Origin of the sequence: Microvirga sp. M2 (assembly GCF_047497095.1) — a bacterium.
In the GTDB taxonomy this organism is placed as follows: Bacteria; Pseudomonadota; Alphaproteobacteria; order Rhizobiales; family Beijerinckiaceae; genus Microvirga.
Genome location: NZ_CP134064.1, coordinates 1,745,226 through 1,802,896, shown reverse-complemented (window position 1 = coordinate 1,802,896; position 57,671 = coordinate 1,745,226). Strand labels below are relative to the sequence as shown.

Here is a 57,671-nt window from a genome sequence, read left to right as displayed (position 1 = left end):
GCCCTCGGGGCTGTTCCAGCATGATCGGCAGGCCGTTGATCGTGGTCCCCTGGCTGACTGCCTCGTCGCGGGCCGCCGTTACGGGGCGGCCCTGGTTGTTCGGCCCATCGCCCGAGATGTCGACGACCCGGCGGGTCGAATCGAAACCGCTTTCACGCAGCAGGCCGAGGCTGAAATCGATGGCCCCGGAGATGGACGTATACCCCGCCCGGTGAATCGGGATCCGTGCCAGACGCTCGGCGAATCCGAGCGCATCCTCGGGCTGCTCGATCACGGTCCAGGGGACGAGGATCTGTTGCTCCTCCATCCCTGACCACTCCACATAGGTCACGGCAATGCGCCCCAGAAGGCCCTGGCGGATCGCGCGCTGCACGTCGGGGGAGCGGAAGGCTTCGACATAGCCCTGCCGCTGCAGGTCCTGCTCGTCGGGCTCCATGGACTGGGAAATGTCGACCGCCAATACGAGGGCGAGATCGATCCTGGGTTCACCCTCGGCGCCCCATGCTTCCGAAATCGACAGGGTGGCCGCCAGGGCAACCATGAGTCCGCGCATGATGCCGATCATCCTAGGCTCCCATTCAGGCGTTCGAGGCTATGGTTTCTGTAAGGGCAGCAGGAAAATGGGACGATTGTTGGTTGCCCGCCGAGATAGGGGGAGGACGTAGCGACACGGCGGCTCCGATGGGAGACGTGGCAACCGCCGCCGGGACTTGAAAAAGGCGGGTCCGGCAACAGGAATGCATGGTCCGCTGCCGGAGGCAGCCCTCGATAGGATCCGTGAAGGGCTACTGGAGTGTCGGCGTCCGCTCCTCCTTATGCCGGCCCGATAAGGAACCGTCGCAGACCCGCCGCTCTCCCCCATTCCATGGTGACTTTATCCAACGATCCCGCAAATCGAGAAAGTCCGCGCCGCTTGGCGCGATCAAGATCCGGACGTGATCCTCACCCGTCACCTTGGGACTTTGCAATCTGCTGTCGGGTCAGGGATTGCCGGTGTACCGGTCTTTCCTTGCAATCCTGGCCGAGGATTATGTATTCACGGGATGTGGAGGCAGCCCATGAATGAGACCCTCACCACGAGCCTCGCCTCCGTGCAGCCGGGGGATTGGCCCTGCGGCCCGGGCGAGATGTCCGGGCGCATCCGGACGCACGACTGGGCGGCAACGCCGCTCGGACCGCTGGACACGTGGCCGCAGAGCCTGAAGAGCGCCGTCGACCTGATCCTCTCCAACGGCTTCCCCATGATCATCCTCTGGGGGCCACGGCTCATCCAGATCTACAACGAGGGCTACGCCCAAATCATGGGCCTCAAGCATCCGGCCGGATTGGGCCAGCCCACCCGCGAGTGCTGGCCAGAGGTCTGGCACATCAACGAGCCGATCTACGAGCGCGTCCGGGCCGGCGAGACGGTCACCTTCGACGATGCCCTTTATCCGTTGATCCGCAGCGGTGTTCTCGAGGATGTCCGGCTCACCTTGTCCTACAGCCCGTTGCGGGACGAGAGCGGCGGCATTGCCGGCATTCTCGTAACAATGTTCGAAACCACGGCGCGGCATGTCGCCCAGCGCCAGCGCGATGAGGCCGCGTTGGCCCTGCGAATGAGCGAGGAGCGGCTGCAGCGGGTGCTGGAGACCGAGGCCGTGGGGGTCCTGTTCTTCACCCACGAGGGCACGCTCATCGATGCCAACGAGGTCTTCCTGAGGATGACCGGATGGTCGCGGGAGGAGGTCGAGAGCGGCCGTCTCGACTGGCGCAGGTTGACCCCGCCCGAGTGGAGGGCCGCGAGCGAGGCGCAGATGGACGCGCTCCGGAGGACCGGTCGCCTCGGACCCTATGAGAAGGAGTACCTGTGCAAGGACGGCAGCCGCTGCTGGATGCTTTTTGCCGGCCGCGACCTGGGCGACGGCACCATCGTCGAGTTCGCCGTGGATATCAGCGCCCGGAAGGAGGCCGAGGAGGCCGAGCAGCGGCTCGGTGCAATCATCGAGTCGTCGGACGACGCCATCATCAGCAAGAATCTCGACGGTATCATCACGAGCTGGAATCGGGGGGCGGAGCGGCTTTACGGCTATCGGGCCGACGAGGTGATCGGCCGATCCGTGACGATTCTGATCCCCGAGGACCGGCAGGACGAGGAGCCCGGCATTCTCGATCGCATCGGCCGGGGCGAGCGCGTCGATCATTACGAAACCGTTCGCCGACGCAAGGATGGAAGTCTGGCCGACATTTCAATGACGGTGTCACCGGTCAGGAACCGTTATGGCCGGATCGTCGGCGCCTCGAAGATCGCCCGCGACATCACCGAGCGCAAGCGGCTCGAGGAGCAGCTCCTTCTGGTCAACCGCGAGCTTCATCACCGGGTCAAGAACACCCTGGCGACCGTTCAGGCGGTGATTGCCTCGACGGCACGGCGGGCGCAGACCATCGTCGAATTCTAGCAGGCCGTGACGGAGCGGATCGCGTCGCTGGCGAGAACGCACACGCTGCTCATCGAACGCGGGCATGGCGGTGCCTCGATCCGGGACATCCTGAACGCCGAGCTGGCGCCTTATGACAACGGCACCCACCAGCGCCTGAGGCTCGCCGGACCAGACGTCCGGCTGTCCACCGAGGTCGCGGTCGCTCTCGGCATGGCGGTGCATGAGCTGACCACCAACGCCGCGAAGTACGGCGCGTTCTCACTGCCCGGCGGTCGCATCGAGGTGACGTGGAGCCTAGAGGTGCAGCCCAACGGGCGCAGGCTGACCTTGGACTGGCAGGAGCAGGGCGGCCCGGCTGTCGAGGAGCCGACGCGGCAGGGCTTTGGCTCGGTGCTGCTGCAACGGGCCCTCGGACGGCAGTTGGGCGGCGAGGTCGAGACGATTTTCGCGCCGGACGGGCTTAGGGTCCGGATCACCGCAGCGCTACCGTCGCAGTAGTCCGGCGAGTTCCTCCGTTCCCAGGACGGCCTGCGTTCCCAGGACGGCCTGCGTTCCCAGGACGGCCTGAGCTTGGCTTTGCCAAGCCGGCCAGACGGTGTCGGGTATCGAGGGCGGCCGGTTCCGACCGCGCATTTCTATCCTATGGTGTGGGATGAGGTGCGCCGATTCCCGCCAGCCATCTGGATTTTGCCGGAGTGCATCATGTTCCGTCAGAGCCTATCCGATCGTATAGCCCCGTGCCTGATGGCGCTCCTGCTCTGTGTGCCGCAAGGGGCATGGGCCCAGCACGCGAACGAACCGGCCGCCATTGATGTTTGGCCCGGAATGCCGCCTTTGATCGACCCGGACAATCTCTACGCCGGAGCCGCGAGCAGCCGGCTGAACCCGGCCGCGGCATCGGCCCTGCCAAGGGTCTACGTGCCCAACGTGAAGTCCGGCAATGTCGACGTAATCGATCCCGAGACCCTAAAGGTCGTGAACCGTTTCAAGGCGGGGCGAAGCCCCCAGCACGTGGTACCGTCCTGGGATCTCAAAACTTTATGGGTGACCAACAGCGCGGATCGCCGACACGGGCAGGGCAGTCTCCTGCCGATCGATCCTGTCACGGCTCAGCCCGGCCGCCCGATTCCGGTGCCCGATGCCTACAACATGTACTTCATGCCTGACGGCCGCTCGGCCATCGTTGTCGCCGAGGCCTATCGGCGGCTGGAATTTCGCGATCCGAGGACGATGGCGCTGCAGCACAGCCTGCCGGTTCCGCAATGCGCCGGCATCAATCATGCCGATTTCTCGATTGACGGGCGCTACGCGATCTTCACCTGCGAGTTCGGCGGCAGCCTCGTCAAGATCGACCTCGTCAAGGGTGTGGTGGCCGGCTCCTTGAAGCTCTCGAAGGGCGGCATGCCCCAGGACATCCGAATTTCGCCTGACGGCAAGGTCTTCTACGTGGCCGACATGCGAGCCGACGGCGTGTTCCTGGTGGATGGCGGATCCCTCACCGAAATCGGGTTTATCCCCACGGGCCCCGGCACGCACGGTCTCTATCCGAGCCGGGACGGCACGAAGCTCTACGTGGCGAACCGGGGCTCGCACAGGACCGATGGACCGCCCCGTGGGCCGGGCAGCGTTTCGGTGATCGACTTCGCGTCCCGCAGGGTCGAGACCAATTGGCCGGTCCCCGGCGGTGGCAGCCCGGATATGGGCAATGTCAGTGCGGACGGCACGCGGCTCTGGCTATCCGGCCGCTACGATGGCGTGGTCTACGCGATCGACACCTCAACCGGCGAGATGAGGACCGTTCCGGTCGGTAAGAGCCCGCACGGCCTCACCGTCTGGCCGCAGCCCGGCCGCTATTCGCTCGGGCATACGGGAAACATGCGCTAAGGGGTATCCTGCAAGCGGGAAGTGCTGTCCCGTCCTTGTCGGCAACGCCTTCCGTGCCGGGATAAATCAGTGACTTGAGTTGTCCGAAATCCGCCTCCAGCAGCCATTGGCGTCGGGACGCTCCATTGCCGCGATGTTCCCGGTTCCCGCGCAGGGCGAGATTATCGCGTCGAACGGTGCCGTCGCGCTCACCGGGACAGTCGAGAGAGAAGCGGCGATGTGAGGATCCATCATTCTCGATGCTGTCAGTCTCTGTCCTTGAGCCTCTTTTCACGCAAAGCCGGTACCCACTTTTGCGTTCGATGCTCCAGCGTCCAAACGAAGGAACAATCCGACCCTTCCTAATTTGCCTTTAAGTCATCGCACTTACAGTGAGCGTCACGGAGGGGAACCGAACGATTCAAGGAGACCGGCTATGCCTTATCTGAGCCGAAAAGTTCTTCCCGTTACGGCCGCAATCGTCTTGAGCGCTACACCAATGGCCCATGCGGCGCCCCTTCATGTGAACCATCACGTGATGCGCCCACCGATCGATCATCGCATGGAATTTCCTGGAAGGAGGATCAATGGTGGGCCGGAGCTCTGGCCTTCATGTCTCCAAGGCCCGCCTGCGTGCACGGCAGCCGGTTACCCGAACCTGAGCTATGCCCGCAGGATCCACGAGGCTCCATTCTAGGGCGAATGCCTCGCGAGCGCCGGATGCTCCGGGTCGGCGCTGTCTACGCGCCGCTTCGAGGTCATTGAATGAACCGAGATGCAGGAAGAGGGATCGTCGTCGATGTCCTGCCTGACTCTGGATCGGGCCTCTCCCGGGGCTCGTTGTCCCTGAGGGCTGGCATGCTGCCGTACTTTGGAATGGAGATTCAACGATGCTGAAGAATACGTCTCAACTGACGGTCATGAACATCGTCAACGGGCTCCTGGCCATTCTTCTCTTTATCTCACCTTGGATCCTTGGCTTTCGCGAGGTTCAGGCCGCATCCTGGAATGCTTGGGTTTGTGGGGTTCTCATTGCTGCGCTGGCAGTGGCCGCCCTAGGCGCACTGCAGGAGTGGGAGGAATGGGGGAGCGCAGTTGTCGGGCTGTGGACACTGATCGCGCCGTGGGCTCTCGGATTTACCGACGTGCGGAACGCAATGTGGGTCCATATAGGAGTTGGTATCGTCGTCGCGATCATTTCCATCGTCGAAGCCTGGCTTTTGCATGGGAATCTGCCAACTCGAGCCGCATAAGACCGCTCCATGTCGGAGATCCACACGACATCGATAGCGACGCCCACCCGCCGAGACTTTCTGTTCGTGGCAACAGGGGCGGCAGCCGCCGTCGGGACAGCGGCAACAGTCTGGCCGTTTATCTCGTCATTGGCACCTGACGCCTCAACCATTGCAGCCGGCGCGCCCGTCGACGTTGATCTGGCACCCATTGCGATCGGACAGATCGTCAAAGTATTCTGGCGTGGGAAGTTGATCTTCGTGCGTCGTCGCACCGAAAGCGAGATTGCAGAAGCACGCGCGACGCCGCTGTCGGAACTCATCGATCCACAGACCGATCAGGAACGGGTCAAACCCGGTCATGCGGAATGGCTCATCGTATTCGGAAACTGCACGCACCTTGGCTGTGTTCCGCTCGGCCACCAGGGACCATACGATGGCTGGTTCTGTCCGTGCCACGGATCTTTATACGACACTTCCGGCCGCGTCCGGCGCGGCCCCGCTCCGCTCAACCTGCCGATCCCGCCCTATGAATTCCTTTCAGACACCAAGATCCAGATCGGGCAGAATGCGTCAGGTTGAGCAATCCACGATTGTCGATATGAAAGCGTCATGGGCTCGGGCGGGGCTCGGGCGAAGGTCTGATCCCAATTTCGGGCATTGCCCGGACATGATCAGGTCGCTGCGCCAGAATGCCGCCCATCTGGTCCACGTGCGCCCGTGAGACTGGCAAGCAGAACGGCGATCACACCGGTCACGAAAACTCCGTCGAACGTTCCCGCGCCACCGATCGACACGATCGGTGCACCGAGACCTTGGACCTTATCCAGGTTGAGAAGATCCGCGCCGATCAGAGCGCCTAAGCTGCCGCCGATATAGGCAAGCGGGGCCGCATGGCGGCGCGACAGCAACAGTGCGATGATCGCGCTGGAAAGCGCCGGTACGAAGACGGGTAGTGCAATCCCCAGTCCGCGAACGGGCTGCGCGAGCGTGTGACAGACACCTGCGACACCCACGACGCAAATCGCGCCGAGCCACCAGATGCGGTTTCTTGAAGCAAGATAGATGGACGTCAGACCTGGGATCAGCGCGCCCCCGACGTTCACTGCTATGATGGTGCCCGGCCAGTCGACCACGATCGGGACAACGTATTTCATGCCAAAGAAGTCGATCACCTGACCGGACACGACCTGCTGTTCAGGCAGGTGCACGATGGGCAAATTGACATAACTCCCCAGCAGGGATCCCAGAAGCAATAGCCAGGCGGCGCCCGGATGAAGTCCCATCCGTCGGTACGCGAATTGCAGAGCACCGATCTGAACAAGAACGAAAACGAGTGACAGAAGCCCAAAGAGCGAGAGAAAGAATGGGCCGGAGAGGGGTAAATAGTTTGTCTGGCCGATGTGCATCCTACAAGTCTCGTCATACGATACTGTCAAAGATAGTCATGAAGGGCGACAATGTGGCTTTTCACTTCGTGATAGGATCGGCGAACACTGCTGATCAGTCGTTTTACTGAGGCTTGAGTGAAAAATGCGGCACTTCGTTTGAGACTATTTGCGTTTCGTAGCAGACAACCGAACGAGGTCCTCGATCGCATCGTTTCCCCATAAAGGGATCTTAAGTCCTCTGCCGAGCCGGTCCGTGCCGGCCGGAGACATAGCGTTGCGACCTAGTGTCCCGAACTCAGCCACCAAACGCTTTGCGACAGTAATTCGCAACCTCCCGAAGAGGCGACCGCGTTAATCTGCATGAGCGTGACCTCGTCTCGAAAATCCCAGGCTGAGACCGATAGCGTGGCAGCGTCGCTTCTTCCCACAAGCCACGCTGATGGACTGGAAGTCAATGACAGGATTGCGAGTCAACTCCTCTACGAGGTCGAGATCCAGTCCGAATGGATGATTGCCTGGCTTCGGCTGACCGTTGCGCTTCTGCTCGCCTCGTTCCTGGTCGCCAGCTATGTCGCTTTGGGGATCGGTGCAGGCATTCGCGCGCTTCGGCCTCCAGTGCCTTCGCTTTTCATGATCGGCGGCTTCTCCCTGACCTCGCTCGCGGCCCTCACGCTGATCCGGATACAGCGTTACCGTCCGACAATGGGTTGGGCTTTTGCTTCCCTGGATGTCGCCATCACGATCGCGGCGATTGCCGAAGGGGTTCTCCGTAACCGGCTCAGCGGCAATAATATCTTTCTCCTGGCCTCTGCTTGGGCTGCCCCGCTGGTCCTTGCTTTCAATGCCCTGCGCTATCGGCCGGCGATCGTAGCGGGCACGGCAGTATCCTTGATTCTGGGAAGCTTGGCGGTCGCGCTCTGGGCCGGGGTTTCGCTCTCGACCCCTCCTTTGTCGCCCGACTATGCACGTTTCGCGGATCTTCCCGCCAATGCAGTTCGCGCCAGCATCCTCATTCTTGTCGGGCTCTGCCTCACGCTCGTGGTTCAGAGAGAGCGCCGATTGCTCGTGCGCGCCCTGACGGAGCAGCGCGAACGGTCGATCCTGACGCGATTTCTGCCAACCGAAGTCGTTCCGGAACTCACCCGCCCTGAGTCACGTCTTCGTCGCGGCATAAGTCAGCAATGCGCCATCCTGTTCGTCGATCTACGTAATTCGACCCATTTGACCGAGCACATGCTGCCGGAACAGGTCGCGGATTTCCTGACTCGTTTCCGCCGTCGCATCACGCGGGTTGTCCTCGAGCATGGCGGTCTCATCGAAAAATTCGCTGGCGATGGAGCCCTGATCGTCTTCGGCGTGCCCGAGCCACAGCCGGACGACGCCTGCCGGGCACTTGCCTGTGCCAAGAGCCTGGTCAGCGCCATCGCCGAGTGGAACAGGAGCCGTCCTCCAGCGGCGCCGCTGACGGTCGCCATGGGGCTCCACACCGGAGAGTGCTTCTGTGGCGTCGTCGGCGAGGAGGCACGCCTTGAGTTCACCGTGCTCGGGGACGCGGTCAATGTTGCGGCTCGGCTCGAAAGCTTCGCCAAGCACCGCAATGAGATGCTCATCGCCTCCAAGCGAGTCCTGGCAGATGCTCATGAGCCCCTGGACCGGCACACATGGCAACATCTTGGCATCGAATGGCTTCGCGGGCATGAAGCCTCAATCGATGTATACGCATACAGATACGAGGAGCCCGGCAGAGACTGACGGAGAATATAACCGACAGCATCGGACGTGACATCGAACCCGCATCCGATGCCGTCAGTCCATGGTCTTGAAGTCCATGTCCCTGAGCATCTTTTCACGCACAACCGGCTCCCACTTTCGCGCTGATCACTTCGGCGTGCATGGTGGGCGACGTTTATCGCGATGGCTGGGTGGGACCCGTAGGATGCGCTCGTGCGTGGCCTCGGGTCGATCGACCCTTGGATGCGATGGATCGCTTGGTCGCGGGAGTTCCAGCGCGACGCTTGCCAGGGCTATCGCTCGGGGCCGCAGCTGAACGGTTCTTGCGGGTAGCGACCTTACGTCCGTTCTCCGCGTTCGCGGCCGCCTTTGAGGCATGTGCGTCGAGGAAAGCCCTGCAGGCAGAAAAGTCCGTCATGACATCCGGAGGACACTCCAACCCGTGTTCTTCGGTCAGCGCCCGTGCGTAGCGCACCATCGCTTCACTCGGAGGGCGAGGGCCGTTCCGAGATTGCTGCTCTCCCGCCTCGGACGATCGTGCCGGCGCATGCTGGTCGAGAAAGGCGCGGCAGACCGCACCATGACTCTTCAGACCCCGGGGCAGCTTCAATCCCTTGCGGGCCGCAAGGGACGTGGCAAAGGCAACCATAGCCTTGGTCGGCGACTTTCCGGCGGGGGCAGTCCTCGCTGTGACCATTCCCGGATCGACGGCGACGGCCTGGGACGTCGCGATGGCTTCGATCAGCTCCTGCACGCGGGCGCGCGTCCGCTCCTGATAGGATGCGGCTCGACGAATGGCCTCACCCCGGGTCGCTGCACGCCCGATCTCCGCCAAATCGGCCTCGAACATCGCTCGTCCGACCGGATCACCGTAGCTGGGAAAAACGCGGCGAACGGCGGCAATGAATGCAAGTCCGATGTCCGTTACCTGGATCGGAGGATCCTTGCCCTTCAGCAGATCGACATACTGGCTTTTCTGAAGCTTCGGCAGGATTGTGTCACGCGTCGCCGCTGTTCCGAGGCCCTTGGGCTCGTTCGGGTTGACCGGATTTTCCAGAGCCGTCCTGAGAGCAGGGTCTTCCACCTGATCGATGAGGCGGCCCATGACGACCGGCAGTTCGCCCCGGGTGATCCGGCGCGGCGGCTCGGTTTTGGCTGTCTCGATCCGGGCATCGGTCGCCCTTCCGGGCTCGTTGTCGCGGACCGGCGGCAGACGCCCGATGGTCGGCTCCTCGTCGGGCTTGGCTTTGCCGGGAACAGCCTCGGCCTCCTCGTCGGCCTCGGCCCCATAGACGGCGCGCCAGCCCGGTGACTTGATGACGCTGCCGCTGATCGAAAAGCGCTTGGGGCCAAGTGGTGTTGCGACCTGCACGGCGACTGTGGTGCGTGCATCGATACCGTCGGGCAGATGGGCTGCCAGGAAGCTCTTGGCCACCAGCTCCCAGAGGCGAAGATGATCTCCGCTGATGCTGCCGGACTGGGGTGCCTTGCGCAGCGGCACAATGGCGTGGTGCTCGCCGGGATCCTTGACGTAATGGCCCTTGTTGCCCTTGCGGAAGACGAGATTGCTTGCGGCTGGCACCAGGCTCGCAAGCTCGGACAAGACTCCGATGATGCTGTCGATGACCGCGCGGGCATCACCGGTCTGGCTCTCCGGCAGGTGCTCGGACTCGGTGCGGGGATAGGTCAGGTACCCCTGATCGTAGAGGTCCTGGGCGAGTTTGGCCGTATGTTGCGGATCCCAGCCGAACCGCTTGGCGCAGCGGCGGGCAAGAGTATCCTTGGAGAACAGGCGAGGGGGCGACCGGCGCACATCCTTCTGCTCGACCCCTAGCGGCCCCAACCAGGAGGCGGCTGCCTGCCGGATCGCCTCGGCGACCTGCTTGTCGAGGATTTTGTCCTTCGGCGCATGCCATAGGGTCATATCGGCGCCGGTCTCCGTCGTGACGCCCAGAGCGATCTTGAAATAGTCCTGTGGGACGAAGTCCCGGATGCGTTTCTCCAGGTCGGCCAGGATCGCAAGGGTCGGCGTCTGCACGCCGCCAAAGCGCCAGGGTTCCCGGAACGCAGGCGGGCGCAGCCGCAGGGAGATGGCGCGGGTGCCGTTGAGCCCCAGGTGATAGTCTTCATATTGGCGGCAGAGGGCCTCAAGGTAGGCGGCATAGTCCCGTTCGCCGGAATCCGGTTCCTTGGCCATGACCGCAAAGGCTCGCCGGATCGAGACTTCGTCGAGGGCGCCCAGTTTGAGGCGGTCCACGCGGCCTCTGTATCCGAGATGCTCAAGCACCTCCCAGGCGATCATCGAGCCTTCCCGGCCCGGATCGGTGGCGATGATCACCCGTTCCACGCCCTGAAGAGCCTGCTTGATCGCCTCGACCTTCGGCTTGTGCGACTGGCCCGAGCGGCCCGTGCCGTAGGTGACCGGAATGCGCTCGAGCATGATCGGGAGCGTGTCGAAACGCCATGACTTCCATTCACCCCGCACATTCCCGGGCTCCTCGGCCGCCAGGAGGTGCCCCTCGGCCGAGACGCAGATCGTACTGGGCGATTTGAAGAACCGCTGCAGTTGACGCATGGCCGAGGGCTTCTCGAAGAAGAACAGCGTGCGCGATGCCGAGTGAGCAGTCATGAGCCACGTGGCCTTGATTGGAACGAAGAGAGAACATTATCTCGAGAGCTGGAGCCGGTCAATGACCGCAGATGCCGTGGCGACATGGTCGCGGATCCCTTTCCAGACAAAGGCGACGCCGCCATATCAGTGCTCGGGCGGAGCTAGCGACCCACTGTACCTTGGGAAACCGAGGGAAAAACCGCTGCCGGGGGCTCTGATCCGCGGTGTTCTAGACTCCACTGCGGATCAACCCTTGACAAAGCCCATACGAGCGCGATGCCAGGAGAATGTTCCTGCATTCGAGTGACAGCGGGAGATTGTGGGTGTCGTTCGCCTGCTGCTCGCGCATCATATGCGCCAGGGTGCCCGCACCGGTCGAACGGCTCGAGTGGGAGCGGCGCGTCATCAACGGTTTAGCGATGGATGGCGGCGTGGAGGACGAAGACGCCGCGTTCAGTCACTGTCTCTTGCAGCTGTCGAAGGATCGAGGTCGTAAACCAAATATCAGGAGACGCAGGGCGCTATCACGGATCGATCAAGATGCTCGCCCTCGAACACGCCAACCTCTGCCTCTGACCCGACGTCACGGTTGCGCAAACGCCAAAACAATCCGTTTGCGGCGGAGCCCGATGAAACCTGCCGATCTTACGTTTCTTCGGCTCTCCCCGATCGAGATCGGGGAGAGCAAGGCTAAAGTCGCGAGATCTCAGACGACGAAGAAATCGTGGTAACTGAGTGTGGTCTTGTTGCTGATGATGGCAATCTTCACCTGCGCCGACGAGCCGGTGCCGTCCGGATCGTAGTAGAGCGAACCCGTCTTCTTGTCGTATATGATCCGGTCCTCCTTGTCCTGAGCCTTGGTGCCGACCACGAACATGTCCGAGTTGAACATCTTTGGGCTGGAGGCGGAACCCGATCCCAGCTTGGTGAAGTACTTGTTATCGAGCCAGATCGCGTCATCGGACGACTTGAAGTCAAGGATCTTGTCCACGTTCGTGCTCGCGTTCGGCTTGCTGTCGAACACGAACGTGTCCTTGCCCGCTCCGCCCTTCAGCACGTCGTTGCCTAACCCTCCGTAGAGTTTGTTGGCACCGGCATTGCCGGTGATCGTGTTGGCATAGTTGTTGCCGGTGAGGGAGATCGAAGACTTGCCCGTGGCGATGATCTTCTCGATCTCGTAACTCGATCCGCTGATGAAGCTCACGCTGGTGTAGACGGTGTCCGTCCCGCCTTTGGCAGTCTCCACCACCTTGTCGCCGGCGTTGTCGACGTAAAAGATGTCATTTCCCGCGCCTCCGTACATCGTGTCCGCACCGGCCCCACCGTCGATCACGTCGTTGCCGCCTTCACCTTTCAGCGTGTTCCGGCCGGCATTGCCTGTGATCTTGTTGGATATATTGCTGCCGGTCAGGCTGAGATTTGCCGTGCCGGCCGCTGCCGTGATGTTCTCCACATGCACATACGACATCAGCGAAAAATTCACGCTGGCCACGATGGTATCGGTTCCGTTTCCAGCGGTCTCGACAACTTTGTCGCCGCTCTCGGTAACGTAGTAGGTATCGTTGCCGGCTCCGCCATCCATGGTGTCGGCGCCGGCGCCGCCGAAAAGGGCATCGTCGCCGCTCAAACCCCAGAGATAGTTGTCGCCGGCATCGCCGATGAGCGTATCGTTGTAGGCTGAGCCCATGGCATTCTCGATGCTGTCGTAGACATCACCGGCCGCATGCCCCCCGGAACCCTGCTTGGTCGCGAGGTTCACGGTAACGCCGACATTCGACGTCTCGTAGGACACCGTGTCGGTACCGACCCCGCCATTCATCTGGTCGGTACCTTTCCCGCCGATGAGCTTGTCGTTGCCCGCAGCGCCGTTCAGGACATTGCCGTCGTAGTCAGTACCGGCATAGACGTCCCGGCCGGCAGTGCCGTTCACGGTGACGGCTGCCGTCCGCGGATCGACAATTGTCATCTTGATGTCGCTTTGACCCACGGTCGAGTCGACCCAGCTTACGGCGAGCCGGCCATCGGCCATCTCCATGATCCGGGGTTCGCCTTGCCCGCCTTTTCCGCTCAGGTTGAGGGTCTGAACATCACCGTTCGGGCTGGCGACCTTCAAGACGGTCCAATCGTACCAACCATTGCCTGACGTGTTGGGACCAGCGCCGGCATAGGCAACGGCAATCCGGCCGCCGCTCAGCGCCGTGACGCTCATGAAGTCGTTCTCGTTCCAGGCGCCGTCAGTGAGCATGACCGGCTGGGTGCCTGGAAGGACGTTCCCGTCCTGGTCATAGAAGCTGGCGTATAGGAACTTGCTGTTGACGATATGCCGGACGACGGCGAACTGACCGTTGAGATCCCCGCCAGCATTCTTCAGTCCCACCACCTCGGATACCGTGCCGGGCCCAGCCAACTTGGACAATCCTACGCTTGTCGGCTGAGCTTGGGAGGTGTCGATGATCTGGTACATCACGTTGTCGCCCTTCACATAAGAGACGACATACTTGTTCTGTCCGATCCGGGTGGTCTCCGGAGATCTCACGTTTGAGCCGCTATCGATGCTGTCGACAGCGGTGACCTTTGCGCCATTCGCATCCAGTACTGCGAAGACGACATTCGTCCCTTGCATGTAAGTGGCGACGTATCCGTTGTCGTGCGATGTCATCGACGAGTTCGAGACGCTGCTGGTCGAGAATGCCGATCCAACGGTGTGAACGGCCCCGCCGGTCAAGTTGCCATTGGCGTCGGGCGTGAACACGCGCGTCTTGAGGTCGTAATTGGGATGCGCGGCCGTGACATTCCATGTGACGGCGAACCCCCCGTCATTGCCGACGGCCTGGATGTCAAGGTAGTTCTGCGACGATGCCGCGCCAGCCTGGTCAACATAATAGACTGTGCCGGTGGTATCCCCCGAGCCGTCGAAGACCTTGAGCTTTAGGGCATTGCCCTCACGCCATCCGATGACATAGCCCCCGTTCGGCAGCGTGGCCAGCGCCGGACGGTATACGGAGTTTCCGCCATCCTCCCCCAACCGCACCGGTGTTTCGGTCTTCCAAATCGATAGTTTCACTCTTCTTCCTCCAAATATTCGACAGGTTGCTTTGAAGAAAAGTCACGAATACAGGCTCGGTGGTCCCAATCCTGTCTGTGACTTTAGGTAAAGGTTTAGTAAGTCGTAAGGGAAAGCGGTGTGATTTACCGCACGTGGCCAAGCTTATGTCCCGGGACGCTCACGGAAGTACATGCGCCCAGAAGTTGAATTATTTCCATGGGCGACATTTCGAGTTATCTCGGGGATGACGATAGAGATGCTAGACTCAACCTTGGCAGGTGGCGTCTAACAGCTTTGACTGTTATTACCTGTCGTTAGGGCAGTCTTGGCGTAGAACGAACTCGACATTGGACGGTGGCGAACTCCCGCCTCGAGCAAGTCCAGAGGCAGTTCCGACTGCGACGGTCGGTGCGCTTCGTCACATAGGAGGACAGTCCAGAAGGGCTAAGCGTACCTACGTGCGCCACTGGGAAATGCAACGGAATGACGATCAGGGTTGAAACCGGCAATCTTCCAACCCCGGCGGAGCAGTTTTCCTATTGGCGAGAAGTCGTCTGTGAGACGTGGTTCGGGCTGTGGGCCGAACGGCGCGACGCCAGTCCATTCGATGCCATGGTCACAATGCACAATGTGGGCGGCGTGCAGATGGCATTCGCACAACTCCCGGAGCACCAACTGGGCCGCAGTTCTCCTGGGGTCGCGCGCGCGCCGCAGGCCGCCTATTGTCTGCACCAGATTCACGAAGGCCGGGTGCGCGGTTGTTATCACGGCACCGAGTACGAAGCAGGGCCCGGCGATCTGCTGCTGTTCGACACGACAGAAACATGCGAAGGATTTACGATCGAAGCTCGTCTCAAAACGACCATCCTTCACCTTCCGCATGCTTTCCTGGTCTCGCATTTGGGCGCAGCCGTTCGGCCCCCCGTTCGGCTCGATGGGGGTGAGGGCGGCGGCGCCCTTCTTGCCGGCTATTTGACGTCATTGTCACATGCGGCTCCTACTCTGCCACCAGGAACAGCCGATAAGGCCAGCAGCGTCTTATGCGATCTCATCGCAGTCGCATTCAAATGCTCCTCTGTCGCGATGGAGAACGCCCAAAGCAGTATCCGGCAAGCGCGATTGGAGACGGCTCAAGCGTTCATGACAACCAATCTGGCGGATCCAGTGCTCGGTATCGGCAAGGTTGCTCGACATCTCGGCGTATCGGAACGCTATGTCCAAAAGCTTTTCGAGGGAACAGGACGGACATTCAGCGAGACACTTCTTGATGCGCGTCTGGAGGCCTGCGCACGGGCCCTCCACAGCCGCAAGGAGGAGCATCGGACCATTGCTGATCTCGCCTTCAAGTACGGCTTCAGTGATCTATCATGGTTCTACAGGCGCTATCGTGCCCGATGGGGGGAGACACCAGGCGACACCCGGGCCCGAGTGAGGAAGGGCGGGTGCGTGTCCCACCCGCGCCCTCCATGCACAAACCGACCTTAAAGACTGACCGCGAGGGCATGGCATCTCACAGCGCGGACGTGAAATCGAACTCACATCCGACGCTGTCAGTCTATGCTCTTGAGCATCCACCCGGACGACCCGCCCGCGCTGCCGCGGGATCGTCCGATGTGCGAGGATGCAGTCATCTATTATTTCCGTGCCAACGAGGTCATCTATAACGATGTACAAGTAACCAAGCGAACGACCTGGGATGCGCTAAGATGACCGACCTTCACCAGCAGATTGCCGATATCGAGGCTGAGATCGACATCCTGTCCGACGCGGCGCAGCAGTGTCGGAAGAGCATGGCCGTGGCGAAGGCGGCTATTGGACTAGGTGTCCTTCTGCTCGTGGCGGCTTCCCTGGGGCTAATCCGGTCAGATGCGATCATTCTCGTGCTCGGAATCACCGCTACGCTGGCCGGAATAGTTTTCTACGGATCGAGCCGAAGCAGCCTTCAGGAAATCGCCGTGAAAATTCGAGCCCATGAAGTGCGTCGAGCCGCAATGATCGACAGGATGGATCTTCGGACGGTGTCCGACGAAATCCGGCCTCATGCCGAATAACGATGGCCTTGCAAACCGTTTGGCGCCCACCCACGTCAAAAGGGTAGGAGACCGGCCATGCTGAAGCGACTATCCGCCCTTGCACTCCCGACGATCATCACATGGGGCATTATCCTGTCCGTCGGCGTGATGGCTTCAGGCCCAGCGCTTGCGAACAAGATCATCGGAAACGGATAAGCTCCAGCCGTTTTCGAGTTGGTGGCCTCGTGGGGCAGGGGGCGCGCTGTGCACCCGGGCATAGGCCGGTCAGCGGCGCCCCGAACGTTCTACCAAAACGATCTATAGAGAGATGGGCTGGAAGCGGAAGCTATTCCTCTCCCGCCGAACTCTGCGCATTGCGCCTGTCAGGAGCCTGTGGAATCGAATGACTTCCCAGACCCCCGCTCAGGCCCGCGCTCGTGCCGCCAATGTTCTGCGCCACTCCAGGGCAGCGTTGTTGCGCCAGGTAATGAAGGCCCGGAAAACATAACCCGCCATGATCAATCCCGTACCGGCCCGCCACCATCTCATTTCCCAATACGGGTCGAGATCCAGCCAGCTCATGAGATCGCGAAACGGCTCCTCAGCGAAGATGAGGAGGAGGTATGACGTGAAAAACACGGCACTTGCAGTCAGTCCTGCTGCAACGTATTTCATCTCGCCCTTATCCCTCTCCACGCCAGGACAACGTGGCTTACGTTGCAACGGCCGGACTATGATCGCCTCGGCATGGTTAACGAACCCTTGCGCGGGGCGCAATTTGCTTCAGGGAAGAGGAGCCTCAATCACTGACCAGGTTCTCGATGCTCCAGCGCATCGTGCGAAAAAGCGGACCCGGTTTTCCGCACTGAACGATGCGCTCTTTAAGGAGTGGAACATCGGATTGGACCCCAATAGTGGGTCCACTTCCCGTGTCCGATACTCTAGAGCCTTTTCCGCAAAAGTGGATGCCGGTTTTGCGAAGAAAAGGCGTCTTTCTCAAACAACAGGAGCCTTTTCCATGAACCGAAGTTCATGGAAAAGGCTCTATGCCGAAACAACTCGGTCAACCACGTCCACCAGCTTCTGGAGACGGGGTACTGCGTCAACTTTGAGCGCGTTCTTCATATCGGGGTTGCCGATGACATTGCGCCACACGGCGCGGCCCGCCAGGAAGCCGCTGGCGCCTTCACGGCAGGCCCATTCGACTGCGAGCGGAAACTTGTCGGGGGTCACGCCGGACGACAGAACAACCCATGGCGAGGCAATGAGGCTGGTCAGTTTGGCGCAGGCGCTCCGGATCTCAGTCTCCGTGCCTGTTCCACCATAGGGAACCTCCGCCTTATAAAGATCGGCGCCACGGCCACCCAGCTCCCGTGCGGCCTCGAAGATGCCGTCCATCAGGTCATAGGAGCGTCCATCGCGTGCCTTTCGCGACACGGGCTCGACGACGCTGATCAGGCCCGCCTTGCGGCACCGGGCAACGAACCGGTCGACCATCGCAATGCGCGTCTCGGCCGGCTCATCGGGACGCCAGACGACCAGAAGCTTCATGGCCACACCGCCATCGGCCTTGACCTGCTCGGGATCGACGGTTTCGTCGATCTCGACGTCGGCAACGATTTCGTCGCCCTTCGAGAAGAACAGGTCGCCCGCGGCGATCAGCCCGCAGCTCGGTGCGACAACCTTCTCGTCGATGGCGCGGCGCCATGCGAACTGAGGGTCGATGAGCACCGCGGAGGCATAAGGCGTCAGAGCCTTCAGGGCTTCCAGCTTGAACTCCGTCAGCTGACGGTCCTCGACGGGAGCGCTCTGCTTTTCCGCGAACATGGCCCGCATCGACTCGCGCTGGTCGATAGCCAGCATGGCGAAACCGCCTGACGGGCGAGCGAGTCTGGACAGGTCGGTGGCTTCAACAACGGTCATTTCTAAGCTCCTGATTGTAGGGTTGAGGTTCGGCGCATCGATCACGACAGGTCGGATGCAATGGCGCGAGCAATATCGATCGTTCCGGCGGTTCCGCCCTGATCCGGGCTGCGCATGGCGCCGTTGCGAGTGAAACGGGACATGGCGTCGACAATGGACGTGGCGGCCGCTTCTTCGCCGAGATGGTCGAGCATGAGGGCGCCGGACCAGATCGTCGCGAGCGGGTTGGCGCTCCCACGGCCTGCGATGTCGGGAGCCGAGCCGTGCACGGGCTCGAACATGGATGGCACGCCGCCCGAGGGGTTGATGTTGGCGGAGGGCGCGAATCCGAGCCCGCCCTGAATGGCGGCTCCGATATCCGTGAGAATGTCGCCGAACAGGTTCGACGCGACGACCACATCGAGACTGTCAGGCTGCATGACGAATCGAGCCGCAATCGCATCGATATGGTAATGCGTGACGGCGACATCCGGATAATCGGCCGCAACGAGATCCGTGACCTCGTCCCAGAACACCATGGAGTGCTTCTGCGCGTTCGACTTCGTGACCGATGCGAGCTTGCCTTTGCGGCGGCGCGCCTGTTCGAATCCATAGCGGAGCACGCGCTCCACGCCCTTGCGCGTGAAAACGGATGTTTCCACGGCGACCTCGTCGGGGGTGCCGACGTGAATGCGCCCTCCGGCCCCGCTATACTCTCCTTCGGTGTTCTCCCGAATGCAGAGGATATCGAAATTCTCGGCCCGCAGCGGCCCGACGACCCCGTCGAGCAGGCGATGCGGGCGAGCATTGACATAAAGATCGAAGGCCTTGCGGATCGGCAGAAGCAGGCCGTGCAGGGACACCGAGTCCGGAACGCGTTGCGGCCACCCCACGGCGCCGAGCAAGATGGAATCGAAACGGCGCAAGGTCTCGATCCCGTCCTCCGGCATCATTCGACCGTGTTCCAGATAATAATCGCAGGACCACGGAAAGGTCGTTGCAGCGAGGGAAAAGCCGTAGCGCTCGGCGGCGGCTTCCAGAACCATCCAGCCGGCCTCGATCACTTCCGTGCCGATTCCATCGCCGGGGATGACGGCGATCTTATAAGTCTTCATCTCAATTTCTCGCTTACAGCCCAAGCCCGCCGACGCAGACGTATTTCGTGTCGACGTAATCCTGGATGCCGTACTTGGACCCTTCCGATCCGAAGCCGGATTCCTTCACGCCGCCAAACGGGGCAACCTCAGTCGTGACAAGTCCTTCGTTGATGCCGACGATGCCGTACTTCAGGCGTTCGGAGACTCGGAAAGCCCGTCCCAGGTCCTTTGTGTAGAAATAGCAGGCGAGCCCGTACTCGGTGGCATTGGCGGCTGCAATGACCTGATCCTCGTGCTCGAACCGGAAAACCGGGGCGACGGGTCCGAAGATCTCCTCCCGCGCGAGCTTCATCTCCGGTGTCGCATCCGCGATGACGGTCGGCTCGAAGAAGCTCTGGCCCAGTGAGTGGCGTCCGCCGCCCGTCGTGACCCTTCCACCCCTGTCGCGGGCATCCGCGACCAGTTCCTCGACCTTGGCGACGGCTTTGTCGTCGATCAGCGGGCCCTGCACGGTACCGTCCTCGAGTCCGTCACCGACCCTGAGCTTGGCTGTCGCCGCACTCAGGCGCTCGATGAAGGCATCGTAGATCCCGGATTGAACATAGAAGCGATTGGTGCACACGCAGGTCTGGCCCGCATTCCGGAACTTCGCCGCCATGGCGCCCTCGACGGCCCGGTCGAGATCCGCGTCATCGAACACCAGGAACGGGGCATTTCCCCCCAGCTCCATGGAGACCTTCTTCACCGTGTCCGCACATTGCTTGATGAGAACCTTGCCGACCGATGTCGAACCGGTGAAGGTCAGCTTGCGGACAAGCGGGTTCGATGTGAGCTCCTCGCCGATCTGAGAGGCGGAACCCGTCACGATATTGATGACGCCTGCCGGTATGCCGACCTTCTCGGCCAGCACGCCCCATGCCAGTGCCGAATAGGGCGTTTGCGTCGCGGGCTTGGCCACGACGGTACAGCCCGCCGCCAAGGCAGGGCCGATCTTGCGCGCCAACATCGACGAGGGGAAGTTCCATGGAGTGATGGCGGCCACTACGCCAACGGGCTCCTTCGTGACGAGAATCCTGCGATCGGCCCAGGGCGAGGGAATGACATCGCCGTAGACGCGCCGAGCCTCTTCGGCGAACCAGAGGATATAGGCGGCGCTTGCACCAACTTCCCCTTTCGCTTCCGCGAGAGGTTTTCCCTGCTCGCGCGTGAGCAGCTCGGCCAGTGCATCCTTGTTTTCCGTGATCGCGGCCGCCAATGCGCGCAGAAGCTCGGCGCGTTCCGCGGCGGTTCTGGCGCTCCATGCCGGGAAGGCCGCATGAGCTGCCTCGATGGCGGCTTTCGTTTCCGCTCGCCCCGCATTGGGAATGCTGCCCAGGCGCTCGCCGGTGGCGGGATTGCTGACATCGACGACAGCGCCCGAACCGGCATCGAGCCAACGTCCGTCGACCAGTATCTTTTCTCGTTTGAAGTCCGTCCAAAGCGCCACAGTCTCGTCCTTTCCGCCTCTCTGTCAGGCCGGCAGCATCGCCAGATGCTCAATCGTTTCGGTCCGGCCCGGCGCAGATTGCCGTCCGCCGATTCCACGGCAGCAGAGTGCCGCGTACGTGTTGCTGAAGCGGAGCGCGTCCTCGACGCCCTGGCCCTCAAGCCGCGCGGCCACGAAGGCGCCATGGAAATTGTCGCCCGCCCCGGTCGTATCGACGATCGGGACTCCGCCATAGGCCGGAGCGGACCAGAACGTCGTCCCGTCGAAGGCGATGCTGCCGTGCTCGGCGCGCGTGATCACCACCAGGGAGGGGCCCCGCTCGTTGAAGATGCGGCACGCCGCCTTGGGATCGATTCCATCGCCGAGTTGCTTCCGGACGCTCTGCTCGTCGGGGATGTAGACGTCGATCAGCGGCAGAAGCTCGTTCAGGGCATTGGCAGGGATATTCCCTCCGTCGAGATAGACGGGAACGCCGATCTCGCGAGCCCTTTGCGCCGCCAGGGCCGCCAGCCTCGGATTGTTGCCGTCGAGATGAATGCTGCGTGCCTGCCGGATCCGGTCGAAATCGACGGAGTCGAGGTCGATCCGGTTGATGCATCCGCCATACACGATCATGCTTCGCCGGGCCGTTTCCCGCTCCATCAGAACAGCGCTCAATGTCGACGAGCCTGAAACGGTCTGAATGCCGGAGGCCTCGACGCCGAAACGTTCGAATTCCTCGATCATCAAACGCCCGAAGACGTCGTCCCCGACGGCCGTGACGATGCCGACGCTCATCCCGAGGCGGGCCATCGCCGTCGAGGCCGTGGCGGCCGGGCCGCCGCCGCCGGACGTGACGGCATGCGCGCCCACACGCTCGTCACTGAGCGGCGGTCGATCCACGGACATCAGAATGTCGAAGGCCGAGCTTCCGAAAGTCAGGCAGTCAAATTGCGTCATGGCACGTTCAGCCGTTAGGCTTGATGCAGATCTTAAGACCATCGCCGCGCTTCGCGGCCGCGAAAGCCTCCTGGATATCGTCCAGGGCGAAGCGATGCGTGACGATGTCCTTGAGCCGCAGTCGCGGCATGATCTCCATCACGCGGTGATGCGTGAAGGGATTGCGGATGGATCCGACGATCGTCAGCTCCCGGGCGAAAACCCGGTTCGGTTCGATCTCGATCTTCTTCCCCGGAGCCATGACGCCGAAGAACAGGATGCGCCCGGCATGGCACGCCAGTTCAACGGCCTGCGCCGCCGTTTCGGGACGTCCCGCCGCATCGATCACGACGTCCGCCCCAAGGCCACCGGTGGCGGACAACACGATGTCCGCAAGATTCTCGTTCAGCGGGTCGATCACATCGGGATAGCCGAAGCGACGGATCTGCTCGCGGCGGCCGGCATTCGGCTCGGAAATCATGATCTTGGCCGCGCCGCGCAGTTCGGCCAGTCGCGCGAGGATCAGGCCGGCGGCGCCGCCGCCGAGAATCAGGACCGTGTCGCCGATACCCACATTCGCGCGGTCGATTCCGTTCAGGCAGCAGCCGGTAATTTCACCGAGCGCAGCCTCCTCGCCGCTCAGATGGTCCGGAACCCGATAGACCGTGTCCATGCGAACCGTCGCAAATTGCTCGAAGCCGCCATTGAGGTTGATGCCCCAGGCAAGGCGGTCCAGGCAGAGATGGGGCTTGCCGAGACGGCACGGCTTGCAGCAGCCGCAATAGACGTGGGGCTCGACCGAAACCAGGTCGCCCGGTTCACAGATCCTGACCGAGGAGCCGACGCGCTCTACATAACCCGAAAATTCATGGCCGAGCACGACAGGGGGCTTCGCCTCGAACTTCTTCTCCAGGATGTGCTGATCGGTTCCGCAGATCGTCGCCGAATCGATGCGGATCAGGACTTCATCGTGCTTTGGCTCTTGAATCGGAAGATCCCGGATCTTCAGTTCTTCAGTGCCGTCGAAAATCGCCGCTTTCATAGTTCACCTCCGGCCGGAATGTGGCCGTTCACGTTAAAGACGCATGCCGTCTTGGCCGAAGGCGATCGCGGCCTTCGGGGCAAAGGACAGATCGAGACTCTGGCCCGGCGACGGAATGACATCGCCCGGGAGCCGGGCGATCAGGGAGCCGCCCGAGACTGTCGCTGCAAGAAGCGTGTCGGAACCGAGGGGCTCGACGACGTCGACGGTGGCCTTGAGGCTCGGCTCGCCGGGGCGCGCCAGGCCGATATGTTCCGGCCGGATTCCGAGTTCGCCCTCCCCATCCGATCCGGACATCACCCGGCGGACATCGATTCGAGTGCCGCAGGGAAGGGTTGCGGTCTCGCCTTGGATACGGGCCTTCAGGAAGTTCATCGCGGGGGAGCCGATGAACCCTGCCACGAACCGTGTCCGGGGTTCGTGATAGAGTTCCTGCGGCGTGCCGATCTGCTCGATGGCGCCGCCACGGAGAACCACGATGCGGTCAGCCATCGTCATGGCCTCCACCTGATCGTGAGTCACATAGATCATTGTGGTTTCAAGTCGCCGATGAAGGCGCTTGATCTCGGTCCGCACCTCCACACGAAGCTTCGCGTCGAGATTCGACAGAGGCTCGTCGAAGAGGAAGACGGCCGGCTCCCGCACGATCGCACGCCCCATGGCGACCCGCTGGCGCTGGCCGCCGGAGAGCGCGCGCGGCTTGCGGTCGAGAAGATGACCGATCTGCAGGATGTCAGCCGCCTCGGCCACCCGCTTGTCGATGATGTCCTTCGGTGTGCCGCGCATCTTCAGGCCGAAGGACATGTTGCTCCGGATCGACATGTGCGGATAGAGCGCATAATCCTGGAACACCATCGCAATGTTGCGGTCGCGGGCCGGGACATTGTTGACGACGCGGTCGCCAATGGCGATCTGACCGCCCTGGAAGGCTTCAAGGCCTGCGATCATCCGCAGCAGCGTCGACTTTCCGCAACCTGACGGGCCGACAAAGACCATGAACTCCCCGTCGTGGATCTCGAAGGAAAGATCCTGGATGACGGTGGCGGTGCCATAACGTTTTGCGACATTGCGAACCGAAACGGAACTCATAGGAGAAGCCTCTCGAAATTTGCGGTAATCGGCCGTTAGCCTTTAACGGCTCCGAAGGACAGGCCGGCGACGAGCCAGCGCTGGACCATGAAGGTGAGGACGAGGGGAGGCAGCGCAATGACGGTGGCTGCGGCCATGAGGGCGCCCCAGTTCGTCGTCCCTTCACCGATGAAGTTGAACGATGCGACGATTGCGGTCTTCGTGTCGAAACCCGACAACGCCAGCGCGAAAAGAAAGTAGTTCCAGGAGAAGACGAAGCTCATGATCGTCGCGACGACGAGCCCTGGATAGATGATTGGAATCACCAGTCGGATCAGGATGGTGAATCCGTGGCAGCCGTCGATCTGGCCGCTCTCCACGACCTCGCGCGGCATGCCGTCGAAATACGGCAGCAGAATCCAGAGTGCGAGTGGAACGGTGATGACCGTGTGCGCGAGGATCAGGGCCGCGAAGCCTCCCGACATTCCCAGTTTCGAGAACATGATGAACCAGGGCAACAGGAAAAGCGTTCCCGGCGCCATGCGGGCGAAAAGGCTGACCGTGGCGGGCCATGTCATGCGGTGCCAGGAGATCGCAAAGGCCGCAGGCGTCGCGATGATGAGACCAAGGAGGGTCGACGCACCGGCAACGACAAAGGAGTTCCATGTGTTGTGCAGGAAGTCCGTCGTCGCGAAGAGTTCCTTGTAGTTCTCGAGGGTTGGCGAGAAGAACAGAACCGGCGGATATGCCGTGACCTCCAGGGGATCCTTGAAGCTCGACAGAGCCATCCAAAGGATCGGCGACAGGAAGAAAAGTGATCCGATGCCGAAGACCGTCTTCACGAGGAGAGGGGAGCGAGTCTTATTCATTACCAGGCCACCTTCCGTCTCAATCCGGCAAAGATCAGAACTGTCGCAAACACCACGATGGCCAGGGTGATCATCACGGCGGAGGCATATCCGATATCCATGAAGTCGAAACCGAGTTTGTAGGCGTAGATGTTGAGCGTCTGTGTGGCGTTGCCGGGCCCACCCTGCGTCGTGATGTAGATGATGTCGAAGAACCGCAGCAAGTCGACGCTGCGCAGAACGGCAGCCGTGAGAAGCGTAGGCCCCAGGAGCGGCAGCGTGATGTGCCAGAAGCGCCGGAAGCCGACTGCTCCATCGATCTCCGCGGCTTCATAGACGCGCGCGGGCAGGGACTGCAGGCCGCCAAGAACGATCAGAGCCACGAAGGGGGTCCACTGCCACGTATCGATCAGGGCCACGACGAAGAGCGCCCATTGCGGCGAGGCGAGCCAGAGCAGGGGAGGGAGACCGAGGCTCTGGACGATGTAGTTCGCAGCTCCGAGACCGGGATCGAGCACCACGATGGCGATCATGCCGATGACGACCGGCGGCAGCATGAAGGGCGAGAGAATGGCAGTGCGCACGAGGCCGCGCACCACGTCGAAACGGTTGAGCGCCAGGGCCAGCGCCGTGCCGAGAACGAGTTGGAGAACCAGCGCCGCGACATAGAGCAGCAAGGTGATGTGCAAGGAACTCCAGAAGATCGGATCTCCAAACATGCGAGCGTATTTGTCGAGGCCCAGCCCAGTATCGGAACCGCCGCCGAAGCTCAGATAAAACGCGAAGCCGATCGGAAACACGACCATGCTGAGCGTCAGGATCACGGCAGGGATGATCATCCATCGGACGGACATGGCCTGCTGGCCAGGGCCGCCCGTCGCTGCGCCGTCCATGCGACCGGACCGGACAGCAAGAGTTTTAGCCTGGAGGCTTTCGGCGTTTGCCAAGGCGTCATTCCTCAGATGCAGAGAGGATAGGGCGGCCGACGATGACGCCGGCCGCTGGAAGGAATTTACGGTTGGAGGGCTTGGACCTGCTCGGTCACCGCGCAGGCGGCGGCCTTCGCATCAGCCTGTCCCAGAACGATCTGCTGGACGACATTGCTCAGGATTTCGCGTGCTTCGGGCGTCCGGGTCAGGGTCGGAGTCTGGTAGAGGGAAACGCCGGTCTCGGATATCTGGAGAAGGGCCTTCACCCATTCCTGCCGGGGACGGCTTTCCTCGGCCCACTTGGCGAAGCTCGGGCTACTGAATACTGAAGTCCGCGACGGAGCAATGCCCGCGTCGGCCAGGATGCCCTGAACCTCCTTACCGGTGGCCCATTGGATGAAGTACCAGGCCGCCTCCTTCTTGGAAGAGTAATTGGAGATCGAGATGCCCTGGTTGATCACGATCGGCTTCGAGATCCCGGTCTCTCGGCTCTTCGGCAGCACATCCACGACGATGTCCTTCTCTCGCTCGGGACGTCGCATCAGGGTCGGGAACTCATTGGAGGACTCGTTCGTCATGGCGACGCGTCCCTGTCCCAGAAGATCCATGACCTGCGTGAACGTGTGGTTGGTGGCGCCAGGAGGGCCGTAGTTCCGAAGAAGGTCGCCGTAGAGCTGAAGGCCTTTGATCGTTCCCGGGAGGCAAAGAGTTGCTTTCCCGTCGGACGTCATGAAGTCGCCGCCCATATTGTAGATGAAGCCGCCGAGGGAGTAGCCGACCGTGCCGCGCAATCCACGGGCCGCCCACGGGATGATGGAACTGTCGCAGGCCTTCAGTTTGGCCGCGACATCAGGAAGATCCTCGAGGTATTCGGGCTTCTGCAAACCGCACTTCTCGAAAAGGTCCTTTCGCCAGTAGAAGAGCGGACCTTCGACATTGAGCGGAATGCTGGTCACTTTGCCTTCGACGACGCCGCTGTCGCGCGGGCCCTTGGCAAAGTCGTCATAGGCGTAGTCGGGGCTCGTCGTGTCCTTGAGCAGCGGGCCCAGATCTGCATACCAGCCGCTTTTCTCGAAGAGTGCGGCTTCACGAGACGGCAACGTCATATAGACATCGATATCGCTCGATTTGGCCTGCATGAGAGTGGACAGGCGAGCGCGATACTGCTCCTCGCTGAATGCTTCGACGCGCAACTTGATGCCGGTCTTCTCGGTGAACTTGTCGAATTCCTTGCGGATCGCCTGTGTCCAAGACAGGTTGTTCAGCATCAGGTTGATCGTCTCGCCCTGATGCTTTTTCCAGTCGAACGATGCCTGCGCGAATGAGGGGGCCGCTGCAACGATGCTGATCCCCAAGGTTGCCCCGGTAATGAGCGCCTTCATGTATTCCTCCTGATCTGCCGTCCGCTTGCTGCGAATTCTGTGTGGCGTTTCTCTTGCCAGGATGTCGGCAAGAGCCCTTTCAAGCAGGGCAGCGATCACTTACTTTCGAATTTGAGCGTTTGAGTCAAGTCTGCAGTCAAAGATGGCCGATTATGGGCGCTTCGCTTCAACAATCACCCGTTGATCAGGTCGATTTGATAGTGCTGCAACAATTCCGCAAATTCCGATGGGACGACGCGATCAGTTACGAGCAAATCCACATCGCGCAAATGTGCTGCGCGCACAATTCCCGTTCGTCCAAATTTGGAACAATCCGCGACCAGGATCGTGCGGCGCGCGTTCGCGATCATTGCGTTGATCGGGCCCACTAGACTTTCGTCGTACTCCAGGAGCGCGCCTTCCTCAGTGATGGCGCTCGTGCTGATGATGGCAGCATCCAAGGAGAACGTCCCAATCTCCGACGCGGCATTGGCGCCGACCAGGGACCCGCTTGCCGTCCGGATCCAGCCGCCGACAACATGCACATTGAACCCTTCCTTGTCGTAGAGGGTCAGTGCTGCGTGCAGATTGTTGGTGACGATGGTCAGCCGATCGCGTCGCAGCAATGCTTCCGCGACCAGCGTCAGGGTCGAACCCCCGGCGAGAAAGAGCGAGCTTCCATCCTGGATTTGGTCGACGAGCAATTCTGCGGCCACGCGTTTTTCCTCAACATGGCTCGCGCTCCGTGAGCGGTAATTCTCTGCGCGTTTAGGCTCGGACAGCCGTGCGCCGCCGTGGTAACGGAGTACCTTTCCCGTTCGACTGAGTTCAGATAGATCTCGTCGTATCGTCTGGAGAGAGGTGCCGCAGGTCGAGGCCATCAACTCTATGGGAACAAACCCTTTCGACTGCAGCATGCTAAGGATCAGTGCCTGCCGCTCCTGACTGCGCTTCATGAACTCCCTCGTTCTTGTAAGTTTCTGATCGATTTTGGAGTATTACGCAATTTTGTTAGGAATGGCAAACGAGAGGGATCCGCTTTTGGGGTTGGATCCGATGCTCCGGTCCTGGAAAGAGCGTATCGATGCGAGCGGACCCGAAGGACCGCGTCAGCGAATACCGCATCCCCTTTTCGCTCGCGCGGCCCGCCGGGTCAGCACGATGCGCCTGACGCGATGGCAAAGGCCTGGCATGCCCCGGAACGGGCCGTGCAAGGGGGCAGTTTCGTTCCGGTCGAGCGTCCGGGAGTTGTTATGGAGTTTCGATGCCCTGCCGTGTCTGACACGGCGAGCTTACCCATGCTGACGCCCGAGTGACCCATCAATCGAAGAATTGAGATATGCCCGGATGACCGATCTTCACCCGGCGTCGGTTTGCCAGTAGCCGGCCGATGCCCTGGTTCTGTCAGGCCGGGACGATTCTCAAACTGATTTCTGAATGCCATGTTCTTCCTGCACGGCACGCCATGCTCGAATAACCGCCAGAATCGTTTGATCTGCATCCGCGTCGGTGGTCTGAGCGGAAATGACGGAGACCCGCATCACCCACCGGCCCCGCCATTGGACTCCACCCATGAAGCAGGTGCCGTCTGCCTGTATCCGTTGCATTGTTCTGCACGTCAGGTTGTCGCCGATCTCCGGCGAGGCATCGGCGCCAAAGCTGACGATGACCTGATTGAGCACGACCTCGTTCAGCACGCTCACGCCGGGCTCTGAAGCAAGTCCACTGGCAATCCTCCGAGCAAGGCGGCAGTGGCGCTCCACCATAGCGGCGATGCCCTCGCGCCCCAGGTGCCTGATCATCGCCCATGTTGCAAAGCCTCGCGCTCGCCGGGACAGTTCGGGAACGAAGTGGGAGGGATCACGATCACCATCCGAAACCGGAGGCGGATAGCTCGCCGAAATGGTCATCGCCCTGCGGTGGGCTTCCGCATCGCGAACGATGGCATATCCGCTATCGTAGGGTGTCTGAAGCCACTTGTGGCCATCGCTGGCCCAAGAGTCGGCATGCTCAATGGAAGCGACCAGATTTGACCTCGCCGGGCAGGCGCGGGCCCACAGGCCAAAGGCTCCGTCCACGTGAATCCAAGCGCCATGGGCGCGGGCCACAGGGATCAGTTCGGGGAAGGCATCGCATGCTCCTGTGTTGATCTGCCCGGCTTGTAGGATCACGATGGTCGGACCGGAGCAGTTCCGGAGAGCCTCGGCAAGGGCTGGCGGTATCATCCGTCCGGCCTCGTCCGCCTTCACGCGGATCACACGGTCGTGGCCCAATCCGAGGAACTGTAACGCGGAGAAGACGGTCGCATGAGCCTCCTCTCCGATCAGCACGGAAATGGATGGAGCCCCGAAAAGGCCGTTGGATTCCACATCCCAGCCGACCTGCCTGAGAACCTCACCCCGTGCGGCGGCAAGGCAAACGAAATTCGCGACTGTTGCACCGGTCACGAATCCCACAGACGCTTGCCGGGGCAGATCGAGCAGGTCGAGCAACCACCGGGCGGCAATCGTTTCGGCAGCCGCTGCCGCAGGAGCCGCCATGTGGTTGCCGGCGTTCTGACCCCAGACGGAAGTCAGCCAGTCAGCCGCGACCCCAACCGGATGCGAGGCTCCGATCACCCAGCCATAGAAGCGGGGGCCAGTCATGGCGTGCAGCCCCGGAGAGGCTCTGGTCACGAGGTCGGAAAGGACATAATCCGCAGGAGTGCCACTCTCAGGCGTCGGAGCCTCGAACGCTTGCAGGGCCTCCCGGTAGGTCGCCTCAGGGCGCTGTGGACGGTCGCCGACAGAAGTCCGGAACCTCGTCGCGTAGGTGGCGACCTTCTCGAAGAGGCTGGCTGCTTCCACGCTCGCGCTGTTCATGGACCGTCCTCCTGTGCCACCCAGGCGATTGTTAATGCTCTGCAATGGTACGTTGAAAGTCGGGTTTCGCTAAGGGGCCTCATAGGGAGATGGCTTCAGGGACCGGCGCTGAGGATCTCGGCTCGACCGGCTGTTCGTCTGCGAACTATTTGCCGCCCACGCACGTTGATAAGGCAGGAGTACGGCCATGCTGAACCGTCTGTCTGCCTTTGCCCTCCCTACGATCATCACCTGGGGCGTGATCCTGTCCGTCAATTTTGTTTCCGCCGGCCCGGCGCTGGCGGGCAAGATCATCGGAAACGGCTAAGCTTGGCGCCAGTGGAAACCTTGTGACCCTATGGAGGGGTGCATCCTCCGTACCCTGGTCAGCCATAACGCCGTGAAAACGGTTCAAGCAGCCGTCACCGGGTGGGGACGAGCTTGGACGTGACCGACGCCATGCCGCGAGCGGCGTGAGGGTCAATGTAACCCCTCAGTTCTCGTCTTCGTCGGGAAGGGACTCGAAGCCGCCTCTTTGCCAAGGGTGGTGGCCGGACCGCCTTTCGAGAGCTTCCACCCGCCGAAGAAGCTGCGTCGCGAGCGTCGTTTCGCGCCGGAAACCCTCATCGCCCGGTTCATGGCCCATGCGCTGTTGCAGATCGCGCACTCGCGCGTCAAGGGCGCGTCTGAGAACACGCAATTGCTCTTCATCCATTTCGAGCACCATAGTGTCCTCCGTGCCTATCGCTTCGGTAGCCAAAGACCGCAATGTCATCTCGCTTTAAGGCGACTGGCATTCCCTCCACGCTGCAGAGGGATTGAAGGTTCAAAGCTGCAGCAGAACCACCGCCTGAGCGACGCGACGCGACGCGACGGGCCGAGGCTCACGACCCCAGGTCTGGATCACCTTCATCCCGGCCGTTAAGAAGTGAGAGTCGGGCACCCTGCGCCTCGACCGATGGAGTTTTTCAACCGCATCGACCCCATCCAGCCTTTCCCTGTCGGCTCGCTTGTTCTTGCGAAAGATCGGGCATGGTCGACGGGCGCCGCGCCCGATCGAGAACTCTCGATCTCGGGCAGGGCCCCATTCTACGTCACCCTTCGAGGAGCAGTCGAACGAATTCGGCCTGACGCCTGACGCCCGTCTTCTCGAAGATGTGCAACAGGTGCGTCCTAACGGTAGCCATCGTAATCCCGAGCCTCGCGGCGGCGGCGTCCCGTCCGTCCCCCTTGGCGATCTCCACCGCTACGTCCGCCTCCGCGGCCGTCAGGTCGAACTCGCGGCGCAGCCACGCCTTCCGGTTCCCGATCTCTTGTTCGGGATCCGAAATCATGACGATGGCAGCAGGGCGCGACCCGAGCGCCGGAACCCCTAGCTCAATGTCGTCGGGAGGGAACGGGGCAACGATCATGCGCAGGTTCGGACGTCCATTTTCCCGCGGAATGCCGATCATGTGCTTTGGCCGACGAGCGCATCGGACGACGTCCGCACACTCACCGATCATCCGGAGCATGACCCGGTTGAGTTCGTCGTCGCGCAGGCGTATGCAGCCTTCCGCCGTGCCGATACGATGGCTGCGAGCAAGAAGGGCATCCGCGATACGGTTCGAATAGATGATTCTCCCCTCCTCCCCGACGAGGAAGATGGCCGTGTCCAGGTGCTCAAGGGCAGCGCACGCTACGGATCCGCGCATCTCGGCTGAAGCAAGCCGGCGGCCAAGGTGGAGCGCGGTGACGATATGGGGAACGAGAAGCTGCATCGCGGCGACGTCCGAGGTGCTGTAATCTTCGGTTCCAAGCCGGCGGCCTGGCGTGACGAAGACCCGGCGTCGGGGCGTGCCCAAAGGCTTCGCTGCCAGACCATGGAACGTGCCCATCGGGCGAATGGCTTCGTTGTAGAACTCCGAGCGCATGAACTCGCTGTCGGACATTGCGGACGAGCTCTGGACTACGGTCCCGACGGGCATGGCCTGCGCCCAACCCGGAATCTTGCCGGTCCTCGCGGCGAGGACGAAGCCTGCCACGTGCTCGGGGGCGAGGCCGAAACCCGCGGCGTACTCGTCGGCACCGCTCCTGACATCCTGTACCAGCAGGAGGGCAACATCACTTCGGGTTACGGCCGCAATGGACGGAAGCGCCCGCTCCCAGCCATCCGCCGTCAGCGGCGCCTCATGGATGCGCTGGATCGCAGCCAGAATCGCGTTGGTCTGGGCCATCCGCCCGGTCCCTGCCGTATCGATGCGAGGGCGATACACTAATCCGCCGATGCCTGATTTGCCAAGCTGGGACCCGCTTGGCCGAGCCTGGCATCGAACGAACGGTTGATGCGCACCCAGCCAAGCTGTGCCTATCCTCGCGGACTGCCGCCCCGATCGGCGGCCAGCCCGTTCGGGAACACATCACTTTGATGGAGCCGACGGAATGTCCATTGGAACCTTCGCTACAGGTCGGAGTGCCTTAATGATCGACAGGAGCATGAAAATCGTTGGGAAAAGGGATACCTCCTTGGGTTGGAGATCCCGATCCGCTCAATTCGGCCATCGTGAAGGCGATCGGGAAGGCAGCGCTCCCCCTCGTGGCTGACCCGAATATGCAACGTATCGCCCCAAGATCTGCCACTCGGGTGTCGTCGCGTGGGCCGCGCCCCCAGTTTCGCCCGATATCCTCTCCTCGAGACGGGATGTGCGATGCCCTTCGAGCTGCAATTCTCCTCCGATCTGTTCTCCTCCGATCTGTTCAGCCGGTTGATGCGCGGCCGCCTACGCGGGCTGCGCCTGTGCCCGGACCAGTAATTTCCTGGGCCACCCCCACAGGGCGACTGTGTGCTGGAGCACATTGACTTCGCTGGCGACACCTCCATCCGGAACGAGCGGGGAGTTCGACCACGATACGGTTCAGGAAATCGGGTCGGAGACCAACAACGTGATGATCCTGATACAGCAGAGCCACGCGCCTTTCGAGCGCTGAGCTTCCCGTCCAAGGAGTGATTGCCATGGAGCGCGATCTTCGAAAGTTTGCCGGTCGTCTACCCTACGCGAGCGAGCTCTATGGGGTCCACCAGCCGCTCCTGGGATGGAAGTCGCGGCTGGCGCGGCTCAGAGTTTGGCAGGGGCTGTCCCTGCCTAAATTTCCGCGCCGGGTGAGGGCGGCCTTGGAGGAGAGGGGAGTTAACGTCCAGTTCGCGCGCGAGCGCGGTTTCCTGATCGATCGAGAGGGAATGCTGACCAATTTCCGGGACGATATCGATTTATTCGCCGATCAAGAGAGGGAGGCGCGCTTCGCCGTGCCGGAATTCCTGGACAGCCTGCTTGTTCAATCGCTCCAGGAAAGTGCCCGCCGCGATCTCTCGTCCGCTCCGCTTACCGATAATGACTACTGGTCCAGTTTCTGGCGCGAAATGCTGAGCAAGGAAGCGCTCAACAAACGGTTCCGCAACATACTGGAAGAGCTGAAGTCCGACGCATTCGGTCCTCGAGCGAGGCCTTTTGGGGGGCAGGACCCGCTTCGAAGTTATGTCGCTCGCATTGAGACCCTTCTCGGGAGCATGCAGCCCGCGGCCGACTTCATCTTCAACCGTGAACTTCTAATTGCGCGTTATCTCAACAGTCTACTTCCGCCAGGGCACGAGACCCTGCCCGATTTTCCTCAGCGGATCAATGTGATGCTGCTTTCGGAACTGCCGCGGATGGATATCGAGTCTGTGCTGAAATCTTTGGACCCGCTCGCCCTGACCGTGGGAGCAGGGCGCGATGCCGTGCTCTCGCCTCTCGGAATACTCCATATTTTTCGTCAGTATTTCTTCGAGTTCGACAACTTTTTGGGGCCTGCAGTGGAGCATATATGGCTCGCGCCGGGAGCCACGACGGAACTCATCGAGGTCAGCACACGGCGGATTCTCATCGAGGAGACCTTGGAACGGAGCCTTGAGCGGATCGTCAAGAACGAGGTCGAGACGACGATGGAGGATGAACTCTCGACGGCACTACGCAGTGAGAACCAGCGCGACACCAAGCTCGGATCCTCAGTATCCGGCGGCGCGACGATCCTTATCGCGCACGCGGAGGCGAGCGGTTCCATGAGCGTCGAAGAAACACAGCGCGCCGCACGTGAAGACAACCATCGTACCAAGCGCCAACAAAGTTCCAAACTCGCGTCGGAAATTCGCAGTAATTTCAAGTCGACTTTTCGAACCGTCGCCGAGACAACCGATACCCGAAGCAAACGTTATGTCATTGAGAACCGGGTTGGTCCGGATGGCGGGCCACCTGCGGTCGTGAACTATGAGCTGCGGCGTAAGATGCGGCAGGTCGGGGTGCAGACACAGGACGTGGGCACTCAGCTGTGCTGGCAGGTTTTCGTCGACGATCCTGGACGTGAGCTCGGCGTCGCGCAACTCGTGCACATGGCATCCAGGTCGGATCTATCGAAGTACGCCGAGACCCCGCTGAAACCCATTCCAGGCAAAGCGGTCGAGACGATCACGGTTCTCCTCCCTGTCCCTCGCCCGGGCCAGCGGAGCACCTTGGGGCCGATCGCCGCGAGCGGCTTCCTGGGGCTCATGGCAGGAGGCGTGCCCGGCGTGGCGGCGGGTGTTGCCGCCTTCGAGGTTCTCGATAGTCTCTTTGGAGGCGACGATGACGAGGTCGAGTCCTATCAGATCAAACCGGCGACGATCCTGCGCCAGGAGTACAAGCTGAATCTCCCGACCGGATACGTCATAGCGCCGGCTGGAGAGCAGGATAAGGACGACCTCTCGTTTCTGATCGACCAAAATGGCGAGATACCCCTCAAACACCTGTCGAATGGCGCGAACACGAAGTGGCGCATGCAGATCGCGAGTGCCACCGACGGTCGGCTTCTTCTCGTCGTGACTGAGGGCAAGGTGACACCCGGTGAGATGATGGAGTTCCAGTTTCGCGTGACGATCAAGCCAACCGATGAGGCAGTGGCGGCCATCGCCGCCGAGAATGCTGCGATCTCCAAGGACAATGAGGCTCGGACCGCCGAGCGCCAGATGAAGCTGAAGGAAGACTTCATCGGCAACGTGAAGGACAGGGTAAAACTTGCGAGCGACGTGAAGGCACGATCCGCATCAGAGCTTCGTGAAGAAGAGCGAACCGTTATCTATCGCGCGCTCATAGCCCGTCTCATGGAGGATGCCTGGAGTCTCACGGTCGACCGTAAGGTGGCCCACCTCCGCTCGGAGTTCATCCGGTCGATCTTTGACGTAGACAAGATGTTCTATGCGGTTGCTCCCGAATGGTGGCAGCCACGGCTGCATCGCTCCGATCAGAACGTCGGGGGAAAGTTGCCGGAACATATGACGAAGACTCAGTTGAAGATGAGTGCTCTTAGCGTCTCCGCGTCAAAGAAATTATTCACGGCCGAGGCCTCCCAGCGCCGGCGCGCTGCAAGGGCCGAGCTTGGGCCCCTAGGCGCCGATGACGTCGTGGGTTGGGGTGGGGAAGGGCGCAGCGACAACTACATGATCACCGAGGATTCGAGTCCAGCTCGTCTAGGCTCCTCGCTCGGCTGGCTCCTTCAGCTGGACGGCGACAATCTGCGCAATGCATTCTTGAACGCTCCCTGGGTCAAGGCCGTCGTACCGATCCGGCATGGGCGTGAACGCGAGGCGCTGGAATGGCTGCAGCAGGCCGAAGTCGAAGGTACGGACGGATTGGACGAGACCTATGCTGGCCAGGATCAGGCGAGGTTCCGCGAGCGGCTTGCAGCGCTTGGCGAGGATCGCAGCCCGACCATCGCGGAGGTATTGACCATGGTGGCGGACGACATAGCGGCAAAAAACCGTAAAGCGATGACGACCGTTGAGGAGACCACGCAGATTGACGGGGAGAGCCGAACCGTACGCTATCTGCCGCCGGAGCGGGTCTTCGAATTCGGCTTCGATCCCATGGATCGTGCCTTCAAACCGTTGCCCGAGCCCGGTGAGGCCTTTGACATGGTCGACCAGTGGATTGAAGTTCTGCCCACCGATCAGATCGGTGCCGTTCAAGTGAACTATGATCCAAAGACGGGCCGGATGACCTAAGGCCGTGGGAGACCGACCTGGCATACCTCACCCCGCCATGCCGCAAACGCCGCGGATCGAGAAGCCTGCGAAGCCGGCCCTGTCGCCGCATCACAAGAGTAGCAGTACGGGCACCGTTCTGCCAACCGTCGTGCGTGAGCTTGCGCGACCGAAAGAGCGCCGGGTGTGGGTCGCGGGCGGGCTGGTCAAGCTCACCGGTTTTCATGAGGGGGTACCACGCAAGGCGGACGAGAACTCGCCGTTCAGCCTTCAAATCAATCAGGCCGGTCACTGGCTTGTTGGTTGGTTCAGCGCCACGGATGATGCGATACCGAATGTCTCCGAGGTCGTTAGCTTGCCTTCCCGCAAGGGCGATACTCGAGGATTCGAGACGGCCTGCCGGGCACGTGGGCTCGAAGCATCGACTCGAATTGGGGTCGGCATGTTCATCGGTTGGATCGAGGAGCATCGATTGCGCCTTGATGGCAGGGATCGATGCTTCGTGCCGATCGAGTGGTCGCGCAAGCCCGTCTGCCGCGGCGAGTTCAACGATCTCGATCAGCCATTCTGGCCGGCAGGGAGTGCAGGCGAAGCTCGTCCACAAGCGCTAGAGAGTGGTCAAGGCTATCTGGTATTGGAGCGCGAGAAGCCCTATCCAAAGGTGCTCGGTCAGGCGACGCCAACGCCTGCGCCCGATCGCCGGGAATGGACTACCGCAGGCATCATCTTCTCCGACACGCCGAGCCAAGTCTTCGAGCGATTGGAACGTGTTTCGACGGTGGCTCGCATTCCGTGGGCCGTCATAGGACAGCAGGCTGAGCCGCTTCGCGGCGCCTTGATCGCGCATCACGTAGCGCCGCTTCCCAGCCGCTGGATACGGAAATTGCTGCAGAACATCGTGCCAATCACGGAATTCAATGTCTTCGATACGCCTTCATCCCAGCGGCCGGCTGTTGATTCGACCATCGAGCAATGGCAGACCGGCATCGGCACGCAGATCAAGGCGGTTGCTCGGGAGCGCGTGCTGCGGAGCCTTATCGACGTTCACAGCACCATTCTTCGGCTGAACCTGCCCATGCACAGGAGCCAAATACGCGATCTGATCGTCGCTCAAGCCCAACTCGGCACCAAAGTGACACTGACGGCTGCAGGCAGGCTCGAGCGCAGTTACTACGAGATCTACTGTGATATGATTGCAGAGGAGCTGTTGGAGGCGCCGGGCAGCGCACCCGATTTTCTGCGGCCCGTCGCAAAAGTCGGCACTTTCCCCGTTATCGTCGATCCATCCCGAAACGTACGCTACGTGGTCAGCTTCGAGGAATCGAAAGTCCCCTTGCCGGGATTCCTTCCCCAGGCCGACCTGCTAAAGGTCACACTGCCAATTCCAGGCGAACCTACGGTCGCTCTGTTCGATATGAAAGTCGCCCGGCAAATTGTCGAGCTCGAGACGAAGGATGGCTCACCTGGTGTGGATACCATCAGCGGTCTTCCCAAGGTCAAGCGCCTCATCGAAGAGATCGATCTGACCGGGAAGGCCTCCGCCACAGCTCTTCACACCGTGGGTGTCGTTTCGTTCGGCATCAGAGGGAGCGGCAAGCCGCCCACGGTCGCGCTGCAGATTGCATCGACAGATCTGACCTACGCGGATTTTGGAGGCGGGTATCTCCATTTTGTAAACGCAACGGTGCTGCCGAAGGTATCTCTCGGAAATGTCGCTGCAATTGCGCCGGCTGGCAGCGGGTTTCTCTGGATGACCTTGCCCAGGCGCAACGACATGGAGGTCTGGGGCTCGGTAACGGAGCTGCCGACGCTCGGGAGCGGCGTGGTGGAAAAGGGCAAGGCGGCACTCGGCGCGGGTTTAAAGGCAACGGATTCATTAGAGGATGCCCGAAAGGCCTGGGACGCCCTCAGCGGCTTCAAAAAGGAAAGCATGCCGCTTGCCGATGGACTGGGCCGCCTTCAGGCCAACATCAAGGAACTGATAAGCCTGCGCATCGGATACGGGCGTGTCTGGACGGGTAGCGCCGGACGCGCCAATCCGACCCCCGATCCTCTTCGTCCGAAGCCGCTCGTCTATGGCGACGATGACGTTCAGTCATTGAGGGGCACGAGTGCCTGGTTCGAACGGGATGACTTCAGCCTCTCGACGATTGTCCAAGCGCGTGGGCAAACCGTGGACAAGGGATGGATGATGAAAGGACGCGACAACATCGAGATCTTCGCGGCTCTGGGTCTTGCGGTGCTCCTTCATCCGCGAGCCCGCATTTCCGTGAAAGGATACGCCTCTCCCGAGGGGCCCGCCGGCCCACAACCAAGGGGCGAGCATGATCCCTACAACAGGGATCTATCGGAAGACCGGGCGCAGGCCGTGGCGCAGGCGCTGGCGGATGCGCTTGCGTTGTATCCGGAGGGAAGCTGGCCAGGCCTGGACGGTCTCGACATACAGGCCTTGGGTGAGCTGCCCGCACGGGAGCAGGGCGGTTTACTCGATCCTCCCAGCACCTTGAACGAACCGGTTTTCATCGCGTGGTGTCGCTCGCATCCCGACGAAGTGACGAAATGGCCGATGTGGCGCAAGGTGGAAGTCGAGGTGATGGGACTTGGGCTTCTTCGAGTAGTCGATTGATCATTCCTTCATCTCTTGGCAATTTGCGTCTCATGAAGTTCCGTTGCGCTCTTGGACATCGGTCGCGACTGCGCAGCGCTCAAGATCGCCCGTGAGGCAACGGCGCAGTCCCGTGAGAGAAGCTCCGGTGCGGCCAATCACATTCCGATATGGTACCCCCGTGGTGGTGTGACCGGATCTCAACAGTCTTCCGCTCTCTGATTGCGGGCTCATGAATCCACCTTGCCCTTTGCTTGCCCCCCTGACAGCTTGAAAAGACAAAATCGAAGTGAGCGGGTGCGGATATGAAGCGGGGCCATCTGCGGAGCTTGGTGACCTCAGATATGCGACGAGCGGCTCATCGGGTGACGTGGATGAGCCTTTTTCTTGCCGCCCTTTTTGCCGGTTGGGGCGCTGGACCCGTTTCCGCCGCGCCTCAGTCACTTTTTGCTTCAGTTCGGACAGCCCTCCCGTCAGCCGGTCAGGCGGGTCCGACCCCTGCATGGATAGAGTTCTGCGAACGGCTTCCCGAAGAATGCGTGGTCGATCTCGCCGAACCTGACCTAATCCCGCTCGATCAGCGGACCTGGAACAGGATCCAGCAGATCAACGACGAGGTCAACAAAGCGATCCTCCCTATCACCGATCAGGATCACTGGGGTGTGGCAGACCGCTGGGACTATCCGGACGATGGGCTTGGCGATTGTGAGGACATTCAATTGCTCAAGCGCAAGCTCCTGGTCGATGCAGGTCTGCCGCGGCGAGCCCTGCGGATGACGGTCGTGATGGATGAGGAGGGCGCCGGGCACGCCGTGTTGATGGTTCGCACGGATTACGGAGACTTCATCCTCGACAACAAGAACGACGCCGTTCTGTCCTGGCAGGAGACCGGCTACAGCTATGTGAAACGCGAGGGGACCGACAGCATGGATTGGGTTTGGCTCGGCCATCGGACCGCGCCGGTCGTCACCGCCAACAAGTAGTCTCCAGAATTGATCCCGGCGAAATCTGAAAGCCCATCCGCAGCCGGCAAAGTGCAATCTCGATAATTGCTTCGAACAGGACCATCGAGGCATCGAGCGGCCGGTTCGTCCGATGATGGGGTTCAATGCGATGAACAGCGCTTGTGCCGTACGCGACGGCGTCGAAATGGTTCACGCGATGCGAATGGGGCAGGCGAAGCATGCCCGGCGCGAGCGATTATCGCGTTGTGATCATCTCGAGCGACTCGCCGCATGAGCGAAGGCGCATCGGGCTAAGATCTTTCTGCCGGCGCTCGGAAGCTGCGACAGACCCCACAAGTCCCCGCCATAGGTCTTTAGTGGTAATTGCGTAAAAGAGGGCCTCCTGTTAAACGTTTTACAGTTAAACGTTTAACAGTTCCGGCGATGACCCATCTGAAACGAGCCACGCTGAAGGAAGTCGCGACCCGTGCGGGCGTATCGATCGCCACGGTTTCCAACGTTTTCAGCGGGCGCAAACCGGTGAATGCCGAGTTGCGGACAAGGGTCGAGGAGGCTGCCAAAGAGCTTTCCTATCAAGTCGACCGTGCTGCCTCGCAGTTGCGCTCCGGGCGGGCTCGGGTGGTCGGCGTGCTCGTGCCGGATCTCGACGATACGTTCTTCACATCCCTCATCTCGCACCTTGAGGTGATGGCGCAGGAGGACGGCTACGATGTCATTGTCGCCAGTTCCCGCGATGAGAGAGAGCTCGAAGAATCGCGATTGCAGACGCTGCTGGGATGGCGGCCATCGGGAATCATCGCCGTTCCATGTTCCAACCATGTTCCGACGATCCTTTCCCGTGAAGCCAGCCGGCTCCCGATGGTTCTCGTCGACCGCGTCATCGCGCAATCGGCTGTGGCCGACACCGTTACCATCGATAATTTCGAAGCCGGCCACATCGCCGTCCGTCACTTGCTCGATATGGGCCATACCGAGATCGCACTGGCAGCCTCCCACCTCAGTATTGCGCCGATCCGCGAGCGCATTCGAGGCGCGACGGCTGCAGCCCGCGAGCGTGGCGTCAGGGATCCGATCGCCGTAGAGGTAGGTTCAAATGCTGAACGGGGCGCTAAGGCGTTCGCCGGATGGCTGGAGGAGAATCCGGTTCCATCGGCTGTCCTTGCCCTCACGAACGTGACGACGCTGGCAGTTCTCACAACCCTCGCTAGGCGCTCCATCGAGGTTCCTGAGCAGGTCTCGCTGATCGCATTCGACGATTACCCCTGGATGAGTGCGCGCAAGACCTCTCTCACGGCGATCCGGCAACCCGTCGGCGAGATCGCCGGCGCCGCTTGGAGCCGATTGACGTTGCGAATGAAGGGCAACGAGTCGCCGTCGTTTCCCACCATCCTGCACGCGAGCCTGGAGCAACGCGCCTCCGTGCGCAGGATCGCTCCACCGGCTTCGGATGGCTCAGATAAGGGCATCGCGAAGCCGGGTCGTCGCCCCCGCACCCCAGCAAAGGAGCGTCTGAAGACCACCGCTTAAGGGATCGCGCGGAAAGCGGGTCCGGCTTTCCGCACGATCCGGAGACCGAATACAAGAGCTGACGTCCCAGCAGGGAGGTCGGCACCAGGCGTCACGCATGAATGCGCCGGCAATAACGCGCCCGAACGGGAGGAACATTTTGCAAGCGAAGACCAAGTCCGTTGTCCCGGCAGCGCCCTTTCTGGCGCCGGTGCACATTCTGATCCTCAGCGTTATCGTGATTCCATCGCTGTACGTCGTGTGGCTCAGCCTCAACACGTCGACCTTTGGGCAATCGCCGACATTCGTGGGCTTCGACAATTACGTCCGTACCCTGACCGATCCCGGATTCCTGCACGCCTTGTGGAATACGGTCCTGATCGTGGTCTTCGCCGTCCATCTCGAACTCGCCCTGGGGCTCGCAATGGCGCTCCTGTTCGCCAGCGGGTTGCCGTTCCGGCGCGTCCTTCTGGTGGCGGTTCTCGCTCCCTATGCGGTCAGCGAGGTGATCGCCGTGGCCATGTGGCGCTTCCTGTTCGATCTGGATGTCGGGCCGATCACCATCGCCCTGTCGTCCCTTGGTCTTCCGGTTCTCGACTGGTCCTTCGAGCCGTCGCACGCGCTCGTCATGATCGGCCTGCTGACGATCTGGCTGCATCTGCCCTTCACGTTCATCATCCTCTACGCCGCACGGCTCGCCATCCCGAAGGATCTTTACGAAGCCGCGCGCATCGATGGCGCGACCGCTTACGATGCGTTCCGCCGCGTGACGATGCCGTTGCTCGGTCCGGCGATCGTGGTGGCGCTCCTGTTCCGCTATATCTTCGCCTTCCGCATCTTCTCGGAAGTCTGGCTGATGACCCAGGGCGGGCCCGCGCGGTCGACCGAGGTGGTCGCGGTCTATCTCTATCAGGAAGCCTTCCGCTTCAATTCCTTCGGAACGGCAGCCGCCACCGCCTGGATCATGGTGGTCGCTTCCCTGCTCCTTGCGGCCGGTTACGTGTTCCTTCTTCGCAAGCAGGTGGTCGGCAATGCGCATTGACAAGGTTCTCATCGGGGTCGGAAAAGCCGTGGCCGTCGCCGCGATCCTGGTCTGGTCGCTCTTCCCGATCGCCTTCATCTTCATGTCCGCCTTCAAGCCCGGGCAGGACATCTTCGCTGTGCCGCCGAAGTTGGTATTCACGCCGACCCTGCAGCATTACGGCACGCTTCTGTCCGACTGGGGAACGTTCTTCCAGGGGCTATTCAACAGCACGGTGATCACAGCCGGGGCAACGATCCTGGCTATTGTGGCGAGCACGAGCGCCGGCTACGTCTACTCGCGCTACAGCAGCCGTTTTCTGAATGCCAGCGTACTCTTCCTGATCATCGTGCGTCTGATCCCGCCGATCGTGGTGACGCTGCCGCTCTTTCCGATCATCAACGCCATCGGGCTCAACGACACTCATTTCGTCCTGATCGTCCTCTATGCCACCTTCTTCGTGTCACTTGGCACAGTGCTGATGCGGACTTTCATTGACCAGATCCCCCGGGAACTCGACGAGGCGGCGCAGATCGACGGTGCCACACGGATGGTCACGCTGCGCCGGATCATCGTGCCGCTCGCGGCGCCGGGCATCCTCGCGGTCGCGGTGTTCGTTGTCGTCTTCGCCTGGAATGAGTTCCTGTTCGCGTTCATCTTCACGGCGACCAAGGCGAAGACCGCGCCGCTCGTCATCTCCGAGATGATCGGATCGATCGACGGCGTCGATTGGGGTGTCCTCTTCGCCGCGTCGACAATCCAGCTCATTCCCGTGTTGTTGTTCGTCGTCGTGATGAACCGATACCTCGTGGCCGGCCTTACGGCCGGTGCGACAAAAGGCTAGCCCGAAGAGCTGAAAAGGGAGGAAACCATGTCAGCCAAGTTACCCGAGCACCTTACGAGACGCCATTTCCTGGGCACTGCCATCGGCGGCGCCGCTGTCCTTGCCGCCGGGCGATCCTTCGCGGCGGGAAAAACTCTGAACGTCCTGAGCCACAAGGTTCACCAAACGGTGATTGGCTCGGGTGATGCCGACCTCCTCAAGAATTGGCGCTCGGTCAACGACACCGATATCGTCTGGACGACCTTCGACTCCAATCCGCTTCAGGACCGTCTCTTCCGCGAGGCGAGCCTGGCGTCGACGGAGTTCAATGTCGGCTACATGGTCGACAATCGACCGACCCGTCAGATCGCCGCCATGTTCGAGCCACTCGACGCCTATCTGAAGAAGGAACCGATCGAGGCCTTCGACGACATTGCGCCGGGGCTTGTGCAGGGCATGACCGTCGACGGGAAGCTGATCGGCATTCCGGTTCGCCATGCCACCCAGGGCCTCTTCTACAACGAGGCGCTGCTCGAAGAGCAGGGGATTACGGCGCCGCCGAAGACTCTTGAGGAACTAGTTGAGCAGGCGAGCAAGCTGACCTTCACCTCGAAGAGCGGCACGCGCGTGTCCGGTATGGTCCTGGCAAGCGACCTCGCCGTCTTCCCGGTCATGTTCGCCCGCGCCTTCGGGGGCGATTTCCTGACCGGAAAGTTCGAACTGCTCCCGAACCCGGCGGCCATGGAGAAGGCGCTGACGGTCCTCAAGTCGATGTTTGACTCCGGGGCGCTGCCCCGCAGCTATGCGACGACCAAGAACGATGATCAGGTCACCTGGATCCAGCAAGGCCGCGCGGCCTTCACGGTGTTGCCATTCGCTCGTTCTGCCCAGCTCAACAATCCGGAGCAGAGCAAGTTTCCCGGAAAGATCAAGGCTGTCGAGTTTCCGATTTCGGCAGATCTCAACGGCAAGATTCCGATGGCCTCGGTCGTCGAGTCATGGGGCATGGTCATTCCGGCGAACTCGCGCGACAAGGATTTGTCGTGGAAGTTCATCCAGGAAGTGTCGAGCAGGCGGGCTACGCTCGGCATGGCCAGCAACGGCAACGGCCCGGTTCGAATCTCGACCTACAAGGACGAGGCATTCGCAAGCAAGAATCCTGTAGCGGCCGTGGAGGCCGCGGCCCTCGCGAATGCACGCGGGGCATTCCCGCCGTTCCCCGAGGCTGCCCGCGCCCAAACGATCTTCCTCGAGGAGGTTCAGCTTGCCGTGCTCGGTCGCAAGCCGGTCGCAGAGGCGGTTGCGAGCATCTCGTCGCGTATCAAGCCGCTGCTCCCCGCCTGATCGCTCAATGGGGCCGGACGCGTTGTCGCCCGCCCCCACGCATCCCGGCGTGGCCGCGACCGCGCCCTCGAAGTGACCGCTAAGGTTTTAACCAGAAAGAGACGAAACCAATGACGACCCCGACAGCCCGCTCCATCCCGGAGCCCGCCCGCACGACTCCCATTCTCGCCGAATACGACGTACTCGTCGTCGGCGGTGGACCGGCCGGGCTTACCTCGGCCCTCGCCGCCGCCGAAGACGGCCTGCGGGTGGGCCTGATCGAGAGCCGCAGCTTCGTCGGCGGCAACATGACGATCGGCCTGCCGGTCCTGGGCTTCCTCGGCCAGAAAGGCAACCAGATCATCGAGGGACTTCCGCAAAAGTTCATCGATCGCCTGAAGGCCCGCGACGGCGCGAGCGAGCACCGGCCTTGCCCGTTGCATATGGGCATCACCCTCGTCGAGCCGGAGGCGGTCAAGACCGTCGCGCTCGAGATGTTGACCGAGGCCGGCGTCGACGTGAGATTCTATACGTTCTGCGCCGGCGTGGTGATGGACGGCAGCCGGATCACCGGCGTGATCACCGAGAGCAAGAGCGGCCGCGGCGCCATCATGGCTAAGGTCGTGATCGATTGCACAGGCGACGCCGACGTGGCCTACCGTGCGGGCGTGCCCTGCGAGAAGGGCAACGAGAACGGCGGAATGCAGCCTCCGACCCTGATGTTCTGCCTGGCGGGTGTCGACACCGAGAAGCTCCGCATGAGCATCGCCGATCAACCTAAGGGCGCCCGCACGTATCTCACCGATTTCATCCCTGCTGAGTATTTCGGCCAGAATCACCAATTCATCATCGTCGGCCTGCGCGAGCTCATCGCGAAAGCGCAGACGGAGATGGGTCTCAAGATCCCCAACGAGCGCACCATCATTATCACGGGCCTACGCGAGGGCGAGGTCTGGATCAACATGACCCGTGTGAAGGGGGTCGACGGGACGAGTGCCGAGAGTCTGACGATGGGCGAGATCGAGGGTCGGCGGCAGATCGACGACATCGTCACCTATCTCGTGAATTACGTTCCAGGATTCGAGAAGGCGCGCTTCACGAAGACGGCGCCCTTCATCGGCATTCGCGAGACCCGGCGGATCCTCGGTCAGTACGTCATGACGCAGGAGGACGTGCTGGGTTGCCGGCACTTCGATGACGCCATCGCGGTTGCGAGCTATCCTATCGACATCCATCGCCCGGCGGATGACGGCTGCACGCTGATCTGGTGTGGCGATTGCTACGACATCCCCTACCGCTCCCTGGTCCCGGTCAAGGTCGACAATCTGATCGTTGCCGGTCGCAGCATCTCCGCGACGCACGAGGCCATGGGGGCCATCCGTGTCATGGCGACGTGCATGGCCATGGGCGAGGCCGCAGGCCGAGCTGCCAAGATTTCCGTGAGAGGCAACAGGAGCCCGGCCGACATCGATGTCGAGGAGCTGCGGCGCCAGCAGCGCGAACACGGCGTGTACCTGCGCAGCAAGGAAGAACAGGGCAGCGAGGCGGTCCTCGAGCAGGCTTGAACCTCAGTGGCCAAGTCCCTCATTGGCCTCGGCGCGGACACCGGGAGTGCCCGCGCCGGCATCCTCGACCGCCGCGCGCCTGACGGCCGAGGACATCGCCGGAATCGGACTCGATGCGACCTGCTCCCCGGTCGTCCTGGGGCCAGGAGGCGAGCCGCTGCCCGTCGGCCGGTCACAGCATCCTTGGCGTATGGGGGCGGCCGGATCTCGCCCGAGATGGAAACGCAAAATCGTCTCTGGCTCAAGGAGAACCTATGGGCGACCAGCGGTACGAGCCTGTCACAGGGGAGATCGCAGCCTTGCAAGGGGTGTCGCCTCCGCGCGTTCGAGGCCCTTCAGGCAACAGCCTTGACGCTGTGAGAACATCATAAGGATTGGGAGGAAGCATGGCCGGTCTCCGTCTGGTCGGGCTCAGAAAGAGCTTCGGAAACGTCAACATCATCAAAGGAGTCGACATCGATATCAAGGATGGCGAGTTCGTCGTGTTCGTCGGACCGTCAGGTTGCGGCAAGTCAACGCTCCTGCGGATGATCGCGGGTCTGGAAGAGATTTCCGGGGGCGAACTCTACATCGGCGATCGGCTCTGCAACGATGTTGAGCCGCGCGACCGGGGAATCGCCATGGTGTTCCAGTCCTACGCGCTCTATCCGCATATGACCGTATACGAGAACATGGGTTTCGGCCTGTCGCTGAGCAAGACACCCAAGCCCGAGCTGGATCGGCGGGTTCGAGAAGCGGCCCGCATTCTGAAGATGGAGCATCTGCTCGACCGCAAGCCTAGCCAGTTGTCCGGGGGACAGCGGCAGCGCGTGGCCATCGGGCGGGCGATCGTCAGGAAGCCGGGGGTCTTTCTCTTCGACGAGCCGCTCTCGAACCTCGATGCGGCGCTTCGCGTGGACATGCGCATGGAGCTGGCGAAGCTGCATCGCGAGCTGGGCGCCACGATGATCTACGTTACCCATGATCAGGTCGAGGCGATGACGCTCGCGGACAAGATCGTGGTTCTCGAGGGCGGCGTGGTGCAGCAGATCGGCTCCCCGATCGCGCTCTACAAGAATCCAGTCAATCAGTTCGTCGCGGGCTTCATCGGCTCGCCGAAGATGAACTTTCTCACCACGCGGGTCCTCGGCGTCAGCGGCGACGCCATCACGGTCGGATCGGACGCGATCTCACCCATCACGGTCAGGAGCCGGGGATTCTCAGTGGGCCAGAACGTTGTGTTGGGTGTGAGGCCTCAGTACCTCGCGCGCGGCACCGCGAGAGCGGACGAGGGGCGTGTCACAGGCACGGTTTCCCTGGTCGAGCGGCTTGGTACGGAGACGATCGTCAGCTTCGAAACCCCATCGAGCGAACGGGTGGTCGCCGTGGTTCCCAGAGACATCGAGATCCCCTACGGCGACGCCGTCGAGTTTTCATTCGATCCGGCTCTCGCTCACGTCTATCCGGACACCAAAGGTTGATCCTTGTTGTCGTTCGTCGGCACCCGGGCGGGCAGGGGCGTGCATCGTGGGGTCGTGGGAGCCGGTACTCGGTGACATCCCCCGTCTCGCGCGAACGGTGCGCCGGTGAATGAAGTGAAAGAACATAGTGCTCGGCCGCACAAGCCGGGCGAGTTTCGTCAATAGAATTAAGGAAAAGCCATGAGCCGAAAACTGTCTGGAAAAGTCGCGGCGATCACCGGAGCGGCGTCCGGCATCGGCCTCGAATGCGCCCGGATCCTGCTGTCCGAGGGCGCTCGGGTGGTCCTGGTCGACCGGGACGAAGCGGCCCTGCAAGCGGTCGGCGCGGAGCTCGGGCCGCAGGCCATTCCCCTGCGGGTCGACGTGACCGATCCGGCCAGCGTCGCGCGCATGATGCCCCAGATCCTCGACCGCACGGGCCAGCTCGACATCTTCCACGCCAATGCCGGCTCCTATATCGGCGGCGAGATCCTGAAGGGCGATCCCGATGCCTGGGACCGCATGCTCCATCTCAACATCAACGCCGTGTTCCGCTGCGTGCATGCGGTGCTGCCCCACATGGTGGAGCGCAGGACCGGCGACATCATCGTGACGAGTTCCATCGCGGGCCTCGTCCCGGTCGTGTGGGAGCCGATCTACACCGCCTCCAAGCACGCCGTGCAGGCCTTCGTGCACACGGTCCGGCGGCAGGTCGCTCCGCACGGACTGCGCGTCGGAGCGGTCGCTCCCGGCCCCGTGGTGACGGCCCTCATCAAGGATTGGCCGAAGGAGAAGCTCGACGCCGAACTGGCGGCCGGCGGCCTGATGCAGCCCGTCGAGGTGGCCGAGGCCGTCCTGTTCATGCTCACGAGGCCCAGGACCGTGACCATCCGCGATCTCGTCATCCTGCCGCAAAGCAACGATCTCTAGCGCATCGTTTCTGCGACAAACCGGATCCACTTTTTCGCACGATGCGCCAGGCGCAACCACGGCAGGGTGCCGAAGCAATCGGCCGTGGGACTTTTGTCACCGGATGGCATCGGCCAACAGCGCATAGCGCACCGTGACCGTGCTCAGCGAACGGTAGAACTTGATCAGATTGTTCCAGTTTCGTCTGCCGCCAGATCTGCCGATAGAGCCCGCGCCATCGCGCCGTCAGACCTCCGCCTTCATCCGGATCAGGATCCGACCAAGGCATTGCTCGCTCTCCGTATCGGCGTGACGGACCTTGAACCGGTTTGTGCAGGCACAAGCGCATAGTGGGGCGGAGCACCGCGTCGTCAATGGCTTCGGCATCGCCGAAGTCGTTCTTGGAGCTTTTGCGCAACGACTTCACGAACTGCGCCGGGATGTGGCTTTCACATCGGGCCAAGGGCCAGCAATTCACGACTGAGATGATGGCTCCCCCACAGCCGTCCAGGCCGGCCAGACAGGAGGGCATGTGGGCGAGCCGCGCCTCAACTTGCCCGCGCGAGAGCTTCCGGTGCGGGACGATGACACCTCGGGCATCGAGCCCGATCAAGTGGAAGCAGTTCTTGTCGATGTCGATGCCAGGCGTCGAAACGTGCTGAAGCGGAGCTGTAGGCATGGCTCGGATCCCCGTGCGGGCGCCCCTTATGAAGGATGCGCCGGTCGGCACGGCCGGTTCATCCCATGAGCTGACGCTTCTCCGCAAAGAATGCAACAGTGCTGCGCTCGCCTTCAATTTCATCTTTCGCCGCTTTTCTGAGCAGATCCATTTTTGCCGTTGCGCCCCTTCGGCCTTTCTTCCGCGATGGGGCCCTTATGCCGACGGCCTTGGCACGGTTTTTGCTCCGTGAGCCCATGTTGCACCTGAAACAGGGCAGGCAAGGGAGAAGGACCTATGTCGATTTTGAATACGACGCGTAGAACTCTGCTGGCGCTCACGGCGGCAGCATCGGTCTCCGGCGCCACGACGGGAGCCGCAAGGGCGGAGGAAACGATCAAGGTCGGGATTCTCCATTCGCTGTCGGGCACCATGGCGATCAGCGAGACCACCCTGAAGGATGCCATGCTGATGCTCGTCGACGAGCAGAACAAGAAGGGCGGTCTGCTGGGCAAGAAGCTCGAAGCCGTTGTGGTCGATCCGGCTTCCAACTGGCCGCTCTTTGCCGAAAAGGCGCGCGAGCTGATCAGCAAGGACAAGGTCGCGGCTGTGTTCGGGTGCTGGACATCCGTGTCGCGCAAGTCCGTGCTTCCGGTGTTCAAGGAACTGAACGGCATCCTGTTCTACCCCGTCCAATACGAGGGCGAGGAGAGCGAGCGGAACGTGTTCTACACAGGCGCCGCCCCTAACCAGCAGGCCATTCCGGCCGTCGACTACCTGGCCAAGGAAGAGAAGGTCGAGCGCTGGATTCTCGCCGGCACGGATTACGTCTATCCGCGCACGACCAACAAGATCCTCGAAGCCTATCTGAAGTCCAAGGGCGTGAAGTCCGAGGACATCATGATCAACTACACACCCTTCGGACATGCCGACTGGCAGACCATCGTGGCCGACATCAAGAAATTCGGTTCCGCCGGCAGGAAGACGGCGGTCGTCTCGACGATCAACGGCGATGCCAACGTGCCCTTCTATAAGGAACTCGCGAACCAGGGCGTGAAGGCCACGGACATTCCGGTTGTGGCCTTCTCGGTGGGTGAAGAGGAGCTTGCCGGCATCGACACGAAGCCTCTCGTCGGCCACCTGGCCGCCTGGAACTATTTCCAGTCTGTCGATACGCCCGACAACAAGGCTTTCATCGAGAAGTGGAAGGCCTTCACCAAGAACGACAAGCGCGTCACCAACGATCCGATGGAAGCGCATGTGATCGGCTTCACTATGTGGGTCAAGGCGGTCGAGAAGGCCGGTACGACGGATCCGGACAAGGTGGTCGACTCCATCGTCGGCGTGCAGGTCCCGAACCTCACCGGCGGTGTGTCCGAGATGCTGCCGAACCACCACATCACGAAGCCGGTGCTCATCGGCGAGATCAAGGAGGATGGCCAGTTCGAGACCGTGTCGCAAACCGATGCTCTCGTTCCGGGCGATGCCTGGTCCAAGTTTCTCGACGGCTCGAAGGACCTGATTGCCGACTGGAAGACCCTCAAGTGCGGCAATTACAACACCGTTACCAAGAAGTGCGGCGCCTGAACGATTGCTCCATGAGGGCAGCCGCAGCGGCTGCCCTCGATCGCTCTCGATTTGACGTTCCTCATGATCATTTTGCGCAACATTCTCTGGATTATCGTCCTGCTGACAGGCATGAGCGCGGGCGCAATGGCCGGGCCTTACGAGGACGCGTTGCCGAAGTTCGCCGGCGACAGTTACGCAGACACGGAAGCAGCCATCGCGGCTGTCGCGAGCAGCGGTCATCCCTTGTCTCTTCAGGTCGTCGAGGCATTGAGAGACGGTCGGCTTCTCGTGGGGGCCGGGCGGGTTGTCATCCGCGATGGATCCGGCGCCCATGTCGATGCCGCGACGGGGCAGATATCGGGTGCGAGTGCGGGCAGCCTCAAGCCGGTCCGGATCAACAACCGGGTTCGCCGCGCCGTTGAGGCCGCGCTCGGGAACCTGACGCTCCTCAGCACTCATGCCGGGACGCGACTCGAAGCGGCACGGGCGGTTTTCCGCTCCCGCGATGCTTCTGCCCTCCCGGCGCTCGACAAGGCGATGGCGCAGGAGACTTCACCAGACGTGAGGGAGGCTCTCCAGACGGCGCGGGCGGCCATTCTCCTGAACAAGGCCGATGCATCGGCCGCCGATCGCCTCGGCGCCGTTGCCATCTTGAAAGAGCGCGGGGATCAGGAGGCGCTCGCTCTCCTGTCCAGCTTGCCGCCGGGAATCCGGTCGGACGTCGCAGCGGAGGCGACACGGGCCGTGGAGAGTATCCGTACGCGGCTCGAACTCTGGAATGCCGTTCAGAACATCTGGTACGGGATCTCCCTCGGGTCGGTGCTGCTGCTCGCCGCCATCGGTCTTGCCATCACGTTCGGCACGATGGGCGTCATCAACATGGCCCATGGCGAGATGGTCATGCTCGGAGCCTACACGACGTTCGTGGTGCAGGAGATCATTCGCACCCATGCGCCCGGCCTGTTCGAGGCTTCGCTTTTCATCGCGCTGCCGCTCGCGTTCCTGGTTGCAGGCGCGGTCGGCATTCTGATCGAGCGCTTCGTCATCCGCTTCCTATATGGGCGGTCCCTGGAAACCCTATTGGCGACGTGGGGCCTGTCCCTCATCCTACAGCAGGCCGTTCGCACGCTGTTCGGGCCGTCGAACCGCGAGGTGGGAGCCCCTGCCTGGATGAGCGGGGCGCTGGAGATGGGCGGCTTAAGTCTTACCTACAACCGTATCGCCATCGTGGTCTTCGCCATCTTAGTCTTCGCCGTCCTGCAGCTCGTTCTGCGATATACCTCCCTGGGACTCCATGTGCGTGCCGTCACGCAGAACCGGCGCATGGCGGGATCGATGGGCATCAAGACCAGCCGCATCGACGCTCTGGCCTTCGGCCTCGGATCGGGCGTCGCGGGCATTGCCGGGGTCGCACTCTCCCAGATCGACAATGTCAGCCCCAATCTCGGGCAGGGCTACATCATCGACAGCTTCATGGTGGTCGTGTTCGGCGGCGTCGGCAACCTTTGGGGCACGCTCGTCGGCGCGATGACACTGGGCATCGCGAACAAGCTCCTCGAGCCGTATGCGGGCGCGGTGCTCGGCAAGATCATCCTTCTCGTCGGCATCATCCTTTTCATCCAACGCCGTCCGCGCGGGCTCTTCGCGCTGAAAGGAAGAGCGGTCGAAGCATGAAGACACAAATCCTGCCTGATCGGCAAAGCATCGTCGTCCTGCCGCTCCTTGCCACCGCCGCCGTCCTGGTGCCTGTCATGAACGGACTGGCGGCTCCCGGATCGGCCCTGCATCTGTCGGACCATCTGGTGCCTCTGCTCGGCAAATACGCGTGCTTTGCCCTGCTGGCGCTGTCGGTCGATCTGATCTGGGGCTTCTGCGGCATTCTCTCCCTCGGGCATGGAGCCTTCTTCGCTCTCGGAGGCTATGCCATGGGCATGTACCTCATGCGCCAGATCGGTCCGCGTGGGGTCTATGCCGACCCGATCCTCCCCGATTTCATGGTGTTCCTGAACTGGAAGGAGCTTCCGTGGTTCTGGCACGGCTTCGACTGGTTCCCGTTCGCGGCTCTCATGGTGCTCATCGTCCCGGGCGCTCTCGCGTTCATCTTCGGCTGGTTCGCCTTCCGCTCCCGCGTGACCGGCGTCTATCTCTCCATCATCACACAAGCCATGACCTTTGCCCTGATGCTGGCGTTCTTTCGCAATGACATGGGCTTCGGCGGCAATAACGGACTGACCGACTTCAAGGATATCCTGGGGTTTCCGCTTCAATCGGCTTCGACCCGCATCGTCCTGTTCGTGCTCTCGGTGGCGGCGCTGGCCTGCGGCTATCTGCTGTGTCGATGGGTCGTGAACTCGAAATTCGGCAAGGTGCTCTTGGCCATGCGGGATGCCGAAAGCCGTACGAGATTTCTTGGTTATCGGGTCGAGCACTACAAGCTCGCCGTGTTCACGCTCTCGGCCATGCTGGCAGGCATCGCCGGTGCGCTTTACGTGCCGCAGGTCGGGATCATCAATCCGGGCGAGTTCGCCCCCGCCAATTCCATCGAGATCGTGATCTGGGTGGCCGTCGGCGGACGCGGGACGCTCGCCGGAGCCATTCTCGGCGCACTGCTGGTCAATGCCGGCAAGACCTGGTTCACGGGTGCCCTGCCGGAGCTCTGGCTCTTTGCTCTCGGGGGCCTTTTCGTCTTCGTGACGCTCTTCATGCCCCGCGGGATCCTTGGGGCTGCCGGGGATATCGGGAAGCAGGTGAGCCGATGGCTCGCCTCCCGCCGGCCTCCCCCGCCACTCTCCCAGGCGGCGGAGTGAGCCATGACGGCACCCATGACCCCGGCGCTTCTCTATCTCGACAACGTCACGGTCTCGTTCGACGGTTTTCGAGCCCTGAATGCGCTCTCGCTGGCCGTCGATCATGCGGAGATGCGCGCCATCATCGGCCCGAACGGGGCCGGCAAGACCACCATGATGGACGTGATCACCGGCAAGACGAAGCCCAACGAGGGAAGAGCCCTGTTCGAGGGATCTCACGATCTGACTTCCCTCGATGAGGCAGCCATCGCGGAACTCGGCATCGGCCGGAAATTACAGACGCCGACCGTGTTCGAGAGGCACAGCGTGGAGGACAATCTGCTGCTGGCTCTCAAGGAGAAGCGTGGCCCCTTCGCCACCTTGCTGTCGCACCGCACGGCGCAGGAGCGCGAGAGGATCGATTCTCTTCTGGAACGCGTGCGCCTCACGCACCATCGCCATCGCAGGGCCGGGGAATTGTCCCATGGTCAGAAGCAATGGCTGGAGATCGGCATGCTGCTGGCGCAACAGCCCAAGCTCCTTTTGATCGACGAGCCGGTGGCCGGAATGACCGATCAGGAAACGGCCGACACGGCCGACCTCCTGCGCGATATCGCCAGGACTCAGGCCGTGGTCGTGGTGGAGCACGATATGACTTTCGTACGGGATCTCGGCGTGAAGGTCACATGCCTGCATGAGGGTTCGGTTTTGGCCGAAGGGTCTTTGGATGCAGTGAGCGCCACCGAGCGCGTGATCGAGGTTTACCTGGGCCGATGACGATGCTCACAGTCGAAAACCTGTCTTTGCACTATGGCGGGGCTCAGGCCTTGCACGGCGTTTCCTTGACGGCTTCCGTCGGGGAGGTGACCTGCGTTCTCGGCCGCAACGGCGGGGGCAAGACATCGCTGCTGCGCGCCGTCACAGGCCAGAAGTCGATTTCCGGCGGCGCGATCCGCTTCGAGGGACAGGACATCTCACGCCTGAAACCGTTCGAGCGCGCAAGCCGCGGGATCGCGTATGTCCCGCAGGGGAGGGAGATCTTTCCCCTCCTCACGGTGCGGGAAAACCTGGAGACCGGCTTTGCACCGCTCAGGCGCGGCGCGAAGACGATACCGGAAGAGGTCTTCGAACTCTTTCCGGTTCTCAAGCCCATGCTGGGGCGGCGCGGGGGCGACCTGTCAGGCGGTCAGCAGCAGCAGCTCGCCATTGGGCGCGCACTGGTGATGCGCCCCCGTCTTCTCGTGCTCGACGAGCCTACCGAAGGCATCCAGCCCTCGATCATCAAGGATATCGGGCGCGCCATCCGCTACCTGCGCGAGCGGAAGGACATGGCTGTCCTGCTCGTCGAGCAGTATTTCGATTTCGCCCGCGAGCTTGCGGATCAGTTCGTGGTTATGGAGCGGGGCGAGATCGTCCAGCAGGGCGGCCGTGCGGCACTCGAGGGCGACGATGTACGTCAACGCTTGGCCATTTGATGGCGTGTCCCGGGCCGGCAACCGCCAGCGGCAGCGCGCCGATGGACGGGTGGCGTTCAGCGCCGCGCTGCTGGGCGGGCGCACCCGACCGATGCGCATTCAGGAAAGCGGCTCCATGAGGATCAGGTTGCCGAAGGTGCCTGGCCCCGGCATCGAGACCGTTCTCGTCAACACGGCCGGCGGCATCGCCTGCGGAGATCGCTTCGCCGTGGCAATCGAGGCGCAGGGGGGAGCTGCGGTGACGGTCGCAACGGCAGCCGCCGAGAAGGTCTATCGCTCCGATGGTCCGGTCGCAGAGCTGTCCGTCAGTCTCTCGGCGGGCGCGGGCTCGCACCTGGAATGGCTTCCGCAGGAAACCATCCTGTTCGATCGGGCCCGGCTCGCCCGGCGCCTGGAGGCCGACATGGCGGGGGATGCGCACCTGACCCTGTTCGAAGCCGTCGTCTTCGGCCGCGAGGCGCATGCGGAGCGGATCGCGAACGGCTTCTTCGAAGATCGCTGGCGCATTCGGCGGGACGGTCGTGTGGTTTACGCCGATACGCTGCGGCTCGACGGTCCGATTGCCGATTTGCTGCAGAAGCCGAGCGTGGCAAAGGGGGCTCGCGCCTTGGCGACGCTGATCCATCTCGCGCCGGACGCCGAGGCGCGCCTCGAGGCCGCGCGCGACATTCTCTCCTCCGGCCATGGCTGCGATACCGCCGCGAGTGCCTGGAACGGCATTCTCGCCGTGCGATTCTGCGCCGGGACGGTGGAGGCTCTGCGCGTCTCCGTCTGCCCGTTCCTTCTCGCCTTTCGCGGCGGACCCTTGCCGCGCGTCTGGCTCAGCTAGGGTTGAAAGATGCAACTCACACCCCGTGAAAAAGACAAGCTCCTGATCGCCATGGCCGCCATGGTGGCCCGGCGCCGCCTGGAGCGCGGCGTGAAGCTCAACCATCCGGAGGCCATTGCCCTCATTACCGACACGGTGGTGGAGGGTGCGCGCGATGGCCGCTCCGTCTCCGAGCTGATGGAGGCGGGCGCGCATGTGCTCACCGCCGATCAGGTCATGGAAGGCGTGGCCGAGATGATCCACGACATCCAGGTCGAGGCCACTTTTCCGGACGGAACCAAGCTGGTCACGGTCCATCGCCCGATCAGGGGCGCGGCCTCCACGGACATTCCGGGCGACGTCGTGACGCCGGACGGCGAGATCGTCTTCAACGAAGGCGTGGAGCGTATCGTGCTGAGTGTCGCCAACACGGGAGACAGGCCGATCCAGGTCGGCAGCCATTATCATTTCTTCGAGACCAATCCGGCGTTGGCCTTCGACCGCGAAAAGGCACGTGGCATGCGCCTCGACATCGCGCCCGGCACCGCGGTGCGGTTCGAGCCCGGGTCCACCCGCGAAGTCGTGCTGGTGCCGCTCTCCGGCAAGCGCGAGGTCTATGGGTTCCGCCAAGGCGTGATGGGGGCGCTCTGATGTCGAATGCGAGAAAGCCGGCCTCTCTTCCCCGCGCGGCCTATGCGGACATGTTCGGCCCGACCAGGGGCGATCGGATCCGGCTCGCGGACACCTCGCTCGTGATCGAGGTCGAAAAGGATTTCACCACCTACGGCGAGGAGGTGAAATTCGGCGGCGGCAAGGTGATCCGCGACGGAATGGGGCAGGGGCAGGCGACCCGGGCCGACGGCGCGGTCGACACGGTCGTCACCAACGCGGTCATTCTCGACCACTGGGGTATCGTAAAGGCCGATATCGGCATCAGGGGCGGCCGGATCGCGGCCATCGGCAAGGCCGGCAATCCGGATGTGCAGCCGAACGTCGATATCGTCATCGGCCCCGGCACGGAGATCATCGCGGGCGAAGGCAAGATCATCACGGCCGGCGGTTTCGACTCGCATATTCACTTCATCTGCCCACAGCAGATCGAAGAGGCGTTGATGTCGGGCATCACGACGATGCTCGGCGGCGGCACCGGTCCCGCCACGGGCACCTTCGCCACCACCTGCACGCCCGGCCCCTGGCACATCGCCCGGATGATCGAGGCGGCTGATGCCTTTCCCATGAACCTGGCCTTCACGGGCAAGGGCAATGCGTCGAAGCCGGGCGCCCTGGAGGAGATGATTCGGGCAGGAGCCTGCGCTTTGAAACTGCACGAGGATTGGGGCACCACGCCCGCCGCAATCGATTGCTGCCTTTCAGTCGCGGATGCCTATGACGTGCAGGTGATGATCCACACGGACACCCTCAACGAGTCGGGCTTCGTCGAGGACACGATTGCGGCCTTCAGGGGACGTACGATCCACGCTTTCCACACGGAAGGAGCGGGCGGCGGGCACGCACCGGACATCATCAAGGTGGCGGGACTTCCCAATGTCCTGCCGTCCTCCACCAATCCGACGCGGCCCTATACGGTGAACACCATCGACGAGCATCTCGACATGCTCATGGTCTGCCACCATCTCGACCCGTCGATTCCGGAGGATCTCGCCTTCGCGGAAAGCCGCATCCGCAAGGAGACCATCGCTGCGGAGGATATCCTTCACGACATCGGTGCGCTCTCGATGATGTCCTCGGACAGCCAGGCGATGGGCCGCGTCGGCGAGGTCGTCATCCGCACGTGGCAGACGGCGCACAAGATGAAGGTCCAGCGCGGGCCGCTTCCCGGCGAGACTGGAGACAACGACAATCTCCGCGCCCGCCGCTATGTGGCGAAATACACGATCAACCCCGCCATCGCTCATGGCGTAGCGAAGCATGTCGGCTCGGTCGAGATCGGAAAGCTCGCGGATCTCGTCGTCTGGACACCGGCCTTTTTCGGGGTGAAGCCCGATCTCGTGCTCAAGGGGGGCGCCATCGCGGCGGCCCTCATGGGTGACCCGAACGCCTCGATCCCGACGCCGCAGCCGGTGCATTACCGTCCCATGTTCGGAGCCTATGGCAGGGCGCTGGCATCGACCTCGCTCACCTTCGTGTCGAAGGCGGCCGTCGAGAACGGGCTTGCCGCAAAGCTGGGCGTTCAGAAGCAACTCGTCGCCGTCGAGAATGTCCGCGGCGGCATCGGCAAGAAGGACATGGTGCTCAACGACGCGACGCCGCTCATCGAAGTCGATCCCGAAACCTACGATGTCCGCGCCGACGGTGAATTGCTGGTTTGCGAACCGGCCACGATCCTACCCATGGCTCAACGCTATTTCCTGTTCTGACATGATTCACGCCACA

Annotated in this window: 45 protein-coding genes and 2 pseudogenes (2 of these 47 cut by a window edge); 29 read left to right on the top strand and 18 right to left on the bottom strand. The window is 62.0% G+C overall.

What is annotated here, in order from left to right; genetic code table 11:
- A protein-coding gene (locus RE429_RS27935; RefSeq protein ID WP_414474970.1) for a DUF1194 domain-containing protein crosses the window boundary here: on the bottom strand, positions 1 to 553 show its 5' portion. It extends 236 nt beyond the left edge of the window; 553 of the gene's 789 nt are visible here — the first part of the coding sequence; its start codon is at positions 551 to 553; the stop codon falls past the left edge of the window.
- 490 nt (positions 554 to 1,043) lie between these two features.
- On the opposite strand from RE429_RS27935, the pseudogene RE429_RS27930 reads away from it, so the two are divergent.
- From RE429_RS27930 to petA, 5 genes and pseudogenes are all read left to right on the top strand, one after another.
- Positions 1,044 to 2,918, top strand: a pseudogene (locus RE429_RS27930) (PAS domain S-box protein).
- Between the two features lie 204 nt (positions 2,919 to 3,122).
- Positions 3,123 to 4,304 carry a hypothetical protein gene (locus tag RE429_RS27925; protein WP_414474969.1) on the top strand — a complete coding sequence of 394 codons (1,182 nt, stop codon included), beginning with the start codon at positions 3,123 to 3,125 and terminating at the stop codon, positions 4,302 to 4,304.
- Between the two features lie 79 nt (positions 4,305 to 4,383).
- On the top strand, positions 4,384 to 4,527 hold the full coding sequence (locus tag RE429_RS27920) for a hypothetical protein (protein WP_414474968.1): 144 nt from the start codon (positions 4,384 to 4,386) through the stop codon (positions 4,525 to 4,527).
- Between the two features lie 646 nt (positions 4,528 to 5,173).
- A complete protein-coding gene (locus RE429_RS27915; protein WP_414474967.1) occupies positions 5,174 to 5,536 on the top strand; it encodes an SPW repeat protein in 363 nt (120 codons plus the stop codon).
- Positions 5,537 to 5,545: 9 nt separating this feature from the next.
- Positions 5,546 to 6,097, top strand: a complete 552-nt coding sequence (petA, locus tag RE429_RS27910) for a ubiquinol-cytochrome c reductase iron-sulfur subunit (protein WP_414474966.1) — start codon at positions 5,546 to 5,548, stop codon at positions 6,095 to 6,097.
- Positions 6,098 to 6,189: 92 nt separating this feature from the next.
- On the opposite strand, the gene RE429_RS27905 is transcribed toward petA, so the two are convergent.
- The gene (locus RE429_RS27905) at positions 6,190 to 6,924 is read right to left on the bottom strand and encodes a DUF1614 domain-containing protein (protein WP_414474965.1); all 735 of its coding nucleotides are present in this window, start codon (positions 6,922 to 6,924) and stop codon (positions 6,190 to 6,192) included.
- A gap of 387 nt (positions 6,925 to 7,311) precedes the next feature.
- Between RE429_RS27905 and RE429_RS27900 the strand changes: the two genes are divergently transcribed.
- Positions 7,312 to 8,658, top strand: coding sequence for an adenylate/guanylate cyclase domain-containing protein (locus RE429_RS27900; protein WP_414474964.1), 1,347 nt, complete (start codon positions 7,312 to 7,314; stop codon positions 8,656 to 8,658).
- A gap of 154 nt (positions 8,659 to 8,812) precedes the next feature.
- On the opposite strand, the gene RE429_RS27895 is transcribed toward RE429_RS27900, so the two are convergent.
- Positions 8,813 to 11,266 carry a type IA DNA topoisomerase gene (locus RE429_RS27895; protein ID WP_414474963.1) on the bottom strand — a complete coding sequence of 818 codons (2,454 nt, stop codon included), beginning with the start codon at positions 11,264 to 11,266 and terminating at the stop codon, positions 8,813 to 8,815.
- 688 nt (positions 11,267 to 11,954) lie between these two features.
- Positions 11,955 to 14,312 carry a calcium-binding protein gene (locus RE429_RS27890; protein ID WP_414474962.1) on the bottom strand — a complete coding sequence of 786 codons (2,358 nt, stop codon included), beginning with the start codon at positions 14,310 to 14,312 and terminating at the stop codon, positions 11,955 to 11,957.
- A gap of 465 nt (positions 14,313 to 14,777) precedes the next feature.
- On the opposite strand from RE429_RS27890, the gene RE429_RS27885 reads away from it, so the two are divergent.
- Both RE429_RS27885 and RE429_RS27880 read left to right on the top strand, forming a co-directional pair.
- Positions 14,778 to 15,779 carry an AraC family transcriptional regulator gene (locus RE429_RS27885; protein WP_414474961.1) on the top strand — a complete coding sequence of 334 codons (1,002 nt, stop codon included), beginning with the start codon at positions 14,778 to 14,780 and terminating at the stop codon, positions 15,777 to 15,779.
- 221 nt (positions 15,780 to 16,000) lie between these two features.
- On the top strand, positions 16,001 to 16,345 hold the full coding sequence (locus RE429_RS27880; protein WP_414474960.1) for a hypothetical protein: 345 nt from the start codon (positions 16,001 to 16,003) through the stop codon (positions 16,343 to 16,345).
- 384 nt (positions 16,346 to 16,729) lie between these two features.
- On the opposite strand, the gene RE429_RS27875 is transcribed toward RE429_RS27880, so the two are convergent.
- The 14 genes from RE429_RS27875 to RE429_RS27810 form a co-directional block, all read right to left on the bottom strand.
- Complete coding sequence (locus RE429_RS27875; protein WP_414474959.1) at positions 16,730 to 16,981, bottom strand: hypothetical protein; 252 nt, start codon at positions 16,979 to 16,981, stop codon at positions 16,730 to 16,732.
- 369 nt (positions 16,982 to 17,350) lie between these two features.
- Positions 17,351 to 18,229, bottom strand: a complete 879-nt coding sequence (locus tag RE429_RS27870) for an aldolase (protein WP_414474958.1) — start codon at positions 18,227 to 18,229, stop codon at positions 17,351 to 17,353.
- A gap of 41 nt (positions 18,230 to 18,270) precedes the next feature.
- Positions 18,271 to 19,323, bottom strand: coding sequence for a tartrate dehydrogenase (locus RE429_RS27865; RefSeq protein ID WP_414474957.1), 1,053 nt, complete (start codon positions 19,321 to 19,323; stop codon positions 18,271 to 18,273).
- A gap of 13 nt (positions 19,324 to 19,336) precedes the next feature.
- Positions 19,337 to 20,791, bottom strand: a complete 1,455-nt coding sequence (locus tag RE429_RS27860) for an NAD-dependent succinate-semialdehyde dehydrogenase (protein ID WP_414474956.1) — start codon at positions 20,789 to 20,791, stop codon at positions 19,337 to 19,339.
- A 24-nt stretch (positions 20,792 to 20,815) separates the two neighbouring features.
- On the bottom strand, positions 20,816 to 21,730 hold the full coding sequence (locus tag RE429_RS27855) for a carbohydrate kinase family protein (protein WP_414474955.1): 915 nt from the start codon (positions 21,728 to 21,730) through the stop codon (positions 20,816 to 20,818).
- A gap of 7 nt (positions 21,731 to 21,737) precedes the next feature.
- Positions 21,738 to 22,751, bottom strand: a complete 1,014-nt coding sequence (locus RE429_RS27850) for a zinc-dependent alcohol dehydrogenase family protein (protein ID WP_414474954.1) — start codon at positions 22,749 to 22,751, stop codon at positions 21,738 to 21,740.
- A gap of 33 nt (positions 22,752 to 22,784) precedes the next feature.
- Positions 22,785 to 23,840 (bottom strand): ABC transporter ATP-binding protein, encoded by a 1,056-nt coding sequence (locus tag RE429_RS27845; RefSeq protein ID WP_414474953.1) that lies wholly within the window; start codon positions 23,838 to 23,840, stop codon positions 22,785 to 22,787.
- Between the two features lie 35 nt (positions 23,841 to 23,875).
- The gene (locus RE429_RS27840; protein WP_414474952.1) at positions 23,876 to 24,688 is read right to left on the bottom strand and encodes a carbohydrate ABC transporter permease; all 813 of its coding nucleotides are present in this window, start codon (positions 24,686 to 24,688) and stop codon (positions 23,876 to 23,878) included.
- Positions 24,688 to 25,521: a carbohydrate ABC transporter permease gene (locus tag RE429_RS27835; protein ID WP_414475958.1), complete on the bottom strand. Its 834-nt coding sequence runs from the start codon at positions 25,519 to 25,521 to the stop codon at positions 24,688 to 24,690. Before RE429_RS27835 ends, RE429_RS27840 begins: the two co-directional genes overlap by 1 nt.
- A gap of 158 nt (positions 25,522 to 25,679) precedes the next feature.
- Positions 25,680 to 26,978: an ABC transporter substrate-binding protein gene (locus RE429_RS27830; RefSeq protein WP_414474951.1), complete on the bottom strand. Its 1,299-nt coding sequence runs from the start codon at positions 26,976 to 26,978 to the stop codon at positions 25,680 to 25,682.
- 173 nt (positions 26,979 to 27,151) lie between these two features.
- Entirely contained in the window at positions 27,152 to 27,913 is a 762-nt protein-coding gene (locus RE429_RS27825) for a DeoR/GlpR family DNA-binding transcription regulator (RefSeq protein WP_414474950.1), read from the bottom strand.
- A 465-nt stretch (positions 27,914 to 28,378) separates the two neighbouring features.
- Positions 28,379 to 29,818 carry a pyridoxal phosphate-dependent decarboxylase family protein gene (locus RE429_RS27820; RefSeq protein ID WP_414474949.1) on the bottom strand — a complete coding sequence of 480 codons (1,440 nt, stop codon included), beginning with the start codon at positions 29,816 to 29,818 and terminating at the stop codon, positions 28,379 to 28,381.
- A gap of 472 nt (positions 29,819 to 30,290) precedes the next feature.
- Positions 30,291 to 30,524 (bottom strand): hypothetical protein, encoded by a 234-nt coding sequence (locus tag RE429_RS27815; protein ID WP_414474948.1) that lies wholly within the window; start codon positions 30,522 to 30,524, stop codon positions 30,291 to 30,293.
- A 367-nt stretch (positions 30,525 to 30,891) separates the two neighbouring features.
- Positions 30,892 to 32,013 (bottom strand): helix-turn-helix transcriptional regulator, encoded by a 1,122-nt coding sequence (locus tag RE429_RS27810; protein WP_414474947.1) that lies wholly within the window; start codon positions 32,011 to 32,013, stop codon positions 30,892 to 30,894.
- A 776-nt stretch (positions 32,014 to 32,789) separates the two neighbouring features.
- Between RE429_RS27810 and RE429_RS27805 the strand changes: the two genes are divergently transcribed.
- The 21 genes and pseudogenes from RE429_RS27805 to RE429_RS27705 all read left to right on the top strand — a co-directional run.
- A complete protein-coding gene (locus tag RE429_RS27805) occupies positions 32,790 to 35,846 on the top strand; it encodes a hypothetical protein (RefSeq protein ID WP_414474946.1) in 3,057 nt (1,018 codons plus the stop codon).
- 37 nt (positions 35,847 to 35,883) lie between these two features.
- Positions 35,884 to 38,451 (top strand): hypothetical protein, encoded by a 2,568-nt coding sequence (locus tag RE429_RS27800; protein ID WP_414474945.1) that lies wholly within the window; start codon positions 35,884 to 35,886, stop codon positions 38,449 to 38,451.
- Between the two features lie 518 nt (positions 38,452 to 38,969).
- Positions 38,970 to 39,413 carry a transglutaminase-like cysteine peptidase gene (locus RE429_RS27795; RefSeq protein ID WP_414474944.1) on the top strand — a complete coding sequence of 148 codons (444 nt, stop codon included), beginning with the start codon at positions 38,970 to 38,972 and terminating at the stop codon, positions 39,411 to 39,413.
- A gap of 345 nt (positions 39,414 to 39,758) precedes the next feature.
- The gene (locus RE429_RS27790; protein ID WP_414474943.1) at positions 39,759 to 40,922 is read left to right on the top strand and encodes a LacI family DNA-binding transcriptional regulator; all 1,164 of its coding nucleotides are present in this window, start codon (positions 39,759 to 39,761) and stop codon (positions 40,920 to 40,922) included.
- 139 nt (positions 40,923 to 41,061) lie between these two features.
- Complete coding sequence (locus RE429_RS27785) at positions 41,062 to 41,943, top strand: carbohydrate ABC transporter permease (protein ID WP_414474942.1); 882 nt, start codon at positions 41,062 to 41,064, stop codon at positions 41,941 to 41,943.
- Positions 41,933 to 42,766, top strand: coding sequence for a carbohydrate ABC transporter permease (locus RE429_RS27780; RefSeq protein ID WP_414474941.1), 834 nt, complete (start codon positions 41,933 to 41,935; stop codon positions 42,764 to 42,766). Before RE429_RS27785 ends, RE429_RS27780 begins: the two co-directional genes overlap by 11 nt.
- Before the next feature lie 27 nt (positions 42,767 to 42,793).
- On the top strand, positions 42,794 to 44,089 hold the full coding sequence (locus tag RE429_RS27775; RefSeq protein ID WP_414474940.1) for an ABC transporter substrate-binding protein: 1,296 nt from the start codon (positions 42,794 to 42,796) through the stop codon (positions 44,087 to 44,089).
- A 110-nt stretch (positions 44,090 to 44,199) separates the two neighbouring features.
- On the top strand, positions 44,200 to 45,633 hold the full coding sequence (locus RE429_RS27770; RefSeq protein ID WP_414474939.1) for an FAD-dependent oxidoreductase: 1,434 nt from the start codon (positions 44,200 to 44,202) through the stop codon (positions 45,631 to 45,633).
- Between the two features lie 73 nt (positions 45,634 to 45,706).
- A pseudogene (locus RE429_RS27765) lies at positions 45,707 to 45,885 on the top strand (ribulokinase); the annotation flags it as partial.
- Positions 45,886 to 46,019: 134 nt separating this feature from the next.
- Complete coding sequence (locus tag RE429_RS27760) at positions 46,020 to 47,093, top strand: ABC transporter ATP-binding protein (RefSeq protein WP_414474938.1); 1,074 nt, start codon at positions 46,020 to 46,022, stop codon at positions 47,091 to 47,093.
- Positions 47,094 to 47,273: 180 nt separating this feature from the next.
- On the top strand, positions 47,274 to 48,002 hold the full coding sequence (locus RE429_RS27755) for an SDR family oxidoreductase (RefSeq protein ID WP_414474937.1): 729 nt from the start codon (positions 47,274 to 47,276) through the stop codon (positions 48,000 to 48,002).
- Positions 48,003 to 48,688: 686 nt separating this feature from the next.
- Positions 48,689 to 48,892: a hypothetical protein gene (locus tag RE429_RS27750; RefSeq protein WP_414474936.1), complete on the top strand. Its 204-nt coding sequence runs from the start codon at positions 48,689 to 48,691 to the stop codon at positions 48,890 to 48,892.
- Between the two features lie 44 nt (positions 48,893 to 48,936).
- Positions 48,937 to 50,226: an urea ABC transporter substrate-binding protein gene (gene urtA / locus RE429_RS27745; protein WP_414474935.1), complete on the top strand. Its 1,290-nt coding sequence runs from the start codon at positions 48,937 to 48,939 to the stop codon at positions 50,224 to 50,226.
- A gap of 63 nt (positions 50,227 to 50,289) precedes the next feature.
- Positions 50,290 to 51,882 carry an urea ABC transporter permease subunit UrtB gene (urtB, locus tag RE429_RS27740; protein WP_414474934.1) on the top strand — a complete coding sequence of 531 codons (1,593 nt, stop codon included), beginning with the start codon at positions 50,290 to 50,292 and terminating at the stop codon, positions 51,880 to 51,882.
- Positions 51,879 to 53,015 (top strand): urea ABC transporter permease subunit UrtC, encoded by a 1,137-nt coding sequence (gene urtC, locus RE429_RS27735; protein WP_414474933.1) that lies wholly within the window; start codon positions 51,879 to 51,881, stop codon positions 53,013 to 53,015. The genes urtB and urtC overlap by 4 nt, the downstream gene beginning before the upstream one ends.
- 3 nt (positions 53,016 to 53,018) lie before the next feature.
- Positions 53,019 to 53,771 carry an urea ABC transporter ATP-binding protein UrtD gene (gene urtD, locus RE429_RS27730; protein ID WP_414474932.1) on the top strand — a complete coding sequence of 251 codons (753 nt, stop codon included), beginning with the start codon at positions 53,019 to 53,021 and terminating at the stop codon, positions 53,769 to 53,771.
- 2 nt (positions 53,772 to 53,773) lie between these two features.
- Entirely contained in the window at positions 53,774 to 54,469 is a 696-nt protein-coding gene (gene urtE / locus RE429_RS27725; RefSeq protein ID WP_414475957.1) for an urea ABC transporter ATP-binding subunit UrtE, read from the top strand.
- Positions 54,444 to 55,298, top strand: a complete 855-nt coding sequence (locus tag RE429_RS27720; protein WP_414474931.1) for an urease accessory protein UreD — start codon at positions 54,444 to 54,446, stop codon at positions 55,296 to 55,298. Before urtE ends, RE429_RS27720 begins: the two co-directional genes overlap by 26 nt.
- A gap of 9 nt (positions 55,299 to 55,307) precedes the next feature.
- Positions 55,308 to 55,928: an urease subunit gamma gene (locus RE429_RS27715; RefSeq protein ID WP_414474930.1), complete on the top strand. Its 621-nt coding sequence runs from the start codon at positions 55,308 to 55,310 to the stop codon at positions 55,926 to 55,928.
- Positions 55,928 to 57,655, top strand: a complete 1,728-nt coding sequence (gene ureC / locus RE429_RS27710; RefSeq protein ID WP_414474929.1) for an urease subunit alpha — start codon at positions 55,928 to 55,930, stop codon at positions 57,653 to 57,655. The genes RE429_RS27715 and ureC overlap by 1 nt, the downstream gene beginning before the upstream one ends.
- A 1-nt stretch (position 57,656) precedes the next feature.
- Positions 57,657 to 57,671, top strand: the 5' end (the start) of a protein-coding gene (locus tag RE429_RS27705; protein ID WP_414474928.1) for an urease accessory protein UreE. The gene runs 471 nt beyond the window's last position; only the first 15 of its 486 coding nucleotides appear in the window; it begins with the start codon at positions 57,657 to 57,659; its stop codon lies beyond the right edge, outside the window.

Bases quoted from the DNA above. Each gene is read 5' to 3' on its own strand.
- RE429_RS27800 (WP_414474945.1), top strand. From the start codon at position 35,884: ATGCCGCAAACGCCGCGGATCGAGAAGCCTGCGAAGCCGGCCCTGTCG.
- RE429_RS27755 (WP_414474937.1), top strand. From the start codon at position 47,274: ATGAGCCGAAAACTGTCTGGAAAAGTCGCGGCGATCACCGGAGCGGCG.
- RE429_RS27715 (WP_414474930.1), top strand. From the start codon at position 55,308: ATGCAACTCACACCCCGTGAAAAAGACAAGCTCCTGATCGCCATGGCC.
- urtC (WP_414474933.1), top strand. From the start codon at position 51,879: ATGAAGACACAAATCCTGCCTGATCGGCAAAGCATCGTCGTCCTGCCG.
- RE429_RS27825 (WP_414474950.1), bottom strand. From the start codon at position 27,913: ATGAAGCGCAGTCAGGAGCGGCAGGCACTGATCCTTAGCATGCTGCAG.
- RE429_RS27870 (WP_414474958.1), bottom strand. From the start codon at position 18,229: ATGACCGTTGTTGAAGCCACCGACCTGTCCAGACTCGCTCGCCCGTCA.
- RE429_RS27905 (WP_414474965.1), bottom strand. From the start codon at position 6,924: ATGCACATCGGCCAGACAAACTATTTACCCCTCTCCGGCCCATTCTTT.
- RE429_RS27815 (WP_414474948.1), bottom strand. From the start codon at position 30,524: ATGGTGCTCGAAATGGATGAAGAGCAATTGCGTGTTCTCAGACGCGCC.
- RE429_RS27840 (WP_414474952.1), bottom strand. From the start codon at position 24,688: ATGAATAAGACTCGCTCCCCTCTCCTCGTGAAGACGGTCTTCGGCATC.
- ureC (WP_414474929.1), top strand. From the start codon at position 55,928: ATGTCGAATGCGAGAAAGCCGGCCTCTCTTCCCCGCGCGGCCTATGCG.
- urtD (WP_414474932.1), top strand. From the start codon at position 53,019: ATGACGGCACCCATGACCCCGGCGCTTCTCTATCTCGACAACGTCACG.
- RE429_RS27760 (WP_414474938.1), top strand. From the start codon at position 46,020: ATGGCCGGTCTCCGTCTGGTCGGGCTCAGAAAGAGCTTCGGAAACGTC.
- urtB (WP_414474934.1), top strand. From the start codon at position 50,290: ATGATCATTTTGCGCAACATTCTCTGGATTATCGTCCTGCTGACAGGC.
- RE429_RS27875 (WP_414474959.1), bottom strand. From the start codon at position 16,981: ATGAAATACGTTGCAGCAGGACTGACTGCAAGTGCCGTGTTTTTCACG.
- RE429_RS27845 (WP_414474953.1), bottom strand. From the start codon at position 23,840: ATGAGTTCCGTTTCGGTTCGCAATGTCGCAAAACGTTATGGCACCGCC.
- urtA (WP_414474935.1), top strand. From the start codon at position 48,937: ATGTCGATTTTGAATACGACGCGTAGAACTCTGCTGGCGCTCACGGCG.
- RE429_RS27880 (WP_414474960.1), top strand. From the start codon at position 16,001: ATGACCGACCTTCACCAGCAGATTGCCGATATCGAGGCTGAGATCGAC.
- RE429_RS27805 (WP_414474946.1), top strand. From the start codon at position 32,790: ATGGAGCGCGATCTTCGAAAGTTTGCCGGTCGTCTACCCTACGCGAGC.
- RE429_RS27770 (WP_414474939.1), top strand. From the start codon at position 44,200: ATGACGACCCCGACAGCCCGCTCCATCCCGGAGCCCGCCCGCACGACT.
- RE429_RS27915 (WP_414474967.1), top strand. From the start codon at position 5,174: ATGCTGAAGAATACGTCTCAACTGACGGTCATGAACATCGTCAACGGG.
- urtE (WP_414475957.1), top strand. From the start codon at position 53,774: ATGCTCACAGTCGAAAACCTGTCTTTGCACTATGGCGGGGCTCAGGCC.
- RE429_RS27885 (WP_414474961.1), top strand. From the start codon at position 14,778: ATGACGATCAGGGTTGAAACCGGCAATCTTCCAACCCCGGCGGAGCAG.
- RE429_RS27720 (WP_414474931.1), top strand. From the start codon at position 54,444: ATGTACGTCAACGCTTGGCCATTTGATGGCGTGTCCCGGGCCGGCAAC.
- RE429_RS27895 (WP_414474963.1), bottom strand. From the start codon at position 11,266: ATGACTGCTCACTCGGCATCGCGCACGCTGTTCTTCTTCGAGAAGCCC.
- RE429_RS27775 (WP_414474940.1), top strand. From the start codon at position 42,794: ATGTCAGCCAAGTTACCCGAGCACCTTACGAGACGCCATTTCCTGGGC.
- RE429_RS27925 (WP_414474969.1), top strand. From the start codon at position 3,123: ATGTTCCGTCAGAGCCTATCCGATCGTATAGCCCCGTGCCTGATGGCG.
- RE429_RS27810 (WP_414474947.1), bottom strand. From the start codon at position 32,013: ATGGCCCAGACCAACGCGATTCTGGCTGCGATCCAGCGCATCCATGAG.
- RE429_RS27750 (WP_414474936.1), top strand. From the start codon at position 48,689: ATGAAGGATGCGCCGGTCGGCACGGCCGGTTCATCCCATGAGCTGACG.
- petA (WP_414474966.1), top strand. From the start codon at position 5,546: ATGTCGGAGATCCACACGACATCGATAGCGACGCCCACCCGCCGAGAC.
- RE429_RS27820 (WP_414474949.1), bottom strand. From the start codon at position 29,818: ATGAACAGCGCGAGCGTGGAAGCAGCCAGCCTCTTCGAGAAGGTCGCC.
- RE429_RS27865 (WP_414474957.1), bottom strand. From the start codon at position 19,323: ATGAAGACTTATAAGATCGCCGTCATCCCCGGCGATGGAATCGGCACG.
- RE429_RS27835 (WP_414475958.1), bottom strand. From the start codon at position 25,521: ATGTCCGTCCGATGGATGATCATCCCTGCCGTGATCCTGACGCTCAGC.
- RE429_RS27780 (WP_414474941.1), top strand. From the start codon at position 41,933: ATGCGCATTGACAAGGTTCTCATCGGGGTCGGAAAAGCCGTGGCCGTC.
- RE429_RS27855 (WP_414474955.1), bottom strand. From the start codon at position 21,730: ATGACGCAATTTGACTGCCTGACTTTCGGAAGCTCGGCCTTCGACATT.
- RE429_RS27850 (WP_414474954.1), bottom strand. From the start codon at position 22,751: ATGAAAGCGGCGATTTTCGACGGCACTGAAGAACTGAAGATCCGGGAT.
- RE429_RS27830 (WP_414474951.1), bottom strand. From the start codon at position 26,978: ATGAAGGCGCTCATTACCGGGGCAACCTTGGGGATCAGCATCGTTGCA.